The organism is Candidatus Thiodictyon syntrophicum (genome assembly GCF_002813775.1).
GTDB lineage: Bacteria > Pseudomonadota > Gammaproteobacteria > Chromatiales > Chromatiaceae > Thiodictyon > Thiodictyon syntrophicum.
Genome location: NZ_CP020370.1, coordinates 1,757,587 through 1,815,257 on the forward strand (window position 1 = coordinate 1,757,587; position 57,671 = coordinate 1,815,257).

Annotated in this window: 45 protein-coding genes, 2 tRNA genes and 1 pseudogene (2 of these 48 only partly in view); 16 read left to right on the plus strand and 32 right to left on the minus strand. The window is 67.2% G+C overall.

The features are described from left to right. The 9 genes from THSYN_RS07610 to ndk all read right to left on the minus strand — a co-directional run. Window positions 1-1,156: the 5' portion of an AAA family ATPase gene (locus THSYN_RS07610; RefSeq protein ID WP_100918605.1), read on the minus strand. The gene continues 95 nt to the left of window position 1, outside the view; 1,156 of the gene's 1,251 nt are visible here — the first part of the coding sequence; its start codon is at window positions 1,154-1,156; its stop codon lies beyond the left edge, outside the window. A 17-nt stretch (window positions 1,157-1,173) separates the two neighbouring features. Continuing rightward, window positions 1,174-2,586, minus strand: coding sequence for a ribosome biogenesis GTPase Der (gene der / locus THSYN_RS07615; RefSeq protein WP_100918606.1), 1,413 nt, complete (start codon window positions 2,584-2,586; stop codon window positions 1,174-1,176). A 15-nt stretch (window positions 2,587-2,601) separates the two neighbouring features. Then, window positions 2,602-3,984 (minus strand): outer membrane protein assembly factor BamB, encoded by a 1,383-nt coding sequence (gene bamB, locus THSYN_RS07620; RefSeq protein ID WP_100918607.1) that lies wholly within the window; start codon window positions 3,982-3,984, stop codon window positions 2,602-2,604. Between the two features lie 14 nt (window positions 3,985-3,998). Beyond that, window positions 3,999-4,628 (minus strand): YfgM family protein, encoded by a 630-nt coding sequence (locus THSYN_RS07625; protein WP_100918608.1) that lies wholly within the window; start codon window positions 4,626-4,628, stop codon window positions 3,999-4,001. A 75-nt stretch (window positions 4,629-4,703) separates the two neighbouring features. Continuing rightward, window positions 4,704-4,829 (minus strand): hypothetical protein, encoded by a 126-nt coding sequence (locus tag THSYN_RS36630; RefSeq protein ID WP_257791235.1) that lies wholly within the window; start codon window positions 4,827-4,829, stop codon window positions 4,704-4,706. Continuing rightward, complete coding sequence (locus THSYN_RS07630) at window positions 4,826-5,812, minus strand: RodZ domain-containing protein (RefSeq protein WP_100918609.1); 987 nt, start codon at window positions 5,810-5,812, stop codon at window positions 4,826-4,828. The genes THSYN_RS36630 and THSYN_RS07630 overlap by 4 nt, the downstream gene beginning before the upstream one ends. Further along, window positions 5,809-6,651: a type IV pilus biogenesis/stability protein PilW gene (pilW, locus tag THSYN_RS07635; protein ID WP_100918610.1), complete on the minus strand. Its 843-nt coding sequence runs from the start codon at window positions 6,649-6,651 to the stop codon at window positions 5,809-5,811. Before pilW ends, THSYN_RS07630 begins: the two co-directional genes overlap by 4 nt. Beyond that, window positions 6,648-7,787: a dual-specificity RNA methyltransferase RlmN gene (gene rlmN, locus THSYN_RS07640; protein ID WP_100918611.1), complete on the minus strand. Its 1,140-nt coding sequence runs from the start codon at window positions 7,785-7,787 to the stop codon at window positions 6,648-6,650. Before rlmN ends, pilW begins: the two co-directional genes overlap by 4 nt. A gap of 30 nt (window positions 7,788-7,817) precedes the next feature. Next, window positions 7,818-8,246: a nucleoside-diphosphate kinase gene (gene ndk, locus THSYN_RS07645; protein ID WP_100918612.1), complete on the minus strand. Its 429-nt coding sequence runs from the start codon at window positions 8,244-8,246 to the stop codon at window positions 7,818-7,820. A gap of 279 nt (window positions 8,247-8,525) precedes the next feature. On the opposite strand from ndk, the gene THSYN_RS07650 reads away from it, so the two are divergent. The 9 genes from THSYN_RS07650 to THSYN_RS07690 all read left to right on the plus strand — a co-directional run bounded on the left by THSYN_RS07650 (window position 8,526) and on the right by THSYN_RS07690 (window position 17,491). Beyond that, complete coding sequence (locus THSYN_RS07650) at window positions 8,526-9,479, plus strand: acetyltransferase (protein WP_100918613.1); 954 nt, start codon at window positions 8,526-8,528, stop codon at window positions 9,477-9,479. A gap of 173 nt (window positions 9,480-9,652) precedes the next feature. Beyond that, window positions 9,653-9,726: transfer RNA gene (locus THSYN_RS07655), tRNA-Cys, on the plus strand. Between the two features lie 155 nt (window positions 9,727-9,881). Further along, window positions 9,882-9,966: transfer RNA gene (locus THSYN_RS07660), tRNA-Leu, on the plus strand. 928 nt (window positions 9,967-10,894) lie between these two features. Then, on the plus strand, window positions 10,895-11,302 hold the full coding sequence (locus THSYN_RS07665; RefSeq protein WP_100918614.1) for an H-NS histone family protein: 408 nt from the start codon (window positions 10,895-10,897) through the stop codon (window positions 11,300-11,302). 507 nt (window positions 11,303-11,809) lie between these two features. Further along, window positions 11,810-13,099, plus strand: a complete 1,290-nt coding sequence (locus THSYN_RS07670; protein ID WP_236848816.1) for a DEAD/DEAH box helicase — start codon at window positions 11,810-11,812, stop codon at window positions 13,097-13,099. A 153-nt stretch (window positions 13,100-13,252) separates the two neighbouring features. After that, window positions 13,253-13,525, plus strand: a complete 273-nt coding sequence (locus THSYN_RS07675; protein ID WP_100918615.1) for an RNA recognition motif domain-containing protein — start codon at window positions 13,253-13,255, stop codon at window positions 13,523-13,525. Between the two features lie 178 nt (window positions 13,526-13,703). Next, complete coding sequence (locus THSYN_RS07680; protein ID WP_100918616.1) at window positions 13,704-15,533, plus strand: M61 family metallopeptidase; 1,830 nt, start codon at window positions 13,704-13,706, stop codon at window positions 15,531-15,533. A 7-nt stretch (window positions 15,534-15,540) separates the two neighbouring features. Continuing rightward, on the plus strand, window positions 15,541-16,524 hold the full coding sequence (birA, locus tag THSYN_RS07685) for a bifunctional biotin--[acetyl-CoA-carboxylase] ligase/biotin operon repressor BirA (protein ID WP_100918617.1): 984 nt from the start codon (window positions 15,541-15,543) through the stop codon (window positions 16,522-16,524). Window positions 16,525-16,714: 190 nt separating this feature from the next. Further along, the gene (locus THSYN_RS07690) at window positions 16,715-17,491 is read left to right on the plus strand and encodes a type III pantothenate kinase (protein ID WP_100918618.1); all 777 of its coding nucleotides are present in this window, start codon (window positions 16,715-16,717) and stop codon (window positions 17,489-17,491) included. 28 nt (window positions 17,492-17,519) lie between these two features. On the opposite strand, the gene THSYN_RS07695 is transcribed toward THSYN_RS07690, so the two are convergent. The 13 genes and pseudogenes from THSYN_RS07695 to THSYN_RS07750 form a co-directional block, all read right to left on the minus strand. Beyond that, a complete protein-coding gene (locus THSYN_RS07695) occupies window positions 17,520-18,734 on the minus strand; it encodes a GGDEF domain-containing protein (RefSeq protein ID WP_100918619.1) in 1,215 nt (404 codons plus the stop codon). A gap of 199 nt (window positions 18,735-18,933) precedes the next feature. Further along, window positions 18,934-19,536, minus strand: coding sequence for a hypothetical protein (locus tag THSYN_RS35735; RefSeq protein ID WP_236848817.1), 603 nt, complete (start codon window positions 19,534-19,536; stop codon window positions 18,934-18,936). Further along, window positions 19,494-21,509, minus strand: coding sequence for a DEAD/DEAH box helicase (locus THSYN_RS07700; RefSeq protein ID WP_236848818.1), 2,016 nt, complete (start codon window positions 21,507-21,509; stop codon window positions 19,494-19,496). Before THSYN_RS07700 ends, THSYN_RS35735 begins: the two co-directional genes overlap by 43 nt. Then, complete coding sequence (locus THSYN_RS07705) at window positions 21,506-22,723, minus strand: site-specific DNA-methyltransferase (protein WP_100918620.1); 1,218 nt, start codon at window positions 22,721-22,723, stop codon at window positions 21,506-21,508. Before THSYN_RS07705 ends, THSYN_RS07700 begins: the two co-directional genes overlap by 4 nt. A gap of 2 nt (window positions 22,724-22,725) precedes the next feature. Then, a complete protein-coding gene (locus THSYN_RS07710) occupies window positions 22,726-22,839 on the minus strand; it encodes a DUF4411 family protein (protein WP_100918621.1) in 114 nt (37 codons plus the stop codon). Beyond that, complete coding sequence (locus THSYN_RS07715; protein WP_100918622.1) at window positions 22,836-24,011, minus strand: ImmA/IrrE family metallo-endopeptidase; 1,176 nt, start codon at window positions 24,009-24,011, stop codon at window positions 22,836-22,838. The genes THSYN_RS07710 and THSYN_RS07715 overlap by 4 nt, the downstream gene beginning before the upstream one ends. Before the next feature lie 52 nt (window positions 24,012-24,063). Then, the gene (locus THSYN_RS07720) at window positions 24,064-26,307 is read right to left on the minus strand and encodes a helicase-related protein (protein ID WP_100918623.1); all 2,244 of its coding nucleotides are present in this window, start codon (window positions 26,305-26,307) and stop codon (window positions 24,064-24,066) included. A gap of 136 nt (window positions 26,308-26,443) precedes the next feature. Continuing rightward, window positions 26,444-27,793 carry an IS701 family transposase gene (locus THSYN_RS07725; RefSeq protein WP_157817463.1) on the minus strand — a complete coding sequence of 450 codons (1,350 nt, stop codon included), beginning with the start codon at window positions 27,791-27,793 and terminating at the stop codon, window positions 26,444-26,446. Window positions 27,794-28,031: 238 nt separating this feature from the next. After that, a pseudogene (locus tag THSYN_RS07730) lies at window positions 28,032-28,661 on the minus strand (DEAD/DEAH box helicase); the annotation flags it as partial. Window positions 28,662-28,684: 23 nt separating this feature from the next. Beyond that, on the minus strand, window positions 28,685-29,329 hold the full coding sequence (locus THSYN_RS07735) for an HNH endonuclease family protein (protein WP_157817519.1): 645 nt from the start codon (window positions 29,327-29,329) through the stop codon (window positions 28,685-28,687). A 99-nt stretch (window positions 29,330-29,428) separates the two neighbouring features. Further along, window positions 29,429-30,730: an AAA family ATPase gene (locus THSYN_RS07740; protein WP_100918625.1), complete on the minus strand. Its 1,302-nt coding sequence runs from the start codon at window positions 30,728-30,730 to the stop codon at window positions 29,429-29,431. A 59-nt stretch (window positions 30,731-30,789) separates the two neighbouring features. Further along, window positions 30,790-32,508 carry a DUF262 domain-containing protein gene (locus THSYN_RS07745; protein ID WP_100918626.1) on the minus strand — a complete coding sequence of 573 codons (1,719 nt, stop codon included), beginning with the start codon at window positions 32,506-32,508 and terminating at the stop codon, window positions 30,790-30,792. Between the two features lie 157 nt (window positions 32,509-32,665). After that, a complete protein-coding gene (locus THSYN_RS07750) occupies window positions 32,666-35,968 on the minus strand; it encodes a PAS domain S-box protein (protein ID WP_157817520.1) in 3,303 nt (1,100 codons plus the stop codon). Between the two features lie 116 nt (window positions 35,969-36,084). Between THSYN_RS07750 and THSYN_RS07755 the strand changes: the two genes are divergently transcribed. Continuing rightward, window positions 36,085-36,816, plus strand: coding sequence for a response regulator transcription factor (locus THSYN_RS07755; protein WP_100918628.1), 732 nt, complete (start codon window positions 36,085-36,087; stop codon window positions 36,814-36,816). Window positions 36,817-36,913: 97 nt separating this feature from the next. Here THSYN_RS07755 and THSYN_RS07760 read toward each other — a convergent pair whose 3' ends face one another. Then, window positions 36,914-37,339, minus strand: coding sequence for a secondary thiamine-phosphate synthase enzyme YjbQ (locus THSYN_RS07760; protein WP_100918629.1), 426 nt, complete (start codon window positions 37,337-37,339; stop codon window positions 36,914-36,916). A 135-nt stretch (window positions 37,340-37,474) separates the two neighbouring features. On the opposite strand from THSYN_RS07760, the gene recG reads away from it, so the two are divergent. Beyond that, entirely contained in the window at window positions 37,475-39,619 is a 2,145-nt protein-coding gene (gene recG / locus THSYN_RS07765; RefSeq protein ID WP_100918630.1) for an ATP-dependent DNA helicase RecG, read from the plus strand. Window positions 39,620-40,120: 501 nt separating this feature from the next. Here the strand turns inward: recG and THSYN_RS07770 are convergent. The 3 genes from THSYN_RS07770 to THSYN_RS07780 form a co-directional block, all read right to left on the minus strand. Then, complete coding sequence (locus THSYN_RS07770; protein WP_100918631.1) at window positions 40,121-40,681, minus strand: midcut-by-XrtH protein; 561 nt, start codon at window positions 40,679-40,681, stop codon at window positions 40,121-40,123. Between the two features lie 374 nt (window positions 40,682-41,055). Next, window positions 41,056-42,576 carry a transposase family protein gene (locus tag THSYN_RS07775; RefSeq protein ID WP_157817397.1) on the minus strand — a complete coding sequence of 507 codons (1,521 nt, stop codon included), beginning with the start codon at window positions 42,574-42,576 and terminating at the stop codon, window positions 41,056-41,058. Then, window positions 42,573-43,463: a Druantia anti-phage system protein DruA gene (locus THSYN_RS07780; protein WP_157817396.1), complete on the minus strand. Its 891-nt coding sequence runs from the start codon at window positions 43,461-43,463 to the stop codon at window positions 42,573-42,575. Before THSYN_RS07780 ends, THSYN_RS07775 begins: the two co-directional genes overlap by 4 nt. Before the next feature lie 264 nt (window positions 43,464-43,727). Here THSYN_RS07780 and ubiA point away from each other — a divergent pair, with 264 nt between their 5' ends. Next, on the plus strand, window positions 43,728-44,654 hold the full coding sequence (gene ubiA, locus THSYN_RS07785; RefSeq protein ID WP_100918632.1) for a 4-hydroxybenzoate octaprenyltransferase: 927 nt from the start codon (window positions 43,728-43,730) through the stop codon (window positions 44,652-44,654). Between the two features lie 54 nt (window positions 44,655-44,708). Next, window positions 44,709-45,422 (plus strand): thiol:disulfide interchange protein DsbA/DsbL, encoded by a 714-nt coding sequence (locus THSYN_RS07790; protein WP_100918633.1) that lies wholly within the window; start codon window positions 44,709-44,711, stop codon window positions 45,420-45,422. Window positions 45,423-45,735: 313 nt separating this feature from the next. Here THSYN_RS07790 and THSYN_RS07795 read toward each other — a convergent pair whose 3' ends face one another. The 6 genes from THSYN_RS07795 to THSYN_RS07820 all read right to left on the minus strand — a co-directional run bounded on the left by THSYN_RS07795 (window position 45,736) and on the right by THSYN_RS07820 (window position 52,701). After that, a complete protein-coding gene (locus THSYN_RS07795) occupies window positions 45,736-47,331 on the minus strand; it encodes an ABC-F family ATPase (RefSeq protein WP_100918634.1) in 1,596 nt (531 codons plus the stop codon). Window positions 47,332-47,627: 296 nt separating this feature from the next. Further along, the gene (locus THSYN_RS07800; protein WP_100918635.1) at window positions 47,628-47,831 is read right to left on the minus strand and encodes a cold-shock protein; all 204 of its coding nucleotides are present in this window, start codon (window positions 47,829-47,831) and stop codon (window positions 47,628-47,630) included. A 408-nt stretch (window positions 47,832-48,239) separates the two neighbouring features. Beyond that, window positions 48,240-49,211, minus strand: coding sequence for a hypothetical protein (locus tag THSYN_RS07805; protein ID WP_100918636.1), 972 nt, complete (start codon window positions 49,209-49,211; stop codon window positions 48,240-48,242). Window positions 49,212-49,359: 148 nt separating this feature from the next. Continuing rightward, window positions 49,360-50,412, minus strand: a complete 1,053-nt coding sequence (locus THSYN_RS07810) for a hypothetical protein (protein ID WP_100918637.1) — start codon at window positions 50,410-50,412, stop codon at window positions 49,360-49,362. Window positions 50,413-50,625: 213 nt separating this feature from the next. Next, complete coding sequence (locus THSYN_RS07815) at window positions 50,626-51,570, minus strand: hypothetical protein (protein ID WP_100918638.1); 945 nt, start codon at window positions 51,568-51,570, stop codon at window positions 50,626-50,628. 213 nt (window positions 51,571-51,783) lie between these two features. After that, entirely contained in the window at window positions 51,784-52,701 is a 918-nt protein-coding gene (locus THSYN_RS07820) for a hypothetical protein (RefSeq protein WP_100918639.1), read from the minus strand. Between the two features lie 256 nt (window positions 52,702-52,957). On the opposite strand from THSYN_RS07820, the gene THSYN_RS07825 reads away from it, so the two are divergent. From THSYN_RS07825 to THSYN_RS33535, 3 genes are all read left to right on the plus strand, one after another. Then, entirely contained in the window at window positions 52,958-53,494 is a 537-nt protein-coding gene (locus THSYN_RS07825; RefSeq protein ID WP_100918640.1) for a MerR family transcriptional regulator, read from the plus strand. 86 nt (window positions 53,495-53,580) lie between these two features. After that, a complete protein-coding gene (locus THSYN_RS07830; RefSeq protein WP_100918641.1) occupies window positions 53,581-56,424 on the plus strand; it encodes a TIGR02452 family protein in 2,844 nt (947 codons plus the stop codon). Between the two features lie 399 nt (window positions 56,425-56,823). Next, on the plus strand, window positions 56,824-57,671 hold the 5' portion of the coding sequence (locus THSYN_RS33535) for a phospholipase D-like domain-containing protein (RefSeq protein ID WP_157817521.1). Its footprint extends 193 nt past the window's final position; the window shows 848 of its 1,041 coding nt (coding positions 1-848); it begins with the start codon at window positions 56,824-56,826; the stop codon falls past the right edge of the window.

Below are 57,671 nucleotides of genomic sequence, written 5' to 3' on the forward strand. Positions count from 1 at the left end.
GGGCCGCTACCCGCTCGGGGCCAAGCTGATTGAGCCGCAGGAGTTCGCCCGCGGTGAACAGGTGTTCTTCAAGCATCTCCCGTGACGCTGCGTCGACCCGCGCAATCCGGGATTCGCCGCCTTCGGAGACGACTGCGAGCAGCGCGGTGGGCTCTAGCGCTGCGTCGTCGAGCAGGTCCGGGCTATGACTGGTGACCAGCACCTGCGTCTGCTCGGAGGCCCGTTGCAGTGCCTCCCGCAAGGCCGCGAAGGCGGCTGGGTGGAGCGCCGTCTCGGGTTCCTCGATCCCGACCAGCCTGAGCGAACCGTCGCTCACCCCCTGAAACAAGGCAATCAATGCACCGAAGACCCGCAGGGTACCGTCCGACATGCCCTGGGCGGGAAAGCGCCAGGGATACTCCGCGCCCGTAACGTCCTGGCGAAATTCGAGGGTCTCCATGGAACCGAGTGCCTTGTGCTCTACGCCTTGCACCATGGGAACCACTGCATGCAGATATTCGCTGACCAACGAGAGTGTCTCTGGGGCCGCGCGTGCAAGGTGTCGCACAACGCTCGCGATATTCTCGCCGGCCGGCTTGAGCAGTCGGCCTTCCTGCGGCTTCTGCAACTCCCGCATGAGCTTCGGGTCCAGGTTGTAGAAACCCATGGCCGTCAGTGCATCAAAGACGGGGCGGAAGGCAGGGAGCCCGGACGCGGCGACGAGACCGAGCCGGTCCGATGTGACCGCGGGAAAGGACGCCTCGCTAGTCGCAACCAGCTTGCCGCGCTGAAGCTTGAATCCGGGGCCGCTGCCCTTCCAACCGATCGCGCACTGCTCGTCCTGGACCTCATAACCGCCGCCCTTGAGGGCGCCGACCATAAAGGCATAGAAGCCCGGACGCTCGTCCGGTAGTCGGAATGCCAGCCGAATCCCGAAATTGGGCGGGCGCCCGCTGGATCGCCGCCGTACCTCGCCGAGCCCGCCCCGCTGATTCAGTGCACGGTCGAGCGAGCCGTTCAAGGCATCGGCGACCAGATGAAGGGCATCGAGAAAATTGCTCTTACCGGACCCGTTCGGTCCGAGCAGATAGGTCAAGGGGCCGAGCCGCACGTCGCAGGCCGCGATGCTCTTGTAATTGCGCAGCACGACCCGGGTAAGGAAGACGGACGACGGCATGGGGGGCGGCCCTTGAGCTACTTGCGCCTGACGTACGCCTTAAGCCGCGCCCGGTGCTTGATCTGCCGCTCGGTCAGGTTATTCTTGATACCCTTGAAGGGGTTGGTGCCGCTCTTGAACTCGATGCGCAACGGGGTGCCGGAGAGGCCCAGGTCCTTGCGGAAGCGGTTGATTAGATAGCGCCGGTAGGTGTCGGGTACGTTCTCGGTCTGGTTGCCATGGATGATGATGAGCGGCGGGTTGCGCCCGCCCTGGTGCGCATAGCGCAGCTTGATGCGCCGGCCGTGCACCAGCGGCGGCTGGTGCTCCTGGACCGCGGCCTCCAGCAGGCGGGTCATCTCGGGGGTGGGGATGTCGCGCATGGCGTTGGCGTAGGCGCGGTCGACCTCATCGAGCAGCAGCCCCACGCCGCTGCCGTGCAGGGCGGAGATGCGATGCTGGGCGGCGAAGTCGAGAAAGCCGAGCTTGCGCTCGATTTGGGTGTGGACCTGGGTGCGGGCATCGGTGTCCAGCCCGTCCCACTTGTTGATGGCGACCACCAGCGCGCGTCCGCTGTCGATGATGTGACCGGCGAGTGTGGCGTCCTGCTCGCCGACACCTTCGTGGGCGTCCAGCACCATGATGATGACGTTGCACGCCTCGATCGCCTGGAGTGTCTTGATGATGCTGAACTTCTCGATCACGTCCGTGACCTTGCCGCGGCGCCGCACGCCGGCGGTATCGATCAGCGTATAGCGGCGCCCGCGGTATTCGACCGGGATGAAGATACTGTCGCGGGTGGTGCCGGGCAGATCGCAGGTCACCAGCCGCTCCTCACCCAGGAGTCGGTTGATGAGGGTGGACTTGCCGGCATTGGGGCGCCCGACCACGGCGACCTTGATGCCCTCGTCCGCGCCGGTGGGCTCGGCGTCGGGGTCCGGGACGACCTGCGCGGCGCGGAACGCCAGTTCCTCCAGCAGCCCTTCCATGAGGGTGCGCACGCCGCGCCCCTGGCTGGCGGAGATGGGTACGGGGTCGCCGAGGCCCAGGGCGTGGAACTCGGCGGCGACCAGTTCGCGTTCCGCGTGGTCGGCCTTGTTGACCACCAGGCTCAGTGGCTTGCCGAGCCGGCGCAGGCGCTCGCCGATCTCGTGGTCGCCGGCGGTGCAGCCGTCCTTGGCGTCGACCAGGAAGATGATCTGGTCCGCCTCCTCGATGGCGGCCTGGACCTGGCGCTGCATCAGGGCCTCGACCCCGTCGGCGTCGAAGCTGATCCCGCCGGTGTCGACCACCACGTAGGGGTTGGGACCGACGCGCCCGACCCCGTACTGGCGGTCGCGGGTGAGGCCGGGGAAGTTGGCCACGAGGGCGTCCCGGCTCTGGGTGAGCCGGTTGAACAGGGTGGACTTGCCGACATTCGGACGGCCCACCAGGGTGATGACGGGCAGCATGTCGGAGGTGCCTCTTTAGCGAGTGTTACGGGCTGGGTTCTGGGGGGGCGCCGCCGGCTTGGCCGGCGGATTCGCCGGGGCCTGGGGCGGCGACGCGGGTGCCGCCGGCGGTGCGGCGGTCGTCGGCTTGGCGGCCCTGGTCACTTGGGTGGGGCGTGCGGCCTCGTCCACGGCCGCCGCTGACTGGGCGCCGCCGCGGCTTCCCGCGGGGGCCGTGCCGGTACTGAGCACGGCCAGGGTGCCGTCGGTGGCGTAGACATAGAGCCGGTTGCCGACCACCAGGGGGCGGGCGGTGATGGCCTTCTTGCTCACCCGGGTGCGGCCGACCAAGCGGCCGTCGGCCTGGGCCAGCAGGTGCAGCCAGCCGTCCAGATCACCCACGGCGATCAGGTTGCCGAGCAGGGCCGGGGCGGTGAGCTGGCGGTTGCGCAGCCGTTCCTGTTTCCAGCGCCCAGCGCCGCCGACCGGGTCGGCGCCCCACACCAGGTCCGCGGAGTCGGTGATGAAGAGATTGGACTGCGTGGCGGCGAGCCCGGCGTGGGACGACAGTTCCCGGCGCCACAGCACGCCGCCGCCGTCCAGGTCGACCGCCGCCAGGTCGCCGTTGTAGGTGCCGACAAAGATGACCTTGCCGATGACCACCGGATCGGCGTCGATGTCCGTGATGCGGGCCAATTCCGAGCGTCCGCCCGGTGCGGTGATGATGACCTCCCACAATGGGGTACCGTCCGCCGGGTCGAGTTTGACCAGCTTGCCGCCGGCGAGCCCGACGAGGACCCCGGTGGGGGCGATCACGGGGGTACTGCTGCCGCGCAGCGTCAGCACCGGTGCCGGGTACGGGACCCGCCACAGTTCGCTGCCCTTGGCCTCATCCAGTGCGAGCACGGTGTCGTCGAGGGTGTGGATGATCACCTTGCCGTCGTCGGTGCGCCGGGGTACCGAGAGGACCTCCCCGCTGACCGGGGCGCGCCACAGTTGCTTGCCGTCGGTGCTCGACAGCGCGATGACCTGGCCGTCGCTGGTCCCCAGGATCAGGCGCTCGCCGGCCAGTTCCGGGCCGGCGCTCAGCGGCAGCTTCGTGTCCTTCTGCCACAGGACGCGGCCGCTGCCCGCATCCGCGGCGACCACGCGCCCGCGTGCGTCGGCCACGTAGACGCGGCCCCCGCTGACCGCCGGGACCAGATAGAGGCGCCGGCCCTCGCTGCCCCTGGTGAGGCGTGCCGACCACAGGGTGGTGGCGGTGACCTCGGGGACGATGGTGGTGAGTTTGGTCGCCGGGGTGGGGTCCTTCTCGCCGCCGAGCCAGGGGATGTAACTGCAACCGGTCAGGATGCCGGCGATCAGCAATGCAGTGCAGGTGCGCCGGGCGCGGCGGTGGGCGGGGTGCCGAATGGGCATGATGTCGGTCGGCCTCAACCGGCGCTGGGCAGGTTGTCGAGCTTGAGCCGGATCAACTGGGGCAGGCCGGTCCCGGCGGTGATGGCCTTCTCGTAGGCGGCGCGTGCCGCGGCACTGTCCCCGCGGGCGGCGGCGAGGTCGCCGCGCACGGCTGCAAAGTCCCCGGCGAAGGCCGCGCCGTCGTCATGGGCGGCGACGGTGGCCGCGGCGGCGTCCAGTTGGCCCTGGGCGAGTTGAATGCGCGCGAGCCGCAGGGCCGCCAGGCGCGTCAGGGCCGGGTCCGGGGCCTTGACGAGCAGCCGTTGCAGGGCGGCCATGGCCCCTGGGGCGTCGCCACTTTCATACAGCACCCGGGCCGCGACCAGGGCGCCCAAGGCGGGGTAGGGGGTAGCGCCGTATTGCTGGTCCAAGAGTTGCGCCTGCTTGGCGGTCGACTCGGCCTCACCCGCGGCGGCACTGACCATCAGCTGCTCGAAGGCCGCCGAGGCCTGGGCGCCGACACCATTGCGGTAGTCGGTCCAGGTACGCCAACCGAACACGACCGCGAGGCCAAGCGCCACCCCGCCCACCACGGACATGCCGTTTTCCTTCCACCATTTCTTGATGGACTCGACCTTCTCGTCGTCGGTTTCGTATTCGCTCACGCTCGGTTTCCTTTTGGGGGTATGGGCACTCGTCTAACGGCTGGATTCCAGCGCGGGTGGCCTTGGATCGCCAGGCTACCGGCGGCGCCGGCGCGGCGGGCGGGCCCGTCGGTTGGACATGATCTGCTCGAAAACAGTGCGATTATAGTCGTCCACCGCGCGCACCAGGCGCGGATTGATTGGGTCGGCCGGGGCGCTCATTCGGGGCTTCTCGGGTCGAACTTGAAGCGCGCGTCCTTGCCGCGGGCGCGGCCGGCCAAGTCGACGGGGCGGCCGTCGACGGTGACGCCCAAGGCCGCGGCGTTACCGATGACAACGGCATAGGGCGGGCTGCCGGCCAGCACCCGGGTGTCACCCTTGCGCATCTGCCCTTTGAGGATCAGCGCGCCGGTGGCGTCACGGACGTTGATCCAGGTGGCAGCGGAGAAGCTCATGGCGACCTCGCCCGGGGGTCCGTTCGGCGTACCTGCCGCAGGCTCGGCCGTGGCGCCGGTCCTGGTCGCATCGGGGGGCGCGTCGGGGGTCGCGACCGCCGGGCCTTGGGCCTGGGTGGCGGGTGGCGCGGGGGGCAGGGCCAGGGCCGCCGACCGCTCGGGTTCCGGGCCGGCACCGGTAGCCGCCGGCAGCGGCAGCGCCGGGCCCGCGGCGGCGGCGCCTTGGGTGGCCGGCGCGCTCGTCTGGTCCAGCGGCGGGGGGGTGTTGGCCGGTGTCGTCAGGGCGAGGCCGGAGGCGTCCCCGGGAGTCAACGACGACAGTAATTCGGCCCGGTTCTGCCACCAGAGTGCGAGCATGGTGACTACCGCGGCCAGCAAGGCGAGGCTGATCAGTCGTACCAGGATGTGACTGCTGCCGATCTCCTGCCGGGGCAGGGGACTGACCCGCAAGCCGACCGGCTCCGGGTCGGGATGGGCCGTGCGAAAGGCGGCAATCAGCGGCTCCGCGTCCAGGCCCAGCAGGCGTGCGTAGTTACGCAGGTAGCCGGTGACGAACACCGGCCCCGGTAGGTCCTGATAGCGGTCCTGTTCCAAGGCCTCGACCGTTGCGACCCGTAGATGGAGTTGGGCGGCGATGCGTTCGATCTCGATCCCGCGGGACTGGCGCTGCACGCGCAGGCGGCGCCCGGGGTTTTCGGAAAACTCGACGACATTTTGATCGTCCGAACTGACGGCTTGAATTGGATTCATCGCGAAGGGCTCATTGGAGGTCCCGAAGATGGGGCGCTAGCGGCTGCGCTCTCGGACGGAAACTGGTCGCGCAAGACCTGTTCGTAGGTCTCGGCGCCTTTGACATTGCCCAGCTTGCGCTCGGTCTTGATCGCCAACTGCAAGGCCTGGTAGGTGTCGGCGTTGGCGGTGAACACGCCCCTGAGGTAGTCGTCCAGGTAACGACGCAGGTAGGCCCTGGCCGCCTTGGCATCGTTGCGGTTCAACTCGATGGCGGCCAGCATGTACAAGGCCGGGCCGTACCTGGGGTTGGCGGTCAGGGCGCGCTGGTAGAAGGTCTCGGCCGCCGCGGCGTCACCGGCACTCATGGCGCAATTGCCGGCGTTGGTCAGCGAAAACCAGGGCGTCTTGTAAAGCGGGTTGGCGAGCGCCTTTGCGTACTGGGCCTGCGCCTCGGGATAGCGCCGCAGGGTGCAGAAAAAGCTGCCATAGGCGTCCAGCAATTCGGGGCTGCGGGGGGTGAGTTCCAGGGCGCGCTTGAAGTTTTCTTCGGCGAGCGGGGTTTCACCGATCTTCTGATAGATCAGTGCCAGCATGTAATAGCCGCCGGAGTTGCGCTGGTCCGCGGCGATCGCCTTTTCCGCGTTTTTCAGCGCCGCTTCCGTCTGCCCCAGGCGGGAGTACTCCGCGGCGATCGCGATATAGAGGTCCGCCGGGCTGTTCTCGGTCGCGTTGGGTACGTCGATCGAGCTTGGCGTACCGCGGGCCTGGTGCCGGCTGCAGGACGCACTCGCCAGGCACAGGGCACAGAGGGCGAGGACCCGCACCAGGGCGGTCACCGGTATGGCCGTGTGGTTCATCGGGCGTGGCACCGCGGCGGTTCGCCGCCGGGGGGCGGGAGGGTGGGCAGACCGACCGTAACCGGGCGTTCGCCGCGGCGGGTGCGATCCTCCACCCGGCCGACCAGTTGCCCGCAGGCGGCGGCGATCTCGTCACCGCGCGTCTTGCGGGTGAAAACCAGCAGGCCGGAGCCCATCAGGCGTTGGCGAAAGGCCTCCAACTGCGCCGGGGGGGTGGTCTTGAAGCCGCTGTCGGGAAACGGGTTGAAGGGAATCAGGTTGAGCTTGGACGGGGTGCCCTCCAATAGTCGGATCAGCTGTTTGGCGTGCTGGAGACTGTCGTTGATGCCGTCGAGCATCACATATTCCCAGGTGATCTTGCGCCGTTGATCCCCGGCGAGATAGGCGCGGCAGGCCGGCAGCAGTTCCTCCAGCGGGTACTTGCGATTGATCGGCACCAATTGGTCGCGCAGGGCGTTGTTGGGCGCATGCAGCGATACGGCCAGGGCGACGTCGCTGACCTCCCGCAACCGATAGATATTGGGCACGATGCCGGAGGTGCTCAGGGTGACCCGGAACTTGGAGAGATTGTAGGCCAGGTCGTCCTGCATGACCGCCATGGCCTTGACCACCGCCTCGAAGTTCGCGAGCGGCTCGCCCATGCCCATCATCACCACGTTCGATGGCGCCACACCCAGTTGTCGTGTCGCATGCCAGACTTGGCCGACGATCTCGCCCACCCGCAGGTTGCGATTGAATCCCTGGCGGGCCGTGGCGCAGAAGGCGCAGTCCAGCGCGCACCCGACCTGGGAGGAGACGCAGAGGGTACTGCGCCCCTCCTCGGGGATGTACACCGTCTCGATGCGCTGCCCGTCATCCAGCTCCATCACCCACTTCAGGGTGCCGTCCGCGGACGGCCGGGAGTGGATGATGCGGGGCAGGCGCAGCAGCGCGTGGTCCGCCAGTGCGGCGCGCAGGCGTTTGGGCACGTCGGTCATCGCGTCATAGTCGATGACCCCATGCTTGTGGATCCACTTGAACAGATTACGCCCGTGGAAGGTCTTGAAGCCAAGCGCGGCCACCAGGGCCTCACAATCGGTGAGGTCCAGGTCCAGCAGGTTCGGCCCCGGGGCCTGGGCTTCTTGCGGATTATCCATCGCGGGTGCGCGGTCCGGTCCGGGTCGGGGTCAGCGGGTGCGCGGGCAGAGGCCTTCCGGGAAAAAGAATGCAATTTCCACCGCCGCCGTGTCCGGGGCGTCGGAGCCGTGCACTGCGTTCTCGGTAAAGGAGTCGGCGAAGTCCGCCCGGATGGTGCCCGGGGCGGCGTTGGCCGGGTTGGTGGCGCCCATGATGTCGCGGTTCTTCGCGACCGCGTCCTCACCCTCCAGGGCCTGGACCATGACCGGCCCGGAGGTCATGAAGTCCACCAGTTCCGCGAAGAACGGCCGGCCCTGATGCACGGCATAGAAGGCCGCGGCCTGCTCCTTGCTCAGGTGCACCATGCGCGCCGCGACGATGCGCAGTCCGGCCGCCTCGAAACGGCTCAGGATGGCGCCGATGGCGTCTTTGGCGACGGCGTTGGGCTTAATGATAGAGAGGGTGCGTTCGACTGGCATGGGGGCTCCGGATCAGGTGTTTGAGGGCGCGCCCGCGGCGATAATGGGGCAAGGTCCCGGGGTCGTCCCCGGCGCGGCGCAGTGGCCGCCGCCGGTGCGGGCCGGCGCAAAGCAAGTCGCGCAGTCTACCGGCAAGGGGGATGACCGGCAATGCCGGGTGTCTGCCGACGCGCCCGCGCCGGGCGTCCCGGGCGCGCGGCAGTGCCCGGCCGCGCGCCCGGTCGGGGGGCGCAAGTCCATCCGGCCCACGAGAAATTTAACCCGCAGTAGAGGTGAGTCATGGCCTATTTCGACGTCTTCAACGGGGACGCGGACGGTATCTGTGCGTTGCGGCAACTGCGGCTCGCGCACCCGCGCGAGGCCACCCTGGTAACCGGGGTCAAGCGCGACATTGCCCTTTTGGAGCGGGTCGAGGCCGGCCCCGGGGACCGGGTCACGGTGCTCGACATCGCGCTGGACAGCAACCGTGCGGCACTGACCCGGATATTGGCCGGGGGCGCCCGGGTGCGCTACTTCGACCACCATTTCCCCGGTGAGATCCCCACCCACCCCGGGCTTGATTGTCACATCGAAACCAGTCCGGACAAGGGTACGAGCCTGTTGGTCGATGAATTCGTCGGCGGGCGTTTTCGCGCCTGGGCGGTGGTGGGCACCTACGGCGACAATTTCGATGCCGCGGCGCACCGTGCGGCGGCCCCGCTCGGGCTTGCCGCGGCCGAGCTTGCGCTCCTGCGGGAACTGGGCATCTGCATCAATTACAATGGGTACGGCGCCGCCGTGGCCGATCTGCATTGCGCCCCGGATGAGCTGTATCGCCGCCTGTGTCGCTACGCGGACCCGTTGGCGTTCATCCGCGAGGACCCGACCTTCCAGCGCTTGAGCAGCGGCTACGCGGATGATCTGGCCCGCGCGCGGGGCACCGCGCCGACACTCATGCAGGCGCGCTACCGGCTGCACATCCTACCCGACGAACCCTGGGCGCGGCGCGTCAGCGGGGTCTTCGCCAACGCGCTTGCACAGGCCGCGCCGGAGTGTGCTCATGCCCTGCTGACGCGGCTGCCGCACGGCGGCTTCCTGGTGAGCGTGCGCGCCCCGCTGACCCGCCCCGCGGGTGCCGACCAACTATGCCGCCAATTCGCGACCGGGGGCGGACGCAAGGCGGCGGCCGGCATCAATCACCTGCCCGAAGCGGACTACGACCGCTTCGCAGCGGCCTTCGCGGCCGCCTTCTAGCCGCATCCCGAACCCGGCGCGGGCCTTGCGCACGATTCCGCTCGACCCTTGCGGGGCGGGGTCGCGACCGCGCCGGTGCGCGTGTGGCGAGCGCGCATTCATTTGGTCGTTGGTCAGGGTGGACGGCTTTACTGGTGACAAGCGCGCGCGTCCCCACTATACTGCCGGGCTTGGGCTGAGTGGCAGAGTGGTCATGCAGCGGCCTGCAAAGCCGCCCACCCCGGTTCGATTCCGGGCTCAGCCTCCACTCACGACTGCTCCGCTCGCTTGCGGCGGCGGCTGGCCGGCGCTATCGGCAACTCCCCCGCAGCCCTGGCGAGCAACCGTCCGCATCGCAACCGGCAGACTCCCGGCGGGCAGCGAGCCCCGGGAGGCGGCGCGGACCGGGGCTTCCAAGACCGCGCCCGGGTGGCGAAATCGGTAGACGCAAGGGACTTAAAATCCCTCGCCGAGAGGCGTGCGGGTTCGAGTCCCGCCCCGGGCACCAATTCGTTGGCCGCGTCTGCAGTTTTGGCCTGGTCGGCACGATCACGAGCGGGCGCCGCGCCGTCCGATCGCTACCCAACCCCGCCCGGCGGGTGCCGCCAATAGCGCTCGCGCGAGTGTCCCGGCGCCCCTGGTCCAGGTCCCGCTGTCGGCGGCGTCCCGCTCCCCACTGACTGCTTCCCGCCAGCGCAACGTCTTGACTGACCGCTGCCAACACCATTGTTGAAGTCGCCAAAGGAGATGACGGCGCGGCGTGCCGCGCTGCCTTGCCCCTCCCTATGATCCCACCCGCGCTTCCCCGGGCGCCCCCGCGAGCACCGGGTCCGTTGGGTCATTCGCCCGCCTGCTCCAGCAGTTACGTGTCATTGCATTGCGGCTGGGTCCGTATTCGCGGCGACCTCTTCGGCGGCCGGACGGCGCGCCGGCGCAATCCGGGTGCAGCCGCGCAGACACGACAATCATCAGTCGTTCGTACCGGCGGCGGGGATTGCGTTGCGCGGCATCCCGGCGGCGGACTTGATCATCGTTGCGGCCGCGCCGGGCCGGAGTCCAGGGCTTCAGCCTTGGACTCCGGAAGGTGGCCGCTGGCCGGAACGATGATCAAGGCCCCGGCGGCGACGAGCGGCGCGGCGCAATACTTGCCCACCGAATGCCTGACCGGCGCCTCATCCCCGCCACGAGCCAACGCAGGAATGCCCGCCGGCAGTTGTCCGCGATTGAATCGCCCGGATGGTCGAGTCCCCGGCGGCGCCTGTGCCGGGGCGCGTCGTCGGCCGCGGTGCGGCGGCCCGGCGTCCGGTATTTTTTATCTTCCTCACTTGACTTTCATTGCGAAACGAATACATTAGTAAGGGCGCGCTCGTGACAGCTATGCGCGGCGATACGCAGACCAACTCAGTCCATCCATTTTCAGATCGGAGGTACCCACCGTGGAGTACGCAAACCTTAACGTTGATGAGATCCGGCAGCGGCTCGAGGAAATCGAGCAGAGCAAGTCGGAATTGCAGCGGGCATTGACCACCCGGCGGCAAGAGGCGAAGCAGGGCGTGGTGCAGCAGATCAGGGACCTGATCAGCCAAAACGGGTATGAGGTCGACGAGATCGTCCCCTTGATCATGCCCCGGCGTCGTCGTGGGGCCGCGGCTGCGCCCCGTGCGACCCCCTCCGGACGCGACTACACCCGTTATGTCGATCCGGAGAACTCGGAGAATGTCTATGTCCGTGGCGTGCTGCCTGGGTGGATGAAGCAGAAGATGCAGGAGCAGGGCTACGATGCGTCCGTCAAGGCGGATCGTGAGTCGTTCAAGGCCAATTACCTCCAGGTGCTCGAGGCCTGATACCCCGCGCCCTGAGCCCCGCGCCGGATTTCCGAGTCGAAACCGGCGCGACGCCTGGCTGATGAGGCGAGCAAATCCCCGTCAGGTGTGCGTCAAGGCGTGCCCCCGGCGGGTGTGCTTCGAGCGGGTCACGATGGGCCATCGCGCGGCGCCCAGCGTGGCGTCGCAGCGTTCCGCAGGGTCGGCGCTGCGTGGGTGCGGCATCCGCCTCGGTGATGTTAAGTCAATGAAAATATTGGCTTTAATGAGTCCGGTAAAAGGGGCGTCAGCGGGCTTCGGTCGCGGGATAGATCAAGTCCAACAAATCCGCTGGCTTTTCGCTTCGCATGTGTCTAGACTCCAAAATCTGCGCGATCCGGCGCCAAGCGGTCGTTACACCCCGTCTCGCGGTTGATTGCTTTTTCGACGCTCAGGCGTCTCCGTCGAGCGTACATTTTCTTTCACTTTGCCTGGATCGGTCCCGACAACGCCGGGTAAGCCGCCTGGGCAAACAGGCTCGGAGCCTCCATGTCTTTCGATTCGCTCGGCCTCAGGGCCGACTTGCTGCGCGCCGTCGCGACGCAGCGCTACGGTCGGCCGACGCCGATCCAGGCGCAAGCCATCCCAGAGATACTTGCCGGTCATGATCTATTGGCCGGCGCCCAAACCGGGACCGGTAAGACCGCCGCCTTTGTACTGCCCGTCTTACATCGGTTAGCCGAACAGGGCCATCCCCAACGCCATCCCCGCGCGCTGATCCTGACGCCGACGCGCGAACTCGCGGCCCAGGTCGGGGAGCGGGTCGCGGCCTACGGCATTCACCTGCCGCTGCGTTCCGCGATCGTCTTCGGCGGCGTTGGTATGCAGCCCCAAGTCGACAAACTCCAGCGCGGCGTCGATGTCCTGATCGCGACTCCCGGGCGCCTGCTCGATCATGCGACCCGCCGCACGGTGGATCTGTCCCGGGTTGAAATCCTGGTGCTGGATGAGGCCGATCGGATGCTCGATATGGGCTTCATCCACGACATCAAACGGATCTTGCGCCTGGTTCCGGAGCGGCGGCAAAACCTCCTGTTCTCCGCGACCTACTCAGATGAGATCCGCCGCCTTGCCGATGGCCTGCTCAAGCACCCCAAGACCGTCGAGGTGGCGGCCCGGCGCAATATGCCGATCGAGGCGGTCGCCCAGTCCGCGCACCCGGTTGACCGGCAGCGTAAGCCCGATTTGTTGGCCCACCTGATCCATCGCGAGGGTTGGGAGCAGGTACTGGTCTTCACCCGCACCAAGCATGGGGCGAATAAACTCGCCGAGAAGCTCACGCGTGACGGGATCACCGCCGCGGCGATCCACGGCAACAAGAGCCAATCGGCGCGCACCCGGGCCCTGGACGAGTTCAAGCGCGGGTTGGTACGGGCCCTGGTGGCGACCGATATCGCCGCGCGCGGCCTGGATATCGCCAATCTGCCCCAAGTAGTCAATTTCGAATTGCCGAACGTGGCCGAGGACTATGTCCACCGTATCGGCCGCACCGGCCGCGCGGGTGCCGTCGGCGCCGCCCTGTCGCTGGTCAGCCATGACGAGAAGGGATTACTCAAGGGGATCGAGCGCCTGTTGCGCCGGGAAATCCCCATGACCCCCGTCGTCGGGTTCGAGCCGTCCGCGAATCCGCCGGCCGAGCGCGATGAGGATGACGAGCGCGTGCGCGGGCGCACCGATTTCGCCCCGCGCCCGCGCAGTGGGCCTCGCGGCGACCGCATGGGCGGGGCGCCGGCCGCGCGGCCGGGTGGCCGGCGTGCCATGCCGGCCCGCGGCCGCTAGCCGTCGGTATCGCGTTGCCGGCTGCCCACGCGGCCTGGCCGCGCCACGATTTCGCCCCAACGGTTGGGGACAAAGACTGTCGAATCAGTTGTGCATTGATCATTCGACCGTTCTCACTCTCTCTTCAATGCACTTTGACGGAACACTTGAACGATGAATATCTACGTTGGCAACCTGGCCTACTCCGTGACCCAAGACGATCTGCGCGACGCCTTCGCCGCCTATGGCGAGATCTCCAGCGTCAACCTGATCACCGACAAATTCACGGGCGACTCCAAGGGTTTCGGCTTCGTCGAGATGCCGAACAACTCGGAGGCCGATGCGGCCATCAAGGCCCTGAACGAGACCCCCCTGAAGGGTCGCAACCTGAAGGTCAACCAGGCCAAGCCGCGCGGTGAGCGTCCCTCCCGCGGTCCGCGCTGGTAAGCAACGCGTAAGGCCGGGGCGCTCGTCCCGGCCTTCTTGCGCGGTGACGCGCGCGCACTGGTGGCCGTCGGAGCGGTTTGAATGCCGCACCGACGTCGCGTTTGACGTCGGCCGTGTAACGTTGTCCGCAAATGATCCCCGATCCTGATTCCAACGGCAGTTCGTCGGGGATCCCCGCGTGCTGACTTACCGGGTGCGTCCGCAGAACCCGCAGGCCCATCTGTTCACTGTTGAGTTGGTGATCCGGGGCCCGGTGACGACTGCGCTGCAACTCACCATGCCGGCCTGGTGTCCCGGCAGCTATATGATCCGGGACTTTGCGCGCAACGTCGTATGCTTTGCCGCGCAAGCTGCCGACGGCCGTGCCCTCACCCTGACGAAACTGGACAAACAGACCTGGGAACTGGTCCCCGGCCAGGGTTGTATCGCGCCCCTGATCGTTCGCTACCAGGTCTACGCCTGGGAGTTCACGGTGCGCTCGGCCCACCTCGACTGCACCCACGCCTATTTCAACGGTCCCAGTCTGCTGCTGCAGGTCAGCGGTCACGCCGACCGGCCCTGTCGTATCGAGCTGTTGCCGCCGCCGGGGGAGCGGTATCGGGACTGGCGGGTGGCCACCAGTCTGCGCGCCCTGGACGCCGCGCCCTGGGGGTTCGGCGCCTATCAGGCAGACGACTATGCCGACCTGATCGACCATCCGGTGGAGATGGGGACCTTCGAGTTGATCAGCTTTGCGGTCCGCTCGGTCCCGCACGCGATGGCCATCAGCGGTCGGCAGCGGTGCGACCTGGAGCGCCTGGGGCAGGACCTGGGGCGGGTCTGTGAGCAGCACGCCGCGCTCTTCGGTGAATTGCCGATCGATCGCTATCTCTTTCTGACCGCCGCGGTCGGTGACGGCTATGGCGGTCTGGAGCATCGCTTCTCGTCCAGTCTGCTGTGCACCCGGGATGACCTCCCGCAGCCGGCCGGAGAGGGGGCCGACGCGGCGCCCACGGAAGGCTATCGGCGCTTCCTCGCTCTGTGCAGCCACGAGTATTTCCACCTGTGGCACGTCACGCGCATTCGGCCCGCGGCCCTGATGACGGGCACCTTGAGCGCCGAGGTCCATACCCGCACCCTCTGGGCCTTCGAGGGCATCACGTCCTACTACGACACCTTGGCCTTGGTGCGCAGCGGTTGTATCGACACCGATGCCTATCTGCAACTCCTGGCCGAGACCATCACCCGGGTCATGCGCACCCCCGGCCGGCTGGTCCAGTCGCTGGCGCAGTCCAGCTTCGATGCCTGGACCAAGTTCTACCGGCAGGACGACAACGCCCCCAACGCCATCGTCAGCTATTACGCCAAGGGGGCTCTGACGGCGCTCGCCCTGGACCTGACCATCCGGCGCGACACCCAGGGCCGGGTCTGCCTGGACGACGTGATGCGCGCCCTCTGGGAGCGCTATGGCCGGACCGGGGTCGGGGTCCCGGAGCGCGGCGTGGAGGCCATGGCCGCGCAGGTCTCCGGTCTCGCCCTGGACGGCTTTTTCGCCCAGGCACTGGACGGCACGACGGACCTGGACCTGGCGCCCCTGCTCGCCCAGGTGGGGATAGCGTTGCGTCTGCGGCCGGCGACCGGCCCCAAGGACCTGGGTGGGGTCGTCGCGCGGTTCGCGCCGGGCGTGGCCAAACCCAGCCTGGCGATCCGGCTGAGCGCCGGGTGCGCGGACGCGGTGATCCAAAACGTCCTGTCCGGCGGGGCCGGGGAGCGCGCCGGGCTGGCGCCCGGGGACTTGGTCGTGGCCGTGGACGGACTGCGCGTCACGGCGGAGAACCTGGAGCGGCGGGTCGCCGCGGCCGGGGCCGACACCGCGATCCGTCTGCACCTGTTTCGCCGCGACGAACTGATGGAACTTACCGCCAGCCCGGCGCCGGCCGCCGCGGATACCTGCGAACTGATGCGCCTGGACCCGGTGCCCGCGGGGGCCGCCCCGGCGCAGGCCGCCTGGCTCGCCTGTCTGGCCTGAGCCGGTCATGCCACGGGGCCTCGACCTGATCCGCCTGCTCGCCGACGGGGACTATCACTCCGGCGCGGCGATTGCCCAGCGCCTGGGTCTGAGCCGCACGGCCGTCTGGAAGGCGCTGCGCAAGGCCACCGACCACTATGGTCTCGCCCTCGAGAGTGCCCCCGGCCGCGGCTACCGCCTCCCAACCCCGCTGGAACTCTTGGACCCGGCACTGATCCTCGGCGCCCTCTCCATCGCCGGCGGGGAGCGGCTCGCCCGGCTTGAGATCCACGACCAACTCGCCTCCACCAACGACCGACTCATGGCAGACGCAGCGCTGTCGGCCCCCGCGGGTACCGTCTGTCTCGCCGAGCGCCAGACGGCCGGGCGGGGGCGGCGCGGCCGGACCTGGGTGTCGCCCTTCGGCACCAATCTCTATCTCTCGCTCCTGTGGCGCTACCCCTTCGGACCCGCCGCCGTGGGTGGAGTCAGTCTGGCGGCGGGGGCGGCCGTCGCCGGGGTCTTGGCTCGCCTGGGGGTTGCGGACCTGGGGCTCAAGTGGCCCAATGACCTGCTGTGGCGGCACCGCAAACTCGGTGGTCTGCTGCTGGAGGTGGCGGGCGAGGCCCAGGGGCCGAGCCACCTGGTGGTGGGCCTGGGCCTCAACCTGCGCCTGGATGCCGACCAGGGGCGGGCCATCGACCAGCCCTGGGCCGACCTGCGCGAGGCCCTGGGCGACGCGGCGCCAGGGCGCAATCGCCTGGCCGCCGCGCTTATCGAGGGCCTGCTGGAGATGCTGGAGCGCTACGGCGACCTCGGGCTCAAGCCCTTCCTGGACGAGTGGGCCGGGTTCGACCTCCTGCGCGGGCAGCGGGTCCGGCTGCAACAGGGCGAGCGCCTGATCGCGGGCGACTATGCCGGGATCGACCCCGACGGAGCCCTGCGGCTGCACACCGCCGAGGGCCTCCAGCGCTTCCACTCGGGGGAGGTCAGCGTGCGTCTTGGTGACTGAGCCGCCGCGCCTGGAGAGTGCTTCTAGCGTCGTTGTCGTTGTCGTTGTCGTAATCGTTATCGTAGTGCCTCGGATTCTCTCGCACCCCGAATTGCATCGCTTCTCCGATTGCGACAACGACAACGACAACGACAACGACAACGATTGTGTTTAACTTGTTCCTGACTCGTTACTTTGCACCAGGACGCCCATGAACCTGTTGATCGACATCGGCAACACCAACCTGCATTGGGCCCGGCAGGACGCCGCGGGTCTCGGTCCGATGACCGGGGTCCGCCACGGCGGGGGCCTGCCGCTCGATCTGCTTGCCGCCTGGGAGGCGCTGGACCCGCCGCGGCGGGTGCTGGTCGGCAACGTCGGCGGGGCGGACCTGGGTGAGACCGTCGCCCGGGTGGTGCGCGCCTATTGGGGGCTGGAGGCGCAGTTCGCCGTGACTCGCCGTGACTGCCTGGGGCTGCGGGTCGCCTATGCGCAGCCGACCCGCCTGGGAGTCGACCGCTGGCTGGCCCTGCTCGGCGCACTGGGGCGCGGTGCGGCGGCGGCGCTCGTCGTGGATGTCGGCACCGCGGCCACCTTCGATGTCCTGGCCTCGGCCGGCCAGCACCTGGGCGGCCTGATTCTGCCCGGCCTGACCATGATGCGCGACAGCCTGTTCGCCGGCACTCGGATCCCCCCGGGCGAGCCGGAGCCCACCGACGAGCCCTGGGCCGCGGACACCGGCGCGGCCGTCGCCACCGGCAGCCTGCACGCCCTGGCGGCCCTGGCCGAACGCCTGCACCAACGGCTCTGGGACCGGCTGTCGGAGAGCGCCGGGGCGGGATCGGCGCCCCCCCCGGCCTTGCTGATCACCGGGGGCGATGGGCCCCGCATCGCTCCCCTGATCGCCCGGCCCCTGGAACTGGTCCCGGAGCTTGTCCTGTGCGGACTGGCCCGCCTGGCCTCGACCCAGTGGCGACCTGAAAACTGATCGCTGACTGCGCCTCGCGGCACCAGGATCAGGCGTCGGCGTCGCGCGCACGGCAGGCGCAGACACGGTTGCGGCCCTGGTGCTTGGCGGCGTACATGGCCGCATCGACCGCGCCGAGCAGATCCTGCGCGTTCTGCGTGAGGTCGTCGGCACAGCTCACGCCGAAGGAGCAGGTGATCCGCAGCGGCGGGACGGGTCGGAACAGGGCGGGGCTCGCCTCCAGGCCGGTGCGCATCCGTTCCGCGACCCGGGTCGCCGCGGCGAGCGGCGTCTCGGGCAGCAGGACCATGAACTCCTCCCCGCCGAAACGCGCGAGCAGGTCCTGGCCGCGCAGGCGCTGGTGGGTGGTCGCGACCACATGCTGGAGCACCTGATCGCCGACCCCGTGGCCATGGGTGTCGTTCACCTGTTTGAAGTGATCGATGTCGAAGAGGATGAGCGACAGCGGGATCGCCGACTGGCGATGCCGCAGCAGTTCTGCGTCCAGCCGGGCGAGAAAGACCCGGCGGTTGTAGAGGCCGGTCAGGGGGTCGCGCTCCGAGAGATGCGTCAGGATGGTGTTGGCCGCGTGCAGATTGGTCTCCGCGCGCAGAAAATCGAACAGCGGGAAGCACAGCGCGAGCATGAAGATCCCCATCAGGTCGATCAGCAGCATGGTGTAGAGGACCTGTTTGCGCACCTCCGGGCCCAGGGTATCGGTGAACACGAACCCGTACATCAGGAACACGGTTCGCAGGATGAAGGCGGTACCGATGATGACGATGGCGCCGATGATGGTTCCCCCGATCAGGTTGTTCGGGTAGGCATGGGCATAAAAGAGCCGGGCGACCGCAAGGTAAAGCGCACCGTTGAGGCTTGAGGTCATGGCGCCCGGCACCGTTTCACTGTCGACGAACACCACCAGAACCCAGAACACCAAGGCCAAGGACAGGGCCGCGGCGCCGAGTGTCTGCGCAATCCCCGGCCGGCGCAGGAAGTCGAGCGTCGCGCACAGCAGGAAGATGGGAAAGACGAGCAGCAGGATCTCCGCCGCCGGGATGGTCAGCAGCGTGAGACCGTAGACCCATTGCGACAGGTTGAGCGCCCAGCCGGCGGCAAAGGCCAGGGCGCCCAAGGCCAGCCAGGTGTAGGCCCGCTCCTGGCGAATGTGTGCCGCGATGGCCATGAAGACCCCGGTGAGGGTGAAGACCATGATGGAGACCAGGAGCAGGGTCGGCGGATCGATCAAGGAGAAGGGGTACATGACGCCTCAGTTAGGCCCTGAGGGTGGGCCCGGTCGATTCGTAGCGGTCGGGGTCGGCCATGGCATGGTCGCCCCGCCGGCCTCCAGTCGACACTTTACCGCCGATCGTCGCCTGAGACACCCGGTGAAAGTCGCGCAGCAACCCTGTGGGAGCGGCTTGCGCGAGACGGGGCCCGGCAAGCTGCCGCAGCGTTACAGGTTACCGCGGCGTCGCATCGCGGCTGCAAGCCGCTCCCACGGCCTGGTCCCCGAACTGGCCGGCGAGGCCGCTCAGCGTCATATTCTCCGCGATGGCGTCGTGGGGAATCAGCAGATACCGCCAGGGCTTGCCCCCGTGGGCGAGTGCGTGGACGGTGGCGTTGGCGCACCAATTGACGGCGACCTCTTTCTTGGCCAGCACCACCGGGTCCTCCAGTTCCTTGCGCATCTTCGGTTCGAGCATGTAGATGGTCGCGTCCGTCTCGGCCACGAAGTCCGGCTGGTACTCCCGATGATTGGCACCATCACGGTAGTAAATCTGGAACTGCCCTTTGGCAGGGCGAAACCACTTCTGGGCCTCTCGCTCCAGGATCACCGCGAGCTTACGCTCCGCGTCGGACTCGAATTTCTGTACCGGGTACAGGCAGCGCGCAAAGCCGCCGAACAGGTATCGGCCCATGTTGCTCTTGTCCCGCGGGGCTATCCGGTAGTCCGCGGGCGGCTCCGCTACCGCGTAGCTGTAGGCGCTGGGTTTGAGTTCCGTGAAGCCCTTGCTGATCTTCACCTCGTAACCCGCGGCCTCCTCGAACCAGTGCTCCTGCATCTGGGCATGTATGAAGGCGGCGATGGGCTGCTGATAACAGCGCAGGACCCGGCAAGCGTCGTCCTCCGACAGATAGCCCAGGAAGTGCCGGACCGTCTGCCCGGCCAGGTCATAGAGCAGGTCCGCATGGCGTACTGTAGCGTCGTTAGATCCAGCGTGAAGGGGTTGAAGCCGGAGCGCACCTCACCCTTGGGGACCACCAGGATACGCGGCATAGCGATCGTCTGACGGGCGACCAGGTCGACGGTCTTGGCGACCACGGCGGCAATGTCCGGCTCCTCGGCCAGCCCCTTCAACTCCAACTGCGCCGGGGTACGGCTCTCCTCTACTGCCAGGACGATGGCCGCCTGAACCTCAGGCTTCCTCAGGTGCTCGACCGTCGGCACCCTCCGGGGATCGCCGCTCAGCTTCTGGATCGCCGCATAGGCCAGTTGCGCCAAGGCTTGCTCCTGCGGCTTCTCGAAGGCGGCGCGTTGGTCCTGGCCAGCCACTCGGGTGCTGCCGGTCGGTGTCGCGGGTTTGAATCCCAGCCGGCTCGCCAACTGGGACTGGGAAACCATCGTGGCCGTCTTCGTCCCCACCTGATCCATGTCCAGCACCAAGGTCTGGAGTTGAATCGGCGATCCCGGCCGCTTGGCCTCGTCCACGATCTCCTGAAACCGGTCGTGGGCCACGATGTTCAGCCGGTCCACCGTGGTCACACCGGTACGCACACCATAGGGCAGGCGCAGCCCGCGGCCGATAGACTGTTCGATCAGCACGCGGGCGTTGGCCGCGCGCAGCGGCACGATGGTGTAGAGGTTGGTGACGTCCCAGCCCTCCTTGAGCATATTGACGTGGATGACGATCTCGGTGGGTTCCTCCGTGTGCTCGACCTTGAGCAGGCGTGCGATCATGGCCTCCTCCTCGGCGCCGGTCTTGCTCGAATCCACCTGGATCACCTTGTCCTGGTAGCGCCCCTCGAAAAAGGCCGCGGACTGGATCAGGGCCAACAACTGGCCCGCGTGCGTCGTGTCCCGGGCGATGACCAGCACGAAGGGCTTGACGATGGGCTTGTCGAACTGCCGGGCGTAGGTCTCCAACTCCACCTTGACACCCTCGTGCAGGCGCACCCCATCCTCCAGCTTGAGGCGCTCGATCTCCTCCGTCGACATACCGCTGGGGTCGAAGTCCTTGCGCGTCACCACCGCGGGCTCCTTGACGAAGCCGTCGGCCATCGCCCGGCCCAGCGGGTAGTCGACGATCACGTTCTTGAAGGGCAGGGTGCCCTTGCTGGTCTCGACGAACGGCGTCGCCGTCAACTCCAGCCCCAGGATGGGCTTGAGTTCATTGATCGCCCGGATCCCCGCGCCCGCCCGGTAACGGTGCGACTCGTCCATCAGAAGCACCAAGTCCGGCAGCCCGGCCAGGTAGTCGAAATAGCTCGCGCCGATGTATTCGGACAACCGCTTGATGCGCGGGGCCTTGCCGCCGCGCACCTCGGAGTTGATCTTGGAAATGTTGAAGATGTTGATCCGCACGGAACCGAACAGCCGCCCGCCGGTGACGTTCTGCTGCTCGTAGTTGTCGCCGGTGATGACCATCGGCGCTTCGGTCGCAAACTCCGCAATGCCGCGGAAGACATACTTGGGCGTGTTCGGTGTAAAGTCGACGATCAGCTTGTTGTAAATGGTCAGATTGGGCGCCAGCACGAAGAAATTGTCGATGCCGTGGGCCAGGTGCAGATAGCTGATGAAGGCGCCCATGAGCCGGGTCTTGCCTACGCCGGTGGCGAGCGCGAAGCACAGGGACGGGAAGTCCCGCTCGAAGTCCGTGACCGATGGAAACTCACTGCGGATTGTTTCCAGCACCGCAGCGACGTCGGCGCCCTTGCCGGGCGGCGTTATCTCCATGATCCGGTTCAGGACCTCCAGCGACCGGCGCTGAGGTGGGCGCAGACTCAGACGGCCGGCGATGGCGTTCACATGCGTCATGGTAGTTCCTCCGGGCCGAACAGGTCCATCTGCCCCGGCGTCGGCGGCGCACTCGGCAGGTTCTCCACCCGTAGCGAGTAGTCATCATGGCCCCACTCGCAGCGAGAGAGGACCTGCCGGGGGATCTTTTTCACAGTGAGATTGGAGTACAGGTCCGCACGGGCGCGGAACGAGGTGCAGAGCACCAGGAGGCTGCGCTCCGGCCCCACCTCGTCGCTCAATTGCGCAAGCTGTTCGTGGGTCAGACTGGCGGTGGTCACATAGACAAAGTCGCGTTCGGTGGAGTGGCCGTGCTGCCAGTAGACTGAATCGGATGGGGCATAGCTGAAGCCCTCCAGCTTGCACAGGGCCTCGGTGAGCATGGCGGCGTTGTAGTCGTGGTTGATGACCCAGTTGCCCCAGGTGTCCTTCTCCAGCAGCGAGGGGGCCAGCCGGTAATAGCGAAAGCCCCCGCCGCCCTTCCAGCCCACGGCCTTGGTGATGCCGCCGGGGTCATCATTGTCGATGACCTTTTTGAGCCGCGGGATGATGTGGGTATGGCAGTGCTCGCCCAGTTCCACCATGATCCAGCGGCGGCCCATCTTGTGGGCCACGGCGCCGGTGGTGCCGGAACCAGCGAAGGAGTCGAGCACGAGGTCGCCTGGGTTGGTGGCGATATGTAATACCCGCTGCATCAGCCGCTCAGGTTTTGGGGTGAGGAACGGGTCCGCCTTACCGAACAAGCCATGCATCTCCTTTTTTGCTTCATCGGTATGCCCTACTTCTTCATGAGGCCACCAGGTCCATGGCACGAAACCTTCCACTTCGTCAAGAAACCGAACAATATTCAGATAATGACACTCGTTGTCATCGATGGTAATCCACAAAGACCCATCCTCCGACAACAACCGCCGGATGATCTCCAGCCGGTCGCGCATCAGCGACAGCCAGATGGAATGCTCCACCCCGTCGTCATAGTGCGTAAAGGCGCTCCCGGTGTTGTACGGCGGATCGATGAAGACGCACTTCACCTTGCCCGTGAACTCCGCCTCCAGCGCCTTGAGCGCCAGCAGGTTGTCCCCGAAGATCAGCCGATTGTCGAAGCAGTCACGCTCCGCCACCCGATGGGCGGCGTGATAAGACCGCGCCGGGTCCTCCAGCAGGATGCGCGGTTCCAGCCGCGGCCGGTTTTCCTTGCCGATCCAGGTCAGTTCCAGTTTTTGCTTCGTCGCCATGATCAGAAAGTCCAGCCTTGCTGCGCCATGAAGGCTTCCAAGTTAAGACACGGCACACCGAAGTGTTGGCAGACATTCGGCACGATGAAGGCGCCGGTATCGAATACGTAGATCATGCCGGCACCGCGTTACGGAACAGTGCCTCCTCAAGACCCGCGACGCTCTTGGTCCGGACGCCGAGATAGTCCGCAGTCTGTTCGAGGGTCAATCGCCCTTGATAATGCTTGGCGAAAACGAGCCGCATGTAACCTTCACCGAGGTAGGTCGTCTGGGTCGCATAGTAGTCGCCGCCGGACCCGCCATTCTCGGTTTCGGCGGCCCACTGCTTGACCTTGGCCTCGTACTTACTTTGGTCGATCAGGCCGCGATCGAGTAATCGGCGCAGGATTGACTCCCGGCTCACATGATAGCGTCGCGCCAGTGGTACCGCCGCATCGTCGTATGGTGCAGAAATCCCGGTCAATTGGCTTTCAAAGTCCGCGGAAGGAACCAGAATCTCGGCCGCAAGCGCGTTGCAGAATCGTTCGATGCCTCGCTCTCTCTGTGGCAATCCTTGAAGATGGGCGTCATCCACGGTCGAGATCGCGTTGACCTTCAGCAGCAAATGCGCCAGCTCATGGAAGAGGCTGAAGATCTGGCGGGTCTTGGCGGTACTGTTGTTCAAATAGATGAGCGGGAATTCATCGTCCGCCAGGCAGAAGCCAGAAATGGTCTTCTGCTTGAAGGAGTGCTTGAAGACAAATACGCCACTGGCTTCTACTGCGCTCCGCCACGCCTTGAGCGCCGCCTCCGCGCTCTTCCAGCCAATTTGTGCATCCAACGCGATACCGAGGTACGCGCGAACCCTGTCTCCCGCTTGCCGTACGTCGCTTTGCGTGGTCAGCGGCAGGTCCCGGAAGATCTTGCGCGGCGATGAGTTCACGCCATCGTTCAGCTCGTGCAAGGAAATCTGGTAGGCGTGGGCAAGGCGAAGCTGATAGCGGGTATCCGCGGCCAGGCGATCAAGCTCGCTGTCGGGCAGGGTGCGAAACTGCTGCTTGACTTTGCGCTCCGCCGGGGGGGCGGGCAGAAAGAAGACTGCGAGCGGCCTCTTGTACAATCCGTAAACGAGGTTTTCCAGCTGGGCATAGGTCGGACTGGCTGCGCCGGTCTCCCAGGCAACGATCTCGCCGATATCACGCTTGAGGTGAATGGCGACATCATCAAGCGAATAGCCCTGAGACTCCCGCGCCCAGCGCAGAACCGCCGGCTGGACACCGAGGGTATGGAATCCAGGCTTCTTGGTCACTCATTGCCTCCGTAATGTTCTTGGTTTGCGATATGGCGTCTTTTCATCCGGCTCACTGGATCGACCAGCGAATCGAAAATATCGGTTGGAGCGACAGCGTCTGCGCCAGTTTCGCTTCGGTCTCTGCGATCAGTCGTTCCCGTTGGCGGTCCACCTCGTCCTGCGCATCGAAAAGCGACCGCCGTTTCCGGCTGCGCTCGGCCTCCAGGGCCTTGACCTGCCGCTGGCCCACGAGCTTCTCCTCAAGCGTGACGCCAGCGGTGGCCGCGCGGCGTGCCTCCCGAATCTGGCGATCCATTTCCTTGATTTCTCGTTCCAGTCCGACCTTGAGATCATCGGCCCAGCCGTCGAGCTTTTGCGCCTCGGCATCGAAGAAGCGGGCGTTGCGCTCGGACACCTGGCGTTCGATGAGGACTCGTTGCCGGGTTGTCTGGGCACCCAGCGCTTCCTCCCTCGGCCGCAGCCCCTCTCCCCCTGGTAGTGGGGAGGAAGAGCCGGGCAGCGTCATTAGGCGTGCGGCGGCTTCCGGGTCGAGGGACTCACCGTCGTCCGGCACGGCGGCGAAGATCAGATGATCCTCCCCTTGGTCCAGGGATTCTACACGGAACAGCGACAGCGATAGCCAGCCGGAGCGACCGATCAGGGGCTCGATGAGGCTGATCTTGCCTGGGTGCCGACCGTAGTCGAATCGAATCTCGGCGGGCGGCAGATCGCGGCCCTTCGCCTTGGCGAGCAGGGCCTCGGCCAGGGGGTGGTTGAGACGGTAGAGGTGCGCCTCGCCGGAGCGGCGCGGCAGCTCATAGAGCCCGAGCGGGATCGCGGCATCCGCATCCGGCGGCGCCCGGCGGAGACGGAAGGTAGCATCGCCCAGAAACTCGGCAGCGTCGGTCAGTTCGTGGCGGGTGAGTTGCATGAGCAGGTGCTCGTAGCGGGTCAGGCTCGCCTTGGCGGTTTCCTCGCGGACCCGCAGCTTCTCGCGCACCTCGTCGTCGAAGTTCTCCAGGAGTTGGGCGCGGGTACGGGCCATGGAGGTGTCGATCTCGAAGCTCAGCTCCAGTTGGAGTTGGTCGAAGGCGTTCTGGATCTCCTCGGGCCTGCGGCAGCGCTGATAGATGGCGGCAATACGCTTCTCGAAATCCACCCCGGACTCGATGGCTCCAAGCACCTCGTCGCTAGCGCCGAAGACGCCCTCAAAGAGTTGGAACTTCTCGGCGAGCAGTTCATAGACGCGCTGGTCGGCGGCATTCTTGCGGTTGAGGAAGTTGACCACTACCACATCGTGTCGCTGCCCGTAGCGGTGACAGCGGCCGATGCGCTGCTCGATGCGCTGGGGATTCCAGGGAAGGTCGTAGTTCACCACCAGGGAACAGAATTGGAGGTTGATCCCCTCGGCGCCGGCCTCGGTGGCGATCATGATGCGGCCCTGGTCGCGGAAGTAGTCCACCAGGGCGGAACGCATGTCAGCGGTCCGCGAGCCGGTGACCCGGTCGGTGCCCTGGTGGCGCTCGGACCATTGTGTGTAGATGTGGCGGGAACGCTCGTCGGTGTTGGAGCCGTTGAAGAGGACGATCCCCTCTGGGTGGGGACTGTCCGCCAACAGGCGCAGCAGATAGCTTTGGGTGCGGCGGGACTCGGTGAAGATGATGGCCTTCTCCGGCGCACCCAGCGTCTTGGCCTTGGCGAAGGCGACACCGAGCGCCTTGAGCAGGGCACGGCCTTTGGCGTTGTGGTCGAAGGAGGCGGCGAGTCGGGCGAAGGCGTCCAGGTCGGCGATCTCACGCTCCAGGGCGGCACGGTCGGTCTCGCTCAGCGGCTCGGGCGGGGTGTCGTCGGTCCACTCCTCGGCGGTCTCGTCCAGTGCCTCGTAATCCTGGTCCAGGGCCTCTTCCAGCGGCTCGCGGGGTTCCTTTATCCCCAGCTTGGCCCTGAGCCGGTTGGCAATGGTCGTCAAGGCCCCGGCAATAGCGAAGGTGGACGAGGCCAGGAGCTTGCGCAGGACCAGCGTCATCAGGGAGCGCTGGCTGGCGGGCAGGGCCTGGAGGTTGTCCCGCTGCAGGTAGTCCGACACCAGGTGGTAAAGCCGGTCCTCGCCCTCTTCGGGGGTGAATTCCTCCACCAGCGGCAGGCGCTTGGTGAAGGGGACATAGGCGGTGACCTGACGCCGCAGGGTGCGATGGCAAATGGGCTTGAGCCTGGCCTTGAGGGTGGCGAAGACCTGCGCTTGGGTCAGGTTGGCGAATTGCTCCCGGAAACTTTTTAGATCCCCAAAGCTCGACTTTGGCCATTTTAGGCGCATCCGCTCATCGTGCCAGCCGCGACCGGCAATCGCGGGGCCAGGGTCCGCACGGCGGACCCTGGGGGACCACGGAGCCAACCCGTCAGGCCCGCTCCGCGGCCCCGGCGCGGCGGCGCGGCACGCCGCGCGACGCGGCTCAGGCGGTCGCGGCCAGTTGCGCGAGCACGCGCTCCCAGGCGGGGCGGGAAATTACCACCTGATCCTGATCCGCAAGCGAGTTGACGTAATTCCCCTCGGCCCAGATGGTGCGGCGCACCAGCGCCAGGCAATCGGAAAAGGTGGCCTGCGGCTTGAAGTACCAAGCGGTCGAGCGCGGCAAGGACGCCCAGTGCTCACGCAGCCGATGCACCATCAAGCAGACGATGGAAAACAGCGCCAGCAATGCCGGCGTGGTGCGGGCGATGGCCTTGGCGGCCCATTGGCGCTGGGTCTCGACGCCCAGGTGGCGACGGACCTCGGCGAAGGTGACTTCGATCGACCAGCGCAAGACGAACCATTCGATGACGCGTACCGACGGCACGGTCAGGTCAGTGGTGAAGAACGCCTCGGCGGCCAGCGGGTCGGCCGGATCGACGACCAATACCCAGCGGATCGGCAGGGGCGGCCACCCCGGGGTATGCCAGAGACAGACCCCGCTGAGCAGACGCAGCGTCTTGGTCTCGCCGCGATACCACTGAACCGTGGTCTCGGTGCCGTGCGTACGCGCCTCCTCCAGGCGTGTGGCCAACTTGGCCAGGGGTGGGCCTTTCTTCGGCTTGGGGCCACGCCGTCCCGGCGGCACCGGTGCGGGCGGCCCGAACAAGCGTGCATCCAGGCGCAGGCGCGAAATCAGGGCCGCCTGCGCGCTGAGGCACTCCCAGCCCAGGCGCACACAGGAGTAGCTGCCGTCCCCAACGAGGACCCAGCGGCGGCGCGTGAGCCCGCGCGCCACCAGCCGGACCATGACGAGGGTCCAGTCGATCACGGTCCGATGGGCCTTGCCAGCCGCGACGTTGGCCCGTTGCGAGGGCGCCAGCAACGTCAGGAACGGCAATGCCCAGGGCCGCCGACTCCACGGCAAGGGGACGATCAACGCCATGCAGATCCATTGCAGGCCCAGACAGGTCACCACGCGACTTTTGCTCGAGCGCACGGCATCGCGGTACATCCCCTTGGCAGCAATGCGCGCGCCCTTGCGCCGCTCCAGGGTCTCGTCCACGACGATCAGCAACGGCCAGCCGGGCGGCAGCAGCGCGATCAGCAGCCCCAGCAGGATCTGCGACCCCTGCACCCCCGACCAGCGCCCGCGACTCAGCACCCGGTGGTAACGCTCGAACCGGGGCGCGTGCCCCAGCCCCATGACCCGCAGGGCCGCGGCCACCGTGCGCGGGCCTTGGGCCAGCAACGTGCCGGTCAACAAGACCTGCACATGGCGCCAGGTCGGCGCGGTGAACAGCGGCGCAAAGGGCAGCAAAGTCGGTACAATCGAGGCGGGCAGGTGGGGCATCAGGAGGTACGTCCGGTGTCTTGGTCGACCTCGGAACATACACTGTTGGTGCCCCGCCTGCCTTCCCCCTGCGTGTCCCCGCGTGCCACGGCCACGGGCGGATGCTGGCTGGCCGCGACGATCGGCCGCCGCAGCCCCCGCTCAGCACACGCTTCGCCACCACCGCGGCGTCACGCGCGGGGCCGTCGCCCAACTGCAAAAATGGCCAAAGTCGAGCAAAGCTGTGCTCGTCGATGAAGCTGACCAGGCCGAACAGTTCCAGGAGTGAGTTCTGTAAGGGCGTTGCGGTGAGCAACAGCTTGTGCCTGCCGGCCAGGGCCAGTTTCAGGGTATTGGCGATGACGTTGGACGGTTTGTAGACGTTGCGCAGGCGGTGTGCCTCGTCGATGACCACCAAGTCCCAGGCGGTGGCCTGGACATCGGCCGCCCGGCTCTTGGCGAACTGGTAGGAGCAGATGACGACCTCGGGCACCTCGAAGGGGCGGAACTGGCCCTGGCGGATCGCGGCGTTGTAAGACTTGGCCTCAAGGAGTCGGCAGGGCAGGAAGAATTTCTCGGTCAACTCCTGAAACCATTGCTTGCGCAGGTTCGACGGGGTGATGACGAGGATGCGGCGGCGGCGCTCCGCCCAGCGCTGGGACAGGACCAGACCGGCCTCGATGGTCTTGCCGAGGCCCACTTCATCCGCCAGCAGGGCACCCTTGGACAGGGGGGAGGCGAAGGCAAACAAGGCCGCATCGACCTGATGGGGGTTGAGGTCGACCTGGGCGCTGGCAACGGCACCAGCGAGCCGCTCGGGACTGTCCGGCGGGAAGCGGCGCGTCAGTTCAAAGGCGATGTACTTGGTGTGGTAGTCCGTGAGGCTCATGGGTCAACCAGGGCATTGGCCTGTCAAGTCAACACGGCAACGCAAGCCGCCCACACCTCGGGGTGCTTGGCGCGCAGTTCACAGAATGGGCTCAGGTTCTGACCGGTACCGTAGCGGTACCAGCCCAGCAACCCGTGGTCGTCCACTTCGTCCAGTTGTTCGCAGAGCGCATCGGCATCAATGGTGTCTTCCTGCAAGGCAAGTTCGACCACTATCAGAATGCGCTTGTGGGTCTTGCGGTAACCGGCCTCCAAGGCCTCGCGGCGGTCTAGCTGGAGCAGTTCCACGGTTTTCACGCCATGTAACGACGGGGCGTTGGTAGCGAGGTCGAAGCGGGCCACGAAGTTGTAAGTGTCAGGATTGAAGTCCAGAAAGTCCCAGGGATTGACCGCCGTGGGGTCTACCAGCAGCGGTAATCCGTTCGCATCCAACGGGAAGAGGTTACCCTTGAAGCGCCCGCACTCAGTACAACAGAGGAGCATATTCGGCCATCCGAACATGCGCCCCGGGTAGGGCGTCTTTGGCCAAAAGTGCTCGATGTCCGTTCCGTGAGAATCTCCGCAATACATACAGCGCTCGCGCTCCCCCGCCATGGCCTTAAGCGTCTTGAGTACGGTCATCAACGGTTTGGTTTTCCGCGCGCCTTTCCATTCTCGTTCGATCTTCAAGGTCCCGCTTACCCACTTTTGATCGGCCCTCTGCTGACGCCGATCAAGTGCAAGCTGTGTCGACGCCGGCAGGCGGCTACGTGTGACCCGCCGCATTCGTCAGGGCTCCTCGTCGCCGGCCGCGAAAATTTCTAGCTGCTTTTCCTTCTCCTTTTCATCCTTGGTAAGCTTGGCGCCGGCCCGCTGCTTGGCTTGCAGTCCAGCCAGCGTAGCGCGTCCCTCGACAGCCCGCGGGGAGCGCGTGTTTTGCAGGCCGAAGGCCGCCGTGAGCAGGATGGTATCTGGCCGCGAGGCGATGACTTTCCTATATTCCTGTTCGGTCAGCGCCCTGGGCGATGCGCTGCTGCCCGGTTCCGGCAACACGAAAAGACCGTTGGGATCGGCTGCCTGGCAAATGATGGGGCTATGGGTGGTGACCAGGAACTGGATGTTGGGGAAGTGCCGCTTGAGCCAGAACCCGATCTCGCGCTGCCATTCCGGGTGCAGATGGGCATCGACCTCGTCGATGAGGACCACTCCACTGCGTTTGATGCGAAGCGTCCCATCGACTCGCTCGGTCAGCTCCTCGGTGCCGTAAGCGCTGATCAGGTGGCGCAGGATGTCCGTGAGCAGGGCCAGGGCCGCGCGATAGCCATCGCTCATCTCCTCCCAGGAGAGTTGCACCCCGTTGCGATCCCTGAGCCAGAGGCCATCGGAGTCAACGCGATCGACGACGATCTGATTCGGCATCAACTCATCGCGGAGGATCTCAAGCAGCAACTCCAGTTGTGCCCGTTCAGCCGCCCGGTTTTCCAGTGCCTTGTGGTTGAGATTACGCAGCCACTGATCCACTTCAGCCAGGGAGGCCGCCTCTTGGAACATGGTAACGAAGCGCTCAGTGGAAGGGGAAACCATCTGGCGTGCGGTCTCGGGGGAGGCGCCGAAGACCCGGCGGAAGGGGCCGTAGCCGCAGGAGAACCAGCCCTTGGCATCGTTCGACCAGATGCTGCGATCCGGGGTCACATAGTTCCTTTGGTTCTGCTTCTCGGCGGGAATGATGGATTGAAGCGAGACCTCCCGGCCGCCGTTGATAAAGACCAGCTTTGCCGGAAAGCTCGTCAGGGTTGTTCGACCAGAGTCCGCGAACGAGTCATCCTCAGGGCGTCTTACGATCTCCAACTGAATCGACGCTTCGCCGCCGCTGCCATCACGAATCCAACCCTTAAAGCTTGTTTGCAGCGCCCGGGCTGTATCTTTGCCGGCGAGAGCAATCGCAACGGCCTTCAACAGGGTGCTCTTGCCGGAACCGTTATCGCCGGTGAAGACTGTCCACCCCGCGTAGCTGCCATCGGGCCGACCGAGGTCGAACGCCAGATCGGCGAAGCCGCGGACGTTCTTCAGGATCACCTTGCCGATATACATGGGCCCTCCCCTTGTCTGTGGTGGTGAATCGATCGGATCCGGCTCATTTCGATGACTCGTTACGCCAGTTGCGCGATGCGCCAGATCGAGGTGGCCTGGTTGGCCATCCAGACCTGACGGGCGGCGATGCGCTCGGGCGTCCATTCGGCGTAGTCCTGCGCCAAGAGATGGGTGATGGCAAAACCGCTGCGCGCGTAGGCGGTGCGCTTGACCGGGTATGGGGCATTACCCAGGTCCCGGTTGGCCCCCGCCTGCATCAGGGTCAGATTGCCCAGGCGGTCGGCCAGGGCCTCGGCCTCTGCGTCCGTGAAGCCGTTCCAACCCGCCTGTGCATTCTGGGGCAAGACGTGCTCCAGGGTGAAGGCATCGCTGGTGAAATCGTAGTCGTGTTCCGGTGCCAGGTGACGCTCCAGGGCACAAAGGATGTAGCGGGCCACGCGGTTATTGCGCGATTGGGTGGTGCGAATGGTCTTGTCGGCGAAGGCGGCGCGAAAGGCGGCATCGTTTGGGTAGACGCCGGTCATGGCGGTCAGGGCGACGCTTAAGGACGGGATCTCGCTGCGGGCGATGCGCTCGGCAACCGCGTTGTAGGTGCGCTCCTGCTCGGCCGGGCTGTAGCCGCAGATGACGTTGTAGCGTAGCGAGATGACGACGCAGGTGCGCACCAGGCCGATGAATTCGGTTTCCGCAAAGTGGCGCCTGGCCGACAGGAGCAGGGGGAAGGGCTGGCGCACATTGAAGGTGCGCAGGGTGCCGGCCAGGGCCTTGAGTTCCCGCGGCCAGTCGGAAAGTTCCGGGGACGACAGGGCCAGATAGGTATCCAGGTCCTCTTCCATGTCGCGCAGGAGTTGGAAGACGGCCTCGCGGGTCTTGACCTGGCCGCGAATCGTCTTGAACAACTCGGCCTGGCGCGCGAAGGGGCGGCGGCTGTTCCAATGCACGCGCAGGAAGTCGGGAAAGCTCTCGGCCCCCAGGCGCCCGACCATGGCCTCCCAGCGCCCTTCCAGGTTGCGCAACTCATGGTCGTTTTGCCCGCCCCGGTCCAGCACCGAGAACAGGTAGTTCTTGAGCAGGTCGGTGGCGGAGAGTCTCACCCCGCGGGCGTTGAGGGTCTCGAAGACCTTGTAGGCGTTCAACTCGTCGGTCACGGTGATGACGGTGAAGAAGAGCCGGTCGGTCAGGTCCTCGGCCAGTTGGGCCAGACGCGGGCCCTGGTCTGCGGTCTCCTGTTTGAGGCCCTCCCCAATGCGCTTGTCGAACCACTCGAAGGCCTTGCGCAACAGGTGCTCGGAGGCCCGGAAGCCGCGGCGCGGCAAGTGCCCCAGGGGGACGAGATAGTCCTGGAAGTAGCTGTTGTTGTTGCGGTTGAGGGTCAGCTTGGGGCGCGAGACCAGGGTGACGGGGTCGAGATAGCCGATGTAGGTCTGGCGGATCTGGGTGATGCGCCGGGCGTTGTCCGCCGGCTCTTTGCCCGCGTCGACCAGGCGTTGCAGGTGTTTGAGGATAGCCAGGATGATGATGGTAACCGTGGTCAGGCGCTGTTGGCCGTCGATGACCTCGAAGGTCTTATCGTCGGGTGACTGGAGGACCAGATAGCCCAGATAGTGGGCCGGCTCGCCGTCGGGTTGCAGGGTGCCCTGCAGGTCCAGCCACAGGTCCTCCCATTCCTCGTCGGTCCAACTGTAATCGCGCTGGAACCGGGGGATGCGGTAGCTCAGGCCGTTGCCGATGAGCTTGCGGAAGGTATTGTTCTCGGTCTTGAAGTTGGTTGCGGCCATGGTGCCTCCGCCGGGCTGGCTGGCGGGCGAACGGTGACGAGCGGCTGATCTTTATCTTGGTTGGCGGATTCTACACGTAATAGTGAGTGGCTTTGATGCACCGGGGCAGGATGCCCCGGCTCCTGTGTCGGGGCAGGATGCCCCGGCTCCCGGCGGATCAGTCGGCCAGCACGCTGCCGATCAGTTCGACCAGCGCACGGTTATCGAGCGGTTTGCGCAGGACCCGCGCCGTCGGGTCCATGGCGGCGGCGTCGGCGGCGCCGGCGGGGTCGCCGGTCATGAGGATGACCGGCAGTTGCGGCCGGTCGCAGCACAGGGCACCGTAGAGGGCCAGACCGTCCAGGCGCGGCATGGCGATGTCCGACAGGACCAGGGCGACGGCCGGCTCCAAGGCCAGACGGTCCAGGGCGTCGGCGCCGTCGGCGGCCGTAAAGACCTGGTAGCCGGCGGCGACCAGCACCCGGGACAGGGCGTTACGGACCCGTTGGTCGTCATCGACGACCAGGATCTGGGGACAGGTTGGCGGTCCGGCCGGCTGGGGCCGCGCTGCGTCGGGCGCCAGGGGGACGGGCGGCAGGACCGGCGCCCCCGGGGGCTGGGCGGCAGCGGGTCGGTCGGTGCGGGGCAGCCAGAGACGAAAGCAGGTGCCCGCGCCGGGCACCGAGCGCACCTGGATGGCGCCGTGGCTGCGCAGGGCGAATTCGCGCACCATGAAGAGGCCGAGCCCGGTCCCGCGACCGCGTGACTTGGTGGAGAACAGGGGTTCGAAGATGCGTCGGCGCACCGCCTCGGTCATCCCGGTCCCGGTGTCGCGCACACTCAGCTCGGCCCGCTCCCCCGGCCCCGGGTCACCCAGGTCCGGGGGCTCCGGGTCCGGATCGGTGCGCGCCGCTACGCTGAGCGTCAGGCGCCCGCGCGCGCCCATGGCATCGCGGCTGTTGAGTGTCAGGTTGAGCAGCGCGGCCTGGAGCAGGGCGGGGTTGACCAGGGCGCGCACGCCCGGCTCCAACGCCAGAACCAGTTCGATGCCGGGCGGCAGCAGTCGGCTCACCAGCGGCGCGAAGGCCTCCACCAGCGCCCCCAGGTCGCAGGGGACCACGCTGCGGTCCTCGCCGCGCCCGAGCGAGAGCAGGCCAGAGGTGACGACCTTGGCCTGCCCGATGGCTGCCTGGGTCTCGTCGAGGACCTCGCGCGCCGCGGTGCCGCCGCTGTCCACCGGCAGCAGGCGCCGCAGGTATTGCAGGTTGTTGCCGATCGCCCCCAGCACGTTGTTGAAATCATGGGCCACGCCCCCCGCCAGGTGGCCGATGACCTCGCGCTGGCGCGATTGCAGCAGCCCACCCACGACCGCCTGCTCGCGCAGGTTGGCGCTGATACGGCTCGCCACCAGCTGCAGGATCTGGTGTTCCGGTTGGCCGCACCCGGGGCAGCGGCGACGGTCCGCCAGGTCCAGGACGCCGTGGTGGGGCAGGCCTTCGGCGTCGCTCCAGTTCAACACCACCCGGGCCAGGAAGCTCAGGCCGGTGCCCAGGGCGGGGTGGTGCACCCCTTGGGGTTCGGGCTCGGTGCGGCAGGGCTGGTCGAGGTCGATGGGTCCGTCCAGGGGGACCTCGCGGGTGGGCCCGCCGGCCAGCCTCCCCACCGCGGCGATCAGGCGGTAACGCCCGTCGCGGACCTCCGCCAGGGCGGCGAGTTCGACCCCGAGGGAGGCGCAGCCGAAGCGCAGAAGCTCCGCCAAGTCCTGGTCGGCGGGTTGATAGCGGGTCCCCAGGCGGCAGAAGGCCTCGAGCTTGGCGCTGTAGTCCTGCAAGGCCAGTTCCGCCTGGGCTCGGGCCTCTTCCGCACGCTGCCGTTGCGTGATGTCCTGGACCAGACCGAGCGGGATCGGGGGCCCGCCGCAAGGCTCCGGCAGCATGGCGACGCTCAGTTCGCCCCACACCAGGGTGCCGTCAGGCCGCAGATAGCGCTTGGTCATCTGGTAGCTGTCGCGCCGGCCCGCCACCAGTTCCTGGAACAGGCCCATATCGGTGTCCATATCCCCGGGGTGGGTGAAGTCCTCGAAGCGCAGCGACTTGATGGTTGCGGCGTCGCGTCCCAGGAGTCGCTCCAGGGCGGGGTTGACGAAGCGGGGCCGCCGGTCGGGCCCGACGATGGCCATGCCGAGCGGTGCCTGTTCGAAGACGGCCCGAAAGCGTGCCTCGCTCTGTGCCAGGGCCGTGAAATTTTCGCGCAGGGCGGACTCCATCCGGGCGAAGGCGGCGGCCAGTTCGGCGGTCTCGCGCAGGCGGCTCGGGCGGGGGGGCGGCGTCGGGTCGGCGTGGTCCAGGCGCCCGGGCAGGCGCCCGGCGGCCTCGGCCAGGGCGGCGATGGGTCGGCCGACCCGCCGGCTGAGAAAGAAGGCGCCGCTCAGGGCGAGCAGGGTGATGAGACCCAGGCGCCAGAAGACCCCGAGTTGGACCTCTTGCAGGGTCTGCACCGGCTGGGTCGCCGCGAACTCGGCCACCAGTCGCACCGGCGTACCGTCCAGGGTCAGCGGGGCCTCCAGTTGGTAATGGCCCTTGCGCCAGCGCTCCATGCGCGAGTACCCGGGGCGCCGGGCAAGGTGGAAGCGCAGACCGGCCGGGGGCCGCGATTCCGCCCGGTCGGGCCTCGCGGCGGCGTCCGGCGCCGTGAGCGTCAGTTGCAGCCCCTGCGCCTGGGGCATCAGTTGCGTGATCCGGGTCACCAGTGCCGGCAGTGCGTCGCGGGCTACCGCCAGGGTCGGCGGCGGGTCCGCGGCGGCGAGGTCGGCGCGACTGAGCCCCAGCGCCAGGTTCAGGGTATCGGCGACCCCCTGTTCCATGGCCTCATTGAGGCGCTGATTCTGCCAGATCGAGACCCCGAGCGACGGGATCAGGACGGCGAGCACCAGGGTGACGAACAGGAAGTCGCTGAAGGACGCGGCCGCCGGGCGGCGCCGCAGTCCCAGGAGGCCGATCGCCAGGGCCCCGGCCAGGGCTGCATTGAGCACCCCGTTGATGGCCTGTTTGAAGGCGACCAGCAGCACCTCGGTCATGCTCATGGCGAGCGGTCCGCCGTAGCACAGCGCTACCAGGGGCATCCCCAGGAAGACCCAATAGAGCCCGTCCAGGGCGGCCAGCGGCAGCACCTCGCCGCGCGGGCGCAGGTAGTGCCGCAGCAGGCCCACGCTCAAGGCCTCGGCCAGGGTGATCAGCCAGGCGTAGGGGTGGTGCCACAGCAAGATGGTGTAGGCGCCACCCACCGCGGCGACCAGGACGCCGGCGCCCGTGCCCAGCCACTTGATCGCCAGCATGGCGAAGAGCGAGCCGAACACCAGGTCCAGCCCATAGGCCATGGGCAGGTGCACGAGGCTCCCGGCCCCGGCCGCGGCAGCGAGGCCGACCAACAGGGCGAGGTCGGGTATCCGCTCCGGGCGGGTGTAATTAGGCGGGTTCGGCACTGGCGTCAACCTTGAATCTGACTGGCAGCCTGTCAATTGTTGAAAATTCCCGGGATCGAGCGCGCGGGGGGAGCGATAATGAGGGGCCGGCCGATACACTATGCGATTATTCACCAATGACCGACAACCCGCGCATCATTATCGTCGAGGACGATGTCCCCCTGGCCCGCAGCCTGCAACGCCTGTTGGTCGATGACGGTTGCGACGTGTCCCTGGCCTTCGACGGGACCGAGCTGAAACGCCTGCTGCGGCACGGCGAGGTCGACCTGGTGCTGCTGGATCTCAACCTCGGTGCCGAGGACGGCATGGACATCGCACGCGAACTGGGCGGGACCAGTGCGACCGGGCTCATCATCGTCACCGGGCGCGGGCGCAAGTCCGATTGCGTGACCGGGTTGGAGGCTGGGGCGGACGACTATGTGACCAAGCCCTTCGATCACGATGAACTGCGCGCCCGCATCCGCGCCGTGTTGCGCCGTCGCCGGCGGGGGCGCGACGGGGTGCCGATCCTGGTGGTGGGTCCGTATCGGCTCAACACGGCGGACCGCTGCCTCAGCCTCGAGGGCAGCGGCGCCCGGGTCGAGTTCACCGGCCGGGAGAGTTTCCTGCTCGCCTGCCTGATGTCCCACCCGGCCGAGTCGGTGCACCGCGCCGACCTCACCCGCGGCGACTCCTGGAACCCGGACGACCGGGCGACCGACGTGCATGTGAGCCATATCCGGCGCAAGCTGCAGGACGCCGGGATGTCCGGGCTCTGCATCCAGCCGGTGCGGGGTATCGGCTATCGGCTCACGCTGGCCCCGCCCGCGGAGTCGCCCGCGGAGTCGCCCCCGCCCGCTGGACCCTGAAGGCAAGCGGTCCGCCGCAACGTCGCGCAGCGACGCCGTGGGAGCGGCTTCAGCCGCGACGGGCCGCGCGGGAACGCGGCTGGAACCGCGACGCGATTCATCCCGCCGCCTCACCGCTGATGGTCAGCACAACCTGCCGCCGATGGGCGCGGGTGCGATGCTCGTAGAGATACAGACCCTGCCAGGTACCCAGCGCCAGGCGGCCGGCGCCGATCGGCAGGGTCAATTCCGTCTTGGTGAGGATGGCGCGCAGGTGGGCGGGCATGTCATCCGGCCCCTCGTCGCTGTGCTCGAAGCGCGCATCCCCGTCCGGGACCAGGCGGCACAGGAATGCCTCCAGGTCGCGGCGCACCGTCGGGTCCGCGTTCTCGCACAGGATCAGGGACGCGCTGGTGTGCTGGACGAAGCAATGGCACAGTCCGGTGTGCACCCCGGCGGCCCGCACGCGCCGCTCGACCTCCGCGGTGATCTCGTAGGTACCGCGCCCGCGGGTGCTGACTGACAGGACCTCTTGGGCGATCATCGCCGGGTCCCCGGGACCGCCGGGTACCGGCCCGGCGCGGCAGTGGTGACATGACAGGTTGGGACGCTCATCGCAGCGGGCCTCCAAGAAGAAATGATGCTACCTTCCCCCGATTGTCCAGCCCCCCGCCGCGAAATGCCAGCGATCCCCGACCCTACCCCTGACCCGCCCCCGCCGCCGCCCGCCCTGGATCAACTCCCGGTCGCCGACCTGCAACGGGTGGGTCCCAGGGTCCAAGAGCGCCTGGCCCGTCTGGGCATCCACAGCGTCCAGGACCTGCTCTTTCACCTCCCGGTCCGCTACCAGGACCGCGGCCTGGTGGTGCCGCTCACCGACCTGCGCCCCGGGGCCGAGGTGCAGATCGAGGGCGAGGTGGGCGAGACCCAAATCAGCTATGGCGGGCGCCGTTCGCTCAAGGTCTGGCTCACCGACGGGACCGCGACGGGCGAGCAACCGATCCCGGGCGGGGTCTTGTTGCGCTTCTTCCATTTCTCGCCCCAACAGGTGGCAGCCCTGCGCCCCGGGGTGCGGCTGCGTTGCTACGGGGAGGTGCGCCAGGGGCCGAACAGCCTGGAACTGGTCCACCCGGAGTACCGCCTGTGCGGCGCGGATGAAGCGCCGCCACCCGCGCCGCGCCTGACACCGATCTATCCCTCCACCGAGGGCCTGCAGCAGTCGTCCTGGCGGGGCCTGACCGATCAGGCATTGGCGCTCCTGGCGCAACACCCCCCGGGCGAGTGCCTGCCGGCCGCGGTCCTGGCCGGCTTCGCGCTCCCGGACCTGGGCACCGCGTTGGACTATGTCCACCGCCCGCCTCTGGCGGCAAGCCTTGCCGACCTGACGGAGCGCCGCCACCCGGCCTTCCTGCGCCTGGCCTTTGAGGAACTGGTGGCCCACCAGGTGAGCCTGCGGCGCCTGCGCCTCGCCCACCTGCGCACGCCGGCCCCGGTGCTCGCCGGTGACGGGGGGCTGCGGCGGCGCCTGCGCGAGGTCTTGCCCTTTGCGCTGACGCCGGACCAGGAGCAGGCCGCCGCCGAGATCGCCGCCGACCTGGCGCGTGCGCTGCCCATGCAGCGCCTTCTGCAAGGCGACGTGGGCTCGGGCAAGACCGTGGTGGCGGCCCTGGCCGCACTCCAGGCGATTGAGTCCGGCCGCCAGGCGGCCCTGATGGTGCCGACCGAACTGCTCTCGGAGCAGCACTACCGGGGCCTGGCGACCTGGCTCGAGCCGCTGGGAGTGGCGCCCGTCTGGCTCACCGGCCGGCACAAGGGGCGCGAGCGCACCGCGCTCCTCGCTGCCATCGCCGCCGGCCGCGCGCCGCTCGTCATCGGCACCCATGCCCTGATCCAGGAGGAGGTGCGCTTCGCCGACCTGGGGCTCTCCATCATCGACGAGCAGCACCGCTTCGGCGTCCACCAGCGGATGCGCCTGCGTGAGAAGGGTGCCCAGGAGGGCGGGGCGCCCCACCAACTCATCATGACGGCGACCCCCATCCCGCGCTCGCTCGCCATGACGCTCTATGCGGACCTGGACCTGTCGGTGATCGCCAAGGCGCCCCCCGGGCGCACCCCCATCGTCACCGTGGCCCTGCCCGACGGCCGGCGCGAGGCGGTGATCGGGCGGGTACACGACGCCTGCGCTGCCGGGCGTCAGGCCTATTGGGTCTGTACCCTGATCGAGGAGTCCGAGGCGCTCCAGGCCCAGGCGGCGCAGGAGACCGCCCGACAACTCGGCGACTGCCTGCCCGGGGTGCGGGTGGGCCTGGTCCATGGCCGCCAGCGCGCCCCCGAGCGTGAGGCGGTGATGGCCGCCTTCGCGGCGGCCGCCCTGGATCTGTTGGTAGCGACCACGGTGATCGAGGTCGGCGTCGATGTCCCCAATGCCAGCCTGATGATCATCGAGAATCCGGAGCGGCTCGGGCTCTCGCAACTGCACCAGTTGCGCGGCCGGGTCGGGCGCGGCGCGCGCGAGAGCCATTGCGTGCTGCTCTATCATGCGCCGCTGAGCGTCCAGGCGCGGGACCGACTGGCCCTGATCCGCGCAACACTCGACGGCTTTCGCATTGCCGAAGAGGATCTGAAGATGCGCGGGGCGGGCGAGGTGCTGGGCACGCGCCAGACCGGCACCCTGGAGTTCCGGGTGGCCGACCCGCTGCGCGACCAACACCTGACCGGTGCCGCCCAGCGCGCGGCCGACCTGATCCTCGCGCGTTATCCGGACCTGGTGGAACCCCTGATGCAACGCTGGCTCGGGCGGCGCGAGGTGTTCGGGGTGGTATGAGCCGCGGACCCTGGAGTCCAAGCTTTACCGTCAACGTCGCGCCGTGGCGCTGTGGGAGCGGCTTCAGCCGCGACGGGCGTCGCAAGCTGCCTTCCGGACGTCTTGCCGCGCACCGTGCAGTTGGCCTTCCGGCGTTACCGCCAGTGCGCCCCGATGGAGTTCATCCGCCGCGCCCGCTTGAACGGCATCCGCCAGGAACTGCCGGCCCGCGGCGGGGGGCCGCCGTCGCCGAAATCGCCATGAGATTCGGCTTCTTCCACATCGTGAAGGTGACGGCCACCGGGCTGGCCTGCGACAACCTTCCGACGCTGGTGGAAGCCTACGAGAAATCGTAGGTGCATCGCGGCCGAGGGGCCGCGCACCGCGCTGCGTGATTACGCGGTGAGGCTCGCGCGAGGCTTGCAGGTGCGGGGCCAAACGCACTACTTGCTGTGAGTGCGATGGCCCCCGATGCCGTTAAGTCAAGCGCTGCCGGTTCCCAGGTCTTGGGACGCACATCGCTCAGATATCGCCACAGGCGAAGTTGCACTGCATGGAATTCCCCACTTGGACGCCAACCATGCACTGCGTTGTCGGCACTACCGCCACCGCGCCGACTGACCTAGATGATTCACAGGCTGGCGGCAAGCTGATAGCGATGACGCTCATCGGCACGCCGGATTGATTGTCATAGATGTTTGTCGTGTGGGGGACGATCGGGAAAGTCCCCCCTGCCGGGTCGCTGATGATATTGGTCACTGCTGCCGCATAGGCATCGCGCAACAGGTTGAAACCACCCGTAACGCTGACCAGGGACCCGACCGCCAAGGCACCGGCGAGGAGCGAGGCGATGTAGCCCTGGCCCTTGCGTACGGACCGGTAAGCGAGGAACCCCAGCGACAACGCCAGCAGGATCAGCATGGTGCCGCCCAGCGTCGGGATCGGGAGGGCGCTGGTGGCACCCAGTCGCCCGAAGGTGATGCTGCCGTTTGCCGCCTGTGCCAAGGCCAAACCCGGTATCAGCACCAGGCTCCCAAGGCCCATGAAGGCCCCGAACTTCAGAATACGCGAAGACTTGCTCATCGATTTCCCCCTTTGTCTGACCACTCATGCTGCTGCGCTTTACCGCAAACTTGCTGCCTGATCGTCCCATGTCGGTCGACCGACGCAAAATGATATCATATCCCTGGTGCCGGGCTTGGACCCTGGGCGGCCGCGGCAGCCCTGAAGCATAACCCTGCCGCCGGCTGACATTGGGCGGCGTCGGCGCCGTTGGGCGCTGGCGTTGGCCGCTGCGGGGTGCGTTGGCCCTGACCGGGGGTTGCGGCAGAAGGTTTGGCAGGTGCCGGGAGGGTTGTCGGACCGGTACTCGGGCATGCGTCACGCTCGCCAGGCCAGCGGTTGCCAGCACCGGTGGTCGCCGGCGTGCCGGGGTCGGGCGCCGTTCCCGGCGGCGGTTATTCGAGCTGAAGCTGCAGCGGCTGGGCGAGCAGGCGGCGCATCCGCGCGGGGTCGAGCCAGGGGCCGGCACAGGACGCGCGGATGAAGGCGATGGCGCCACGCACGCCCAGGGTGCGATAAAGCTCGCGCAGATGGCGGGCAAAGCGTGCCAGGGTGTTGAACAGGTGCGCCAGGCGCATCAGGTAGTGATAGCCCTTCATGGCGTTCCAGTTCAGGGCAAAGGCGTGCTCGTAGTGGTAACCCTGATGTTTCTCCACCAGGAAGCCGGCCTCGATGCCCCAGCGGTAACGGGCCCCTAGGTTGCAGCGCTCATGCGCATTAGCGCGGCTGAGTGGTTGGCTGGAGAGCCAGGCATGGCGCGCGGTCTTGGTCAGGCGCGCGCCTTGTTCATCGATCGTCTCCCAGGTCTCCTCACAGACCACCACATGCAGACTGAGGTGGCGGCGCGTGTTGTTTGAGAAGGCATAGTCGATCGCGTTGACCCAGGAAAAGCGCTGGTGGCGCTCCCCCCAGTCGCGCTGACAACCCGCTGGCTGCACCGCGTGCAGCGCGTGGAATTCCTCCCAGACCGTAGGCAAGTCCTTGTCCTTGAAAACGATCATGAACTGCCAGTGGTACTGATGGCAGCACTGCATCACCGGTCCGTCGGCATAGAGACCGTCGAGCAACAGCAAGATCGGCAGGCGCGGGAACAGCGTCTTGATCCGGGCGCTGAGCCGCGTGAAGGCGCGCCGTTCGCAGTCTTGTTTGTCGGCCTTGGTATCGCCCTTGGCATATTCGAGGAATTCGCTCAGCAAGGGGATCACCAGCCCGTTGTGAAAGGCCAGACTGGCCTCCAGGACGTAGACGAAGTACTGGGTGTGGCGCGCGTCCTCGGCCCCGACCTGACGTTCCAGGAGATTCTCATCCCAGAGGTGGTCACGGGTGAATTTCTGGGAGCCGTCGATGGCGATGGGATAGGCGTGGTTGATCAGGTAGCGGCGGAAGGTCTTGGCGCGGATCAGGCGGCGTACCAGGTCGATGTGCGCCTGTTCGAGGTGGGTCACGTCGATGTCGCGCAGCAGCCGAAACAGGGTGTCGGCGTGCGGGAGGGTCTCCAGTTCGGGGAACAGGAGCCGTAGGTTGGCCTCGAACTGGGGGTGCGTCAGTTCGCGGTTGACCGCGCGCCGGGAGGCGAACTGAAAGACGAACATCAGCAGCCCGTAGAGCAGCAGCACGGTGAGCCGATGCCGACACTTCTTGGGGTTGCGGGGCTCGGGAATCTGTCCCAGGGCGGCGAGCAACGCGGGCAGTTCCCGGCGCAGGACGCGCACCTGGCCGCTGACCGCCGCCTCGCGGGCCTGCTGTTCCTCGGCGAGCGTGGCGTACGCCGAGCAGCGATTGGGTAACGGCGCGGGTACGCGGGGGATCAGTCCGTCCTGGCGCTGCTGTTGGCGTAGCGCCTGTTCCTGCTGTTTCTTGTGCGCGCGTTGCTCCTTGATGGCCGCGCGTGACAGGCGGCGGCAGGGTTTGCTCATGGCGTCGTCCCCCCGGACGCGGCGCACAAGCGCTCGCGCCACTGTGCACTCAAGGGCTTGACCCAGACTTGGCGCGGGGCGCTGTGATAGGTCCGGCCCGGTCGCGCCAGCCCGCTCCCGCTGGTCTCCCCCAGCAGTTCCCACCCGGCGGCACGGTAACAGGTGCCGGCGTAGTGGCGCGGGTCGACGAAGGTCTCCAGCAACAGCGGCGCAAACCCCCAGTGTTCGAGCCAATCGGCGCGCACCCGCCGCGCCAGTTGTCCCAGCACATGGCTGGCCAGGTGCGGCACCTGGACGTGGGGAAAGATCAGAAAGCGGCTGTTGTTGAGCACCCGCACCTGGTTGGCCCGGCGCGTCTGGGCGTCCCACCCGATCCAGTGGTCACGCACCGCCAGCGCGCGCGCCGCGCCCGCCAGCAGGAGGCAGCCCAGGTGCTGCTCGCCCGCGGTGATGAAGTAGCGCAGCCGGTAGCCGAAGGCACCCTTGTAGCCCAAGGGGTGCCAACGCGCGACCGCCGCATTCCATTGCGCCACCGCCGCGGCGTCGGCGCGCACCGGCGCCAGGCGCACCGGGCCGAGCGCGGCCAAGGGGCCGTGAATCGGCATCGGCGCCGCCACCACCGGCGCCGGGGGGACCGGGCGGGGACGCCGCGCGACCTGCAACGGGGGCAGCGCCACCAACCCGGCCGCCTCCAGACGTTCCAGAAACTCCCGACAGGCGTGAACCTTCGCCGCCCCCGTCACGGTATACCACTGCAAATGCTCGCACAGCGTCGCCGCCAACTCGCGCCGCCCCAACCGCGGCAGCCACGCCACCGTCTGGCGGATACCGGCGATCTCCTCGACGCTGAAGACGCGACCACAGTGCACCCACGGTCCTGGACTCATCGCACCCATCGCCACCCCCCGGCGGAACGGCAGACCGATTACCCTGCCATTAATCCTGCCAGAGTCGCCGCGCGGTGTCTACCCCCTTGTGCGAACATTAACTTTCTCTAACCCCCGCCAGCCCGCGCCGTGACTGGGGTGGCGCGGTTATGCTTCAGGGCTGCGGCCGCGGCCGCAGCGCCCGGCCCTTGATCGTGCAATAATCTCAAGGGGCCGCCACAGGCCCGGTCGCCTTCCTTGAGATGATCCCCTGTCGTTGAAACCATGCCGAGCACTGACGTTCCCCCAGCCAAGATCGGCGATTGTCGCCCAGGTCCGGACCCGGCCGCCTGGCGCGGGCGCCTGCGCAATTACTACCTCCTGGTGCGTCTGCACCGCCCCATCGGGACCTTCCTGCTCATGTGGCCCGCCCTCTGGGCCCTGTGGCTGGCGGGACAGGGGCATCCGCCCTGGCAGGTGGTCCTGATCTTCGTCCTCGGGGTGGTGCTGATGCGCTCGGCCGGGTGCGCGATCAACGACTTCGCGGACCGCCACTTCGACGGACACGTCGCCCGCACCAATCAGCGCCCGTTGGCTACCGGGGCGGTCAGCCCCGCGGAGGCGGTCGGGGTCTTCGTGGTCCTGTCACTGGTCGCCTTCGCCCTGGTGCTGCTCCTGGACTGGCGCACCGTGGCCCTGTCCACCGTGGCCGTGCTCCTGACCCTGGTCTATCCCTTCATGAAGCGTTTCACCCATGTGCCCCAACTCTTTCTCGGCGCGGCCTTCGGGTGGGCCATCCCCATGGCCTACATGGCCGTCGCCGGCGCGATCCCGGTGAGTGCCTGGTTACTCTTCATCGCCACCCTTATCTGGGCTCTGGTCTACGACACCCAGTACGCCATGGTGGACCGGGAGGACGATCTGAAGATCGGCATCAAGTCCACCGCCATCCTGTTCGGGGTCTGGGACCGGTTGGCGATCGGCCTGCTCCAGGTCCTGATGCTGGGCCTGCTGCTCGGGATCGGCCTGGATGCCGGCCGGGGCGCCTGGTACCTGGGCGGGTTGGCGTTCGCCGCCGGCCTGGGGGTCTATCAGCAATGGCTGATCCGCAGGCGCGAGCCCCGCGCCTGCTTTCAGGCCTTTCTCAACAACAACTACTTCGGTCTGGCGGTGTTTGTGGGCCTGGTGCTGGACTATGCCGTCGGCGGCTGAACAGGTCGACCGCGCCTGAACGCAATTGCGCGTAATTAATTGAGGGTTTAGACAATGTTTCGTAGCCTGCGTGTGTCCTTCCGGGCCGGCGTGGTCGCCTTACTGCTGTCCATCGGCTCGGCCTGGGCCGCCGAGGGCGGCAGCGAGTTCGCGACGCTGACGCCCGCCGTACCCACCGCGACCGGCGACAAAGTGGAGGTCGTGGAGGTCTTCTGGTACGGCTGCTCCCATTGCTGGCACCTGGAGCCGATCATGAACACCTGGGTCGGCACCCAGCCCGCGGGCATCGCCTTCCGCCGGATGCCGGCCACCGGCGCGCGCTGGGACCCCCATGCCCGGGCCTATTACGCCGCCGAGGCCCTGGGCAAGCTCGATGAGTTCCATGTGGCCCTGTTCAAGGCCATGCAGATCGACCGGCGGCCCATCTTGAAGGAGGACGACCTCGTGAAGTTCGCCGGTGAGATCGGTATCGATGAGAAGGCCTTCCGCGATGCCTATAACTCTTTCACGGTCGAGACCAAGGTCCGCAAGGCCCAGGATCTGGTCGCGCGTTACGGCATCGATGGGGTCCCGGCGGTGATTGTCAACGGCAAGTACCGCACCAGCCCGAGTCAGACCGGCGGCAAGGAGCGGTTCATCGAGGTGCTCAATACGCTGGTGGGCCAGGAACTCGCCGCCAAGGGGGCGTCGGGCGTAGCGACGACGGCACCAGCGCCCGTTGCCACGCCGGCACCCGCCGCGGCGACCGCTCCCGCGGGTGGATCCTGATTTTAGGGACTGAACCGCGAATGACTCGCCGGATCGGGACCTTTGCACCGTCGCCCCGGGGGCCTTGTGGGAGTGGCTTTACCGTAAGAGCCGCTCCCGCCGGGGGCTTTCATGTTTCGGGGGTGTCAGACAAGCCTTCATGGCGGTTAGCCGCGACGCGAGGCCGCGGTAACCAAGAAGACACAAAGGGATCTGCGCAGCATCCGGATCGCCCGATGGGTGAGCCAAATCACTTCGACAACGCCTTGAAATTTCTTGGCGAGCTTGGCGCCTTGGCGTGAGAACTGCTCTTTCCAGGTTACGCCTGGTCGAACTAGGCCGCCGCGCGCTCGCTCTGCAGATAGTCTTCGTAGTTGCCGCGGAAGTTGACGATCCCCTGGGGCGTCAACTCGATGATGCGGGTCGCCAGCGATGAGACGAACTCCCGGTCGTGACTGACGAAGATCAGGGTGCCGGGGTAGTCCTCCAGCGCGTTATTGAGCGACTCGATGGACTCCATGTCCAGGTGGTTGGTGGGCTCGTCCATCAAGAGGCAATTGGGCTTTTGCAGCATCAGCTTGCCGAACAGGAGCCGCCCCTGCTCGCCGCCGGAGACCACGTTCACCGGCTTCCTGATCTCGTCCTGGGAGAACAAGAGCCGCCCGAGGGTGCCGCGGATGACCTGCTCGTCGTCGCCCGGCTGCTTCCACTGGTCCATCCAGTCATAGAGGGTGGTGTCGGCGGCAAAGTCGGCCGCGTGGTCCTGGGCGAAATAACCGATGTTGCTGTTCTCCGACCACTTGATCGTGCCGCTGTCGGGTGCGAGCTCACCGGCCAGGCAGCGCAGCAGGGTGGTCTTGCCGATGCCGTTGGGGCCGATGATGGCGACCCGTTCGCCGACCGCAACACTCAGGTCCAAGCCCCGGAAGAGCGGCTTGCCGCCATAGCCCTTGGCCAGTGACTTCACCTCCAGTGCCAGGCGATAGAGCTTCTTGTCCTGGGCGAAGCGGATGAAGGGGTTGACCCGGCTGGACGGCTTGATGTCCTCCAGCTTGATCTTCTCCAACTGGCGCTGGCGCGAGGTCGCCTGCTTGGCCTTGGAGGCGTTGGCCGAGAAGCGGCTGACGAAGGTCTGCAGCTCGGCGATCTGGACCTTCTTCTTGGCGTTGTCGGCATACTGGCGCTGGCGCACCTGGCTGGCCGCGGTCATGTATTCGTCATAGTTGCCGGGATAGAGGCGCAGTTCGCCGTAGTCCAGGTCCGCCATGTGGGTGCAGACACTGTTCAGAAAGTGCCGGTCATGGGAGATGATGATCATGGTGCTGTTGCGCGCGTTCAGCACCTCTTCCAGCCACCGGATGGTGTTGATATCCAGGTTGTTGGTGGGCTCGTCCAGCAGCAGGATGTCCGGGTCCGCGAACAGGGCTTGGGCGAGCAGCACGCGCAGCTTCCAGCCCGGCGCCACGGCGCTCATGGGGCCCTCGTGCAGTGCCTCCGGGATATCGAGCGCCAGCAGCAGTTCCCCCGCGCGCGCCTCGGCCGTGTAGCCGTCCAACTCGGCGTAGTGCACCTCCAGGTGCGCGACCGCCATGCCCTCGGCCTCGCTCATGTGCGCCAGCGCGTAGATGCGGTCGCGCTCCTGCTTGATCTGCCACAGTTCCTCGTGGCCCATGATCACGGTATCGATCACCGTCTGGTCCTCGAAGGCAAACTGGTCCTGGCGCAGCTTGCCCAGGCGCTTGCCCGGGTCCACCGACACGTTGCCGGCGCTCGGCTCCAGGTCGGCGCCCAGGATCTTCATCAGGGTCGATTTCCCACTGCCGTTGGCGCCGATCAGGCCGTAGCGACTGCCCCCGCCGAACTTGACGGAGACGTTCTCGAACAACGGCTTGCCGCCGAACTGCATGGTAATGTTGGCCGTGGATATCAAAGCAGGGTTCCGTCAAATGCGAGGGGGGAAGGGCGGGCCGCCAGGGTTCGACGGGCCTTGATCATGGCTGCGGCCACTGGGAGCGCCACACCCCAGTGCGGCGCGGCCTGGCGAGCGACCGCCGCGTTGCGTTCTGCGGATAGGCTGCGCCGCACTGGGGTGCGGCGCTCCCGGCGTCCGACTGCGGGGCTGCGCGTGCGCTCGCTGACCAAGGCCGTTCGGCGGCCAAAATAAAAAAGCCCCGCGGTAAGGCGGGGCTTCTTAAGACCAGGCGGCGGGCCACCCGGCCCCCAGGTTTACTGGGCTACGACGTTGGTCGCGCTGGGGCCTTTCTGGCCTTGCTCAACGTTGTAGGTGACGGTCTGTCCCTCGGCCAGCGACTTGAAGCCGCCGCCCTGGACGGCGCTGTGATGGACGAAGACGTCCTTGGTGCCGTCCGACGGGGTGATGAAGCCGAAGCCCTTCTCGTCACTGAACCACTTGACTGTGCCTGTAGCCATTACGGATACCTCTTGGATGAAACTGAACTGGTGTACATGCAGACGATTGTCGCGATATTACGGAAGGATCTGCCACACGCATCGCGGAGAGGAGGTACTACCGAACCACTACAGGAAAACACTGCACTTGCGCCATAGTGCCCAATCCTGAATCTCAATGCAAGGTATTTCTATCGAGTCCCTCAAGGCGTCGGCGAACGGACCCGGCAGACCAGTGCCCCCCGGGGGCCATGCCCGCGGCGGGTGCGGGCTCAAGGCGCAGAACCACCGGGGGCGGCGAGCCGTGGTGCTTGCCTGGCATCGCGGCTGCCAAGGATGCGGGACGCCGGGGGGAGCGCGGGGACGAAGGGCTGCACGCGCGGTCGCGGCCCCGCGGACCTGCGTGCCCCGGGAACGCCTATGCCCACATCAGTGCCCGCGACGCTTGAGCCAATCCGCGACCACCGCGGGGTCCAGGGCGCGCAGCAGTTCCCCGGGGTCCAGCCCGCGCAGGCGCTCCTGCGGGTCCAACCCGCGCAGGCGCTCTTGCGGGTCCAGCCCGCGCAGCCGCTCTTGCGGCGGGATCTGCTCCAGGATGGCCTGGATCTCGTCCGGATTGAACTCGTGTACGTGGGCGATCAGCAGGCGGCGGGTGTCGCGCTCGAACTCCTCCATCGTATACGCCATGTCAGGTACCTCGATACGGTAATGGAAATACAACTGTCCCAGCAGGCCGCGACTGTGCGGGTTGCGCGCGTGCCAATTGCGCAGCCCATGGCGCACCCGCTCCAGCCGGGCGCTGAAGACCTCCCAGGGGGCATTGCGCGCCTCGGCCGTGATCTCCCCGAGCAGGATCAGCCGGATGGAGCGCCCGCCCCAGCGCAGGTCGAAGACCCCGGGCCAGGGGGTGGCAGTCAGGGTGCCCGGGGGCACTTGGGACAAGAGCCGCTCCGGCGTGCGCGTGGCCACCGCGTAGAGGCCGAAGTCGTCCTCCGGCAGCAGACGGTAGGTCTCTCGCGGCGGCTCGACCAGCTCGCGCGCGGGTTCTGCATCGGCACCGGGCGTGGCCGGAGTGCGTGCCCGCTCGATGGAGACCAGCTTGCGGTAGGTCACGAAGTGGCCGATCAATTCATCCAGCGCCCAGGCGTCGAGTGGCTGGTGCTGCGACTTGTAGGTCAGGACATTGTGGGCCGCGAGCCGCTCCAGCCCGTCGGGCAGGTCGGCGAGCGCCGCGGGGCCGGCGTCCAGCGCGGCGCCCGGCCGACGTTCGATGATCAGGATGTCGAGCCGCTGGCTCTTGAGCGCCAGCTCCTTCTCGACATCCACCCGCCAGGGACGGCCGGTGAAGAGGTCGGTCAGGGCGATGCCGAAGAGGCGGTGCCAGGGGGTGAAGGTGTCCATGGGGGCAAGTGTAGCAGCGGGACGCGGCCTATCCGCTGTCGACCGGGGGCAAGGATCGAGAGGTCAAGTTGCCGATCGACGGGAGGGTCCTGACCCCAGGACCCCTTCGGCAGGCGAAACCAACCGCGAGCAGACCGCGGGTCGCTCATCAGTGTCCGCGACCCTTGAGCCAATCCTCGACGATCGCGGGGTCCAGGGCGCGCAGCAGTTCCCCGGGGTCCAGCCCGCGCAGGCGCTCTTGCGGGTCCAGCCCGCGCAGGCGCTCCTGTGGGTCCAGCCCGCGCAGGCGCTCTTGCGGGTCCAACCCGCGCAGGCGCTCTTGCGGGTCCAACCCGCGCAGGCGCTCTTGCGGGTCCAGCCCGCGCAGCCGCTCCTGCGGTGGGATCTGCTCCAGGATGGCCTGGATCTCGTCCGGATCGAACTCGTGTACGTGGGCGATCAGCAGGCGGCGGGTATCGCGCTCGAACTCCTCCATCGTATACGCCATGTCAGGTACCTCGATACGGTAATGGAAATACAACTGTCCCAGCAGGCCGCGACTGTGCGGGTTGCGCGCGTGCCAATTGCGCAGCCCATGGCGCACCCGCTCCAGCCGGGCGCTGAAGACCTCCCAGGGGGCATTGCGCGCCTCGGCCGTGATCTCCCCGAGCAGGATCAGCCGGATGGAGCGCCCGCCCCAGCGCAGGTCGAAGACCCCGGGCCAGGGGGTGGCAGTCAGGGTGCCCGGGGGCACTTGGGACAAGAGCCGCTCCGGCGTGCGCGTGGCCACCGCGTAGAGGCCGAAGTCGTCCTCCGGCAGCAGACGGTAGGTCTCTCGCGGCGGCTCGACCAGCTCGCGCGCGGGTTCTGCATCGGCACCGGGCGCGGCCGGCGTGCGTGCCCGCTCGATGGAGACCAGCTTGCGGTAGGTCACGTAGTGCCCGATCAATTCATCCAGCGCCCAGGCGTCGAGCGGCTGGTGCTGCGACTTGTAGGTCAGGACATTGTGTGCCGCGAGCCGCTCCAGCCCGTCGGGCAGGTCGGCGAGCGCCGCGGGGCCAGCGTCCAGCGCGGCGCCCGGCCGGCGTTCGATGATGAGGATGTCGAGCCGCTGGCTCTTGAGCGCCAACTCCTTCTCGACGTCCACCCGCCAGGGACGGCCGGTGAAGAGGTCGGTCAGGGCGATGCCGAAGAGGCGGTGCCAGGGGGTGAGGGTGTCCATGCGGACAAGTGTAGCAGCGGGATACGCCTATCCGCTGTCGACCGAGGGCAAGGATCGAGAGGTCAAGTTGCCGAGCGACGCGGGCTCGGGCCTACGCGGGCTGCCGCACTCCGGCGGTACTCTTGACTTGCGCCGGGGCATGGATGCCGAGGAGGTGACCCCAGGACCCCTTCGGCAGGCGAAACCAACCGCGAGCAGACCGCGGGTCGCTCATCAGTGTCCGCGACCCTTGAGCCAATCCTCGACGATCGCGGGGTCCAGGGCGCGCAGCAGTTCCCCGGGGTCCAGCCCGCGCAGGCGCTCTTGCGGGTCCAGCCCGCGCAGCCGCTCTTGCGGTGGGATCTGCTCCAGGATGGCCTGGATCTCGTCCGGATCGAACTCGTGTACGTGGGCGATCAGCAGGCGGCGGGTGTCGCGCTCGAACTCCTCCATCGTATACGCCATGTCAGGTACCTCGATACGGTAATGGAAATACAACTGTCCCAGCAGGCCGCGACTGTGCGGGTTGCGCGCGTGCCAATTGCGCAGCCCATGGCGCACCCGCTCCAGCCGGGCGCTGAAGACCTCCCAGGGGGCATTGCGCGCCTGCGCGGCGATCTCCCCGAGCAGGATCAGCCGGATGGTGCGCCCGCCCCAGCGCAGGTCGAAGACCCCGGGCCAGGGGGTGGTGGTCAGGGTGCCCGGGGGCACCTGGGCCAAGAGCCGCTCCGGCGTGCGCGTGGCCACCGCGTAGAGGCCGAAGTCGTCCTCCGGCAGCAGACGGTAGGTCTGTGCCGGCGGCTCGACAACCTCGTGCGCTGGTTCTGCGCCCGCAGCGGGCGCGGCCGGCGTGCGTGCCCGCTCGATGGAGACCAGCTTGCGGTAGGTCACGAAGTGCCCGATCAGTTCATCCAGCGCCCAGGCGTCGAGTGGCTGGTGCTGCGACTTGTAGGTCAGGACATTGTGCGCCGCGAGCCGCTCCAGACCGTCGGGCAGGTCGGCGAGCGCCGCGGGGCCGGCGTCCAGCGCGGCGCCCGGCCGGCGTTCGATGATCAGGATGTCGAGCCGCTGGCTCTTGAGCGCCAACTCCTTCTCGACATCCACCCGCCAGGGACGGCCGGTGAAGAGGTCGGTCAGGGCGATGCCGAAGAGGCGGTGCCAGGGGGTGAGGGTGTCCATGCGGACAAGTGTAGCAGCGGGATACGCCTATCCGCTGTCGACCGAGGGCAAGGATCGAGAGGTCAAGTTGCCGAGCGACGCGGGCTCGGGCCTACGCGGGCTGCCGCACTCCGGCGGTACTCTTGACTTGCGCCGGGGCATGGATGCCGAGGAGGTGACCCCAGGACCCCTTCGGCAGGCGGAACCAGCCGCGAGCAGACCGCGGGTCGCCCATCAGTGTCTGCGACCTTTGAGCCAATCCTCGACGACCGCGGGGTCCAAGGCGCGCAGCAGTTCCCCGGGGTCCAGCCCGCGCAGCCGCTCTTGCGGCGGGATCTGCTCCAGGATGGCCTGGATCTCGTCCGGATTGAACTCGTGTACGTGGGCGATCAGCAGGCGGCGGGTGTCGCGCTCGAACTCCTCCATCGTATATGCCATGTCGGGTACCTCGATACGGTAATGGAAATACAACTGTCCCAGCAGGCCGCGACTGTGCGGGTTGCGCGCGTGCCAATTGCGCAGCCCATGGCGCACCCGCTCCAGCCGGGCGCTGAAGACCTCCCAGGGGGCATTGCGCGCCTGCGCGGCGATCTCCCCGAGCAGGATCAGCCGGATGGTGCGCCCGCCCCAGCGCAGGTCGAAGACCCCGGGCCAGGGGGTGGTGGTCAGGGTGCCCGGGGGCACTTGGGCCAAAAGCCGCTCCGGCGTGCGCGTGGCCACCGCGTAGAGCCCGAAGTCGTCCTCCGGCAGCAGACGGTAGGTCTCTCGCGGCGGCTCGACCAGCTCGCGCGCCGGTTCTGCGCCCGCATCGGGCGCAGCCGGGGTGCGTGCCCGCTCGATGGAGACCAGCTTGCGGTAGGTCACGAAGTGGCCGATCAGTTCATCCAGTGCCCAGGCGTCGAGTGGTTGGTGCTGCGACTTGTAGGTCAGGACATTGTGTGCCGCGAGCCGCTCCAGGCCGTCGGGCAGGTCGGCGAGCGCCGCGGGACCGGCATCCGTCACCGCGCCCGGCCGGCGTTCGATGATGAGGATGTCGAGCCGCTGGCTCTTGAGCGCCAACTCCTTCTCGACATCCACCCGCCAGGGGCGGCCGGTGAAGAGGTCGGTCAGGGCGATGCCGAAGAGGCGGTGCCAGGGGGTGAGGGTGTCCATGGGGCAAGTGTAGCAGCAGGACGCGGCCCATCCGCTGTCGACCGGGGGCAAGAGTCGAAAGGTCAAGTTGCCGATCGACGCGGGCTCGGGCCTACTCGGGCTGCCGCACGCCGGCGGTACTCTTGACGTGCGCCCAGGACCCTCCAGGACCCTTATAAGACCTGACCCCAGGACCCTTTGACCCCAGGACCCTCTCGAGCGAAATCTCGCGTGTCGACGTATTGTCAGCGACACTGTTTGATGTATAGTTAGGTGCATGACTGACCCACTCGACATCAACGCCCTCAGCCGCGAAACCGGCGTCCCCGTGCGCACCATCCGCTACTACCTGGCGGAGAAACTGCTGCCGGCGTCGGCGGGACGGGGACCGGCCGCGAGCTATGGCCCCGGCCACCGCGACCGCCTGCTGCTGATTCGGCGCCTGCAGGAGGCCCACCAGCCCCTGGCGACGATCCGGGCGCAGTTGGAGGCCCTCGACGATGCCGGCGTGGCCGCGGCGCTGGTCGAACCGGGCGCCGTGCAGGATGCTCCCGCGACCGCCTACGACTATGTGCGTCAGGTGTTGGGCAAGCCTGCCCGGCATGGCGAAGCGCTCGCCAACGCCGCGCGACCGGAGCCCGCGGCCACGCCTGCACCACCGACGGTGCGCCGGCAGCCCCGCAGCACTTGGGAGCGCATCGCCCTGCACCCGGATATCGAGTTGCATGTGCGCCGACCGCTCGCCCGCGCCGATCAGCGCCGGCTCGACGCCCTGCTGGAGCAGGCGCAGCGGCTGTTCAGCACGGAACCCTGACCAGGAATCCAGCCACCGAAACTCGAGGGCAGACGCCGACCCAAGCGGTCGCCGTCCGCCGCTACGACAACCTGAAGGAGACGCCCATGTCCGCCATCGCCGAGAGTCTGTCCCGAGTGGTCGTCGGAAACCCCATCCAGTTCCTCAACCTCAGTCTCTTCCCGCTGTTGGCCGAAGGACTGGCCAAGCCGGGCTACCGGCTCCTGGATGACGCACTTGGCGACGGTGGCGCGCGTGTCACGGAGGTTTCCGAAGTGGGGCACGTGCCGGAATTGTGCTTCGTCAACCGGGGCGACCTGCCGGTGTTGTTGGTCGACGGCGAAGAACTGATCGGCGCCAAACAGAACCGCATCCTCAACCTCAGCATCCTGGCCCCCGCGCACCAGACGATCGTCATCCCGGTTTCCTGCGTCGAGGCCGGTCGCTGGCACGCGCAGTCCGCCGAGTTCGGGAGCGCACGGCGCGCCCACTTCGGCGCTGGGCGGGCGCGCAAGGCCGCGGACGTGAGCGACTCCCTGCGGCGGCGCGGTTCCCGCGAGAGCAACCAGAGCGCGGTGTGGCACGACATCGCAGAGCGCTCGCGCCGCATGAAGGTGTCCTCTCCGACTGGAGCCGCCGCAGCCCTTGCGACGGCCAAGGTCGAGCGCTTCGCGGCCATTGGGGAAGGGGAAGACTGGCGGCTGATCGACGCCGGGCTCGCCGGCGGCGCCCTGGTCAAGGACGGGCGCCTCATCCACCTCTGCGCCTTCCGGACCCCGGCCGACACTGACGGCGGTGCGGCGCCGGACCCCGCGGGCCGCAACCGCCTGGTGCTCTCATTGGACACCGACCGCCGGCTGATCCGCTGGCGCGGCGACAGCGAGCGCTATCTGCATCTGCGCCTGCGCACACCACGTCTGGGGGGCGAGCGTGCCCCGGTGGACCTGGCCTTGGCCCTGGACCGGTCCGGGTCCATGGGTGGTGACAAATGGCCGCGCGCGTGCGAGGCCGCGTTGACCGCCATCGAGCGACTCGGACCCCGTGATCGGGTTGCCCTGGTCGTTTTTGATGACCACATCGACACCCTGCTGCCCCTGACCGCGGCAGGTACCGAGGCCCGTCGTGCGGCTGCCGACGCACTCGGCGGCGTCGGCCCGCGCGGCTCCACCAACCTTGGCGAAGGTTGGCTCACCGCCTGCGGTCTGATCGGCCGCGAGGCCACGAACGAACGGCTGCGCCGCTGCTTTGTACTCACCGACGGCCAGGCCAATGTCGGAATCGTTGATCCCGCAGAACTCGCCCAGCACGCCGGGCAGCTACTTCAGCTTGGTATCCGCACCAGCACCTTTGGTGTCGGTAACGACTACAACGAGGAACTGCTCGGTGCCCTGGCGGACGCGGGCGGCGGCGCAGTCCGCGACATCGCCAACGCCGCGGGCATCCCGAGCGCCATCGCCCAGGAGTTGGGCGATGCCCTCGAGGTGGTCTATGCCGATAGCCGTGTGCAGCTCGCCTGGCAGGCCGACCTCGCGGTCGCTGTCATGGGGCCTTGGCCGGTCACCCCGTCCGATCATGCGCTGATTATCCGCACCGGCGATCTGGTCAGCGAACAGGTGCTCGACCTGCTGGTCAGCCTCCGCTTCCCGGCCGGCAATAAGAACGCGGATTGCACCGTGCGGGTGACGGTCAGCGACGGCGACCGTCCCCTGGGCACGGAGGAGATCCATTGGACCTGGGTTGACTGGGCCACGCGCAAGGGTCAGCCCCGGCAAGCCGCAGTCGAGCGTCGGGTTGGCGAGCAACTGGCCCATCAGGCGCGGCGCGAAGCCGCCGCCCGCAACCGCGACGGCGATCTCGAGGGGGCGTGCGACAGTCTGCGCACCGCTGCCCAGCGCATTCGCAACTACGGATCGGAGAATCCCGCGCTGCTGGCCCTGGCGGATTCCATCAAGTCCGAAATCCCGCGGTATCAGCAGCCGCTCCCGGCACGAGACGTAAAGGCACAGATCGCCGAGTCCCGGGCAGGAACACTCGGACGGGGCGGGGCCGGTGCCCGCATCCGGGACCTTGCCCCCCAGTTGGCGTATCTCCCCTGCCAGGACAGCCCGGAGCTCGCCGAGCGCTGCCGCAAGCTGGTGAAGATCCCGCGCGAACAGGCCGCCGCCCTGGGCCAGTCGGCACTGGCAGCGATCACGGCCGGGGCCTATCCCGATGCAGCCGGACAGCCCGTGGACTGGAGTGCCGCCGTGGCCGCGGCCGTCGCCGCCAAACGCAGCCTGCCGCCGGATGCCGTCCTGCCGACGCCCGCGGTCGCTCGGTCCACCCAGAACAGGGTCCAGGTGGCCAACGAAACCACCCTCACGGCAGCCCGACGACTGGCCAACGCGGGCGAGCGGGTGCTGGCGCTCAACTTCGCCAACGGCATCCAGCCCGGTGGCGGCTTTCTGAACGGCGCCCGTGCCCAAGAGGAGGTGCTGTGCCGCTCCAGTGCCCTCTACGCCACCCTGCGGGGCGATCCCATGTATGCCGCCCACGCGGCCAGGACGCGACCGGATTCGACTGACTGGGCGATCCTCTCCCCGGAAGTGCCGGTGTTCCGGACGGACGATGGCACCGCGCTGCCGACGCCCTGGATGCTCAGCGTACTCACCTGCGCCGCGCCTTATGCCCCCGGCATCGGCCAACCACTGGCGGGCGACCTCTTGGCCGTTCGCATCCGGCGCGTCCTCGCCATTGCCCGGGCCTATGACTATTCGGTACTGGTCCTGGGCGCCTGGGGTTGCGGCGCCTTCGGCAACGATCCCGCCCGCACTGCGAGCGACTTCCATGCCGCACTTGCCGGGGAGTTCAACGGCGCCTTTGCACAGGTGGTCTTCGCCATCGCCGACTGGTCGGCGGAGCGGCGCAATCTGGCGCCGTTTCGGGATCTGTTCGCCGCCGGTGTAGCCTAACCGGGTCGGTTCCATCCCAATGCGACGTGCTTGGGGACCACCTGACGCAACGCCCGAGTGCGTCCCCAGCGCCTTGGCCTGAAACGTGTTCACAGACGAGCCTGAAAAGAACATAATCGGGGTAGCGTCCGCGACTTGTTCCACGATTTCTGAGCCGATGACAGGAGGCTGACCGATGACTGAACGGTCGGGACCTTGGTCGATCTGGGTATCCTGGAAATCGACGGCCGCCAGCGCGTCTTCATACCTTGGGATGAGATTGATCTGCGGGTGCTGCTGGCGGCTTGAATGTGAAGAGCCTCGAAGAGCATCGGCCTCGGCGATGCGCGAACTGCGTCATCCCGAAGTTTTTATCGTTTGCCAGAAATATTTGAGCCGAGCCCTTAGTCAGGTGAAAACGTGAAAATAATCTCAGATCGGCAAATCCATCAGGCTATCGCAATAGCTAATCCGTATTGTATTGCAGTCGCCTACGTCGGCGCCGACTGGACGACATATGTCAATGCAGACTCTTTGCAAGAGGTAATAGTTTCCCCTACGCTTGGCAGCAATCCGCGCGCGATATCCGGTATTGTGACGGCACTTTGCGGTTGGGATAAGGTTCATTTCTTAACGAACCTGCACTCGAAAATCTACCTCGGCAAGAATTGCGCCGTTATTGCCAGCTCCAACCTGACCAGCCACGGTCTCGCCGGCGGTGTTCATGACTTACGCGAAATCGGATGCGCTGTCGAAAGTCCGGGAAATCTGACGAAGATCGCCGGAATTATTGCTGATTACCGATCTGCTGCAGCCCTTGAATTTCCAGATGAGGCAGCCAAGAAGCGAGCCCTACTACAGCTTGAGCGTAATTGGGGTAAGGCGCTTGCGGAAGGGCTTATTGAAGAAGATTACGCCAACAATAATAAACAGGTGAAAAAAGACGTTAGATCATTCGACCCCCAGAGCAGAAGCCCGTTTCATATTTGCTGGTATCGTGGGGATTGCCAGCTTAATCATGCGGCCATTGCGGAAATAGTCCCGGAATATCGGGAAGATGGCGCGGAAAGCATCCTTCATGACTATTTGTCATTTGCCCGGTCTGACGACGATAAAATCTCCGTTGGTGATTGGGTATTGGTATGGAGAGCGCGAGCGGATGGGCAGCCAGATCGCGGAGTAAACCCATACTGGCTTTACATTCATACGATAGTCCCAAAAGGGGCCGACTGCGCAGATTATCCCGTATTAGCGATACAGCGAACAGA

Bases quoted from the DNA above. Each gene is read 5' to 3' on its own strand.
- der (WP_100918606.1), bottom strand. From the start codon at position 2,586: ATGCTGCCCGTCATCACCCTGGTGGGCCGTCCGAATGTCGGCAAGTCC.
- bamB (WP_100918607.1), bottom strand. From the start codon at position 3,984: ATGCCCATTCGGCACCCCGCCCACCGCCGCGCCCGGCGCACCTGCACT.
- THSYN_RS36630 (WP_257791235.1), bottom strand. From the start codon at position 4,829: ATGAGCGCCCCGGCCGACCCAATCAATCCGCGCCTGGTGCGCGCGGTG.
- THSYN_RS07630 (WP_100918609.1), bottom strand. From the start codon at position 5,812: ATGAATCCAATTCAAGCCGTCAGTTCGGACGATCAAAATGTCGTCGAG.
- pilW (WP_100918610.1), bottom strand. From the start codon at position 6,651: ATGAACCACACGGCCATACCGGTGACCGCCCTGGTGCGGGTCCTCGCC.
- rlmN (WP_100918611.1), bottom strand. From the start codon at position 7,787: ATGGATAATCCGCAAGAAGCCCAGGCCCCGGGGCCGAACCTGCTGGAC.
- ndk (WP_100918612.1), bottom strand. From the start codon at position 8,246: ATGCCAGTCGAACGCACCCTCTCTATCATTAAGCCCAACGCCGTCGCC.
- THSYN_RS07650 (WP_100918613.1), top strand. From the start codon at position 8,526: ATGGCCTATTTCGACGTCTTCAACGGGGACGCGGACGGTATCTGTGCG.
- THSYN_RS07670 (WP_236848816.1), top strand. From the start codon at position 11,810: ATGTCTTTCGATTCGCTCGGCCTCAGGGCCGACTTGCTGCGCGCCGTC.
- THSYN_RS07675 (WP_100918615.1), top strand. From the start codon at position 13,253: ATGAATATCTACGTTGGCAACCTGGCCTACTCCGTGACCCAAGACGAT.
- birA (WP_100918617.1), top strand. From the start codon at position 15,541: ATGCCACGGGGCCTCGACCTGATCCGCCTGCTCGCCGACGGGGACTAT.
- THSYN_RS07690 (WP_100918618.1), top strand. From the start codon at position 16,715: ATGAACCTGTTGATCGACATCGGCAACACCAACCTGCATTGGGCCCGG.
- THSYN_RS07695 (WP_100918619.1), bottom strand. From the start codon at position 18,734: ATGTACCCCTTCTCCTTGATCGATCCGCCGACCCTGCTCCTGGTCTCC.
- THSYN_RS35735 (WP_236848817.1), bottom strand. From the start codon at position 19,536: ATGCAGGAGCACTGGTTCGAGGAGGCCGCGGGTTACGAGGTGAAGATC.
- THSYN_RS07700 (WP_236848818.1), bottom strand. From the start codon at position 21,509: ATGACGCATGTGAACGCCATCGCCGGCCGTCTGAGTCTGCGCCCACCT.
- THSYN_RS07705 (WP_100918620.1), bottom strand. From the start codon at position 22,723: ATGGCGACGAAGCAAAAACTGGAACTGACCTGGATCGGCAAGGAAAAC.
- THSYN_RS07710 (WP_100918621.1), bottom strand. From the start codon at position 22,839: ATGATCTACGTATTCGATACCGGCGCCTTCATCGTGCCGAATGTCTGC.
- THSYN_RS07720 (WP_100918623.1), bottom strand. From the start codon at position 26,307: ATGCGCCTAAAATGGCCAAAGTCGAGCTTTGGGGATCTAAAAAGTTTC.
- THSYN_RS07725 (WP_157817463.1), bottom strand. From the start codon at position 27,793: ATGCCCCACCTGCCCGCCTCGATTGTACCGACTTTGCTGCCCTTTGCG.
- THSYN_RS07740 (WP_100918625.1), bottom strand. From the start codon at position 30,730: ATGTATATCGGCAAGGTGATCCTGAAGAACGTCCGCGGCTTCGCCGAT.
- THSYN_RS07745 (WP_100918626.1), bottom strand. From the start codon at position 32,508: ATGGCCGCAACCAACTTCAAGACCGAGAACAATACCTTCCGCAAGCTC.
- THSYN_RS07755 (WP_100918628.1), top strand. From the start codon at position 36,085: ATGACCGACAACCCGCGCATCATTATCGTCGAGGACGATGTCCCCCTG.
- THSYN_RS07760 (WP_100918629.1), bottom strand. From the start codon at position 37,339: ATGATCGCCCAAGAGGTCCTGTCAGTCAGCACCCGCGGGCGCGGTACC.
- recG (WP_100918630.1), top strand. From the start codon at position 37,475: ATGCCAGCGATCCCCGACCCTACCCCTGACCCGCCCCCGCCGCCGCCC.
- THSYN_RS07770 (WP_100918631.1), bottom strand. From the start codon at position 40,681: ATGAGCAAGTCTTCGCGTATTCTGAAGTTCGGGGCCTTCATGGGCCTT.
- THSYN_RS07775 (WP_157817397.1), bottom strand. From the start codon at position 42,576: ATGAGCAAACCCTGCCGCCGCCTGTCACGCGCGGCCATCAAGGAGCAA.
- THSYN_RS07780 (WP_157817396.1), bottom strand. From the start codon at position 43,463: ATGAGTCCAGGACCGTGGGTGCACTGTGGTCGCGTCTTCAGCGTCGAG.
- ubiA (WP_100918632.1), top strand. From the start codon at position 43,728: ATGCCGAGCACTGACGTTCCCCCAGCCAAGATCGGCGATTGTCGCCCA.
- THSYN_RS07790 (WP_100918633.1), top strand. From the start codon at position 44,709: ATGTTTCGTAGCCTGCGTGTGTCCTTCCGGGCCGGCGTGGTCGCCTTA.
- THSYN_RS07800 (WP_100918635.1), bottom strand. From the start codon at position 47,831: ATGGCTACAGGCACAGTCAAGTGGTTCAGTGACGAGAAGGGCTTCGGC.
- THSYN_RS07805 (WP_100918636.1), bottom strand. From the start codon at position 49,211: ATGGACACCTTCACCCCCTGGCACCGCCTCTTCGGCATCGCCCTGACC.
- THSYN_RS07810 (WP_100918637.1), bottom strand. From the start codon at position 50,412: ATGGACACCCTCACCCCCTGGCACCGCCTCTTCGGCATCGCCCTGACC.
- THSYN_RS07815 (WP_100918638.1), bottom strand. From the start codon at position 51,570: ATGGACACCCTCACCCCCTGGCACCGCCTCTTCGGCATCGCCCTGACC.
- THSYN_RS07820 (WP_100918639.1), bottom strand. From the start codon at position 52,701: ATGGACACCCTCACCCCCTGGCACCGCCTCTTCGGCATCGCCCTGACC.
- THSYN_RS07825 (WP_100918640.1), top strand. From the start codon at position 52,958: ATGACTGACCCACTCGACATCAACGCCCTCAGCCGCGAAACCGGCGTC.
- THSYN_RS07830 (WP_100918641.1), top strand. From the start codon at position 53,581: ATGTCCGCCATCGCCGAGAGTCTGTCCCGAGTGGTCGTCGGAAACCCC.